Origin of the sequence: Arcanobacterium phocae (genome assembly GCF_900105865.1) — a bacterium.
Classification (GTDB): domain Bacteria; phylum Actinomycetota; class Actinomycetes; order Actinomycetales; family Actinomycetaceae; genus Arcanobacterium; species Arcanobacterium phocae.
In genome coordinates, this window is record NZ_LT629804.1 from 173,015 (window position 1) to 230,685 (window position 57,671).

Below are 57,671 nucleotides of genomic sequence, written 5' to 3' on the forward strand. Positions count from 1 at the left end.
TAGCCTTGGGTGGCCGCCTCTACCCCGGCACGTAGCCAGGCTGCAGAATACTGCGGGCCGTAATCCCAAAACGGGCTGGTTTCACCCCAGCCGGCAGGCCCATGAATGAGCAGACCATCTCGCGTAGTTAATCCACGAAACCGGGTATGAAGGGGTGAGGAGTATATGTAGACGTCCAGATGCATACTCCCATTTTAGTCTGGATTCAGGTTAAACTGTCAGGCATGGATGCTCAGGGTTGGGAAGAAAAATATGCGTCAACTACACAATTGTGGCGCACGGAACCGAATCAGTTTGTTATCTCGCACTCCGCCTCTTGGCCAGCGGGAACAGCCGTTGATATAGGTTGCGGCGAGGGCCACGACGTCGTGTGGTTAGCTAAGCATGGCTGGACGGTTCACGGAATTGATTTTTCTGCTACCGCAATTGATCGGCTGCGCCAAGCGGCTCAGCACGCTGGGGTGACTGATCGCGTATCCGGGTTTGTTGGTGAAGCCGCTGAGATTTTTGCGCGCGAAGGCTGGGCGGATCTCGATCTGGTCTTGCTGTCTTTTCTTCACTTCGAGCAGTTGCCACAACTTATTGAGACGGTTGCGCAGGGCGTGGTTCCCGGCGGCCGGATCATGGTGGCAACGCATGCATTTGCCTTGCCGTGGCACCCGGCTTCGTTTGTTGCGTGGACTGGCGCAGACCTGATTGACCGCGTTCACTTGCCAGATTTCGGCGTGGAGTCTTCTACCCGGTTAGAAACGGAACTGACGGACAAGAATGTGACGCGAGTGGACGACGTCGTCGTGTTCCGCCGTCACATGGCACAATAGTCGTATGACTATTTCACCATTACCTGAGCAAGTTTCTGAGATTTTTGATCCGCGCCGGTGGCGGTCGGTCGATGGTTTTCCAGATGCTGATGTGACTTATCATCGTGGCGTGGAACGTGAATTTGCTACCGATGGGAGTGTTGTCAGCGAACGGGATCTACCTTTGGTACGTATTGCGTTTAACCGTCCGGAAGTCCGCAATGCGTTCCGGCCCGAAACGGTTGACCAGCTGTATCGCGCGATAGATCATGCCCGGTTAACTGGTGAAGTCGGTTGCGTTATTCTCACCGGTAACGGTCCGTCTACTAAAGACGGCGGCTGGGCGTTTTGTTCTGGTGGGGATCAGCGCATTCGCGGCCGGGACGGTTACCGTTATGACGGTGGCGACGACGATCCACAAGCCAACAAAGCCACTCGCGATTCGATTGATCCAGCACGGGCTGGCCGGTTGCATATCCTCGAAGTTCAGCGGCTCATGCGTAATTCTGGCATGATCTTCATTGGTGCGATTTCCGGGTGGGCCACTGGCGGCGGTCACTCGTTGAACGTGTTGTGCGATTTATCGATCGCATCAATCGAGCATGCTCGTTTTATGCAGGTTGATGCCAATGTAGGTTCGTTCGACGCCGGGTATGGTTCGGCGTTGCTGGCCCGCCAAATTGGCGATAAGCGGGCGCGCGAGGTTTTCTTCTTAGCACGCGAATATTCGGCGCAAGATGCCGAGCGTTGGGGCGTAGTCAATGAGGCAGTTCCCCACGCAGAGCTAGAAAACAAGGCGTGCGAATACGCCCAGATTATGGGGACGAAATCGCCGCAAGCCTTGCGTATGCTCAAGTTTGCGTTCAATTTGGCTGACGACGGCTTCGCCGGTCAGCAAGTGTTTGCCGGTGAAACAACCCGCCTAGCCTATATGACCGAAGAAGCACAAGAAGGCCGGGACGCATTCTTAGAGAAGCGCCCACCGCGCTGGGACGATTTCCCGTTCTACGCATAATGACGGCTCCCGATTCACCTTTCGTCCTCGCCTACGATGATCCAATCGTGGTGGTGTGTGACGGTAGCGAATTGCCGGCGGTCGAGGACTATGTCCGTGCTGGTTTAGCAGGCGAGCTTTCGGCTCCGCTTTTTATGGTCGGCCCGAATGTTGATCCAGCTCAGGCGCATGCGGAGATTGCGCACGCCGGCTATCCGGTAGGTACTGGATTGTTGATGCGCACCTCAGGTTCAACGTCTGGCACCGGTACAATTGTGCCGTTATCGTGGCATTCACTGCGGACCTCAGCACACGCTACCCATCAGGCTCTCTACGGCCCGGGACGCTGGCTAGCCGATTTGCCATTACACCATATTGCTGGATTCCAGACGATTGTGCGCTCAGTGCTCGCTGGTGTTGCGCCACTACACCAATCATTAACCGAGGTGCTGCCGTCCGCGGATGCAAGCCAACCAACCTATTGCTCGGTTGTCCCCACCCAATTACGCCGTATTTTGGCCGATAGCCGGCTAACCACCCTAGCCCGCTCAGTTGTGTTGTTAGTGGGTGGCGCCGCAACGCCGTCGTCGTTACTGGCTCAAACCCACGATGCTGGCCTGACCGTCCATACCTCCTACGGGATGACGGAAACATGCGGTGGCTGTGTGTACGATGGGCGACCGATCGGCGATGCTGTTATTGAGCTGACAGACTCGGGCCAGATTTCGATCACTGGGGCTATGGTGACTGGTGCCGGGTTGCTGACCGCCAGTGCGCAATCCTGCCCATTAACCGCTACGTACCACACCCGGGATCACGGTCGGTTCAACGCCGATGGCACACTCAGCGTCCTTGGCCGGATCGACGACGCCATCACTACTGGTGGCCTGACCATCATTCCGCATCTTGTGGAGGAAAAACTCGAGCAGCTCACCGGGATGCGGGCGATCGTCGTCGGCGTCCCTGATCAAATATGGGGTGAATCAGCGGTAGCGATCCTTGAACCAGGAGTTTCGCCTTTGTCTGGAGGAGCGGAAAAGCAAATCCGTGACCGCATCAAGCACAGTTTAGGGACTGGATGGCAACCGCGCCGGCTCGTCCCACTCGCTACCCTCGGATACGATTCTTGGCCGCTGAAAGACTCTGGCAAAATAGACCGCCGTGCCATTACCGCCGCTGCTCGCCTATACTTTTCATGTGGTAACAGTTAACGATTGGCTCGAAGGCGCTCGTGTGCGCACCCTCCCAGCAGCAGTTGCACCAGTAATTATCGGTGCCGGAATAGCGATTTTCGATTCAGGGTTTTCGCTCCCGCGAACGCTGCTAGCGGCGTTCGTCGCGTTGGCATTCCAGGTCGGCGTGAATTTTTCAAACGACTATTCCGATGGGATTCGCGGCACAGATGACGTCCGTCAAGGACCGCCTCGACTCACCGGTGGCGGCAAGGTTCGCCCCCGCGTCGTGCTCGTTATTGCCCTGAGTTTCTTCGCTCTTGCCTGCGTCGCCGGACTTACCTTAGTTGCCCTCTCCGGCCAGTGGTGGCTGATTGCGTTGGGTGCGGCTGCTACCCTCGCCGCTTGGTACTACACCGGCGGTTCTCACCCATACGGGTACATGGGTCTAGGCGAAGTTTTTGTGCTCGCATTTTTCGGCTGGATGGCAACAGTTGGCACTGCCTACGTACAAACAAACAGTGCTCCCTGGTATGCCTGGGCGGCTGGCACCGGTGTTGGCCTGATTGCCTGCGCGTTGCTGATGGTAAACAATATCCGTGATATTCCGAGCGACTCCCAAGCCGGCAAAATCACGTTGGCGGTACGTTTAGGCGATCGCTGGGCACGTATTTCCTACGCTGCCATGCTCATAGTCGCGGTTATTATCCTGAGTATTACCGAGATGATCATCGATGGCCCCCTAGCACTGCTGGGCATGATCTTGTTTGCGATACTTGCTTTCCCAATCAAACGTGTTAAGGATGGCGCGCAGGGTAAGGATCTTATCGTTGTTTTGAAATACACTGGCCTCTTTGAGCTACTCTATGCCATCGTGTTTTTCATCGTTTTTGCGCTCAGCTGACACCCGTGAGCTATCTTTACATCGAAAAGTTCAATAGACTATAAGACGTGGCTCGAATACTCATAGTTTTAACAGCGTTAGCACTTCACATCTACACTTTTATTGATGTGCTACGAACCGATCGCAATAAGCTCCCGGCACGGCTCCCTAAGGCAGCGTGGGCGGTTTTAACCCTTATTGTGCCGTTAATCGGGCCTCTCTTGTGGCTATTTTTCAAGAACCAAGATTTGTTCCGCTCTGGAACTACGCTATCGTCTGATTCTTTGCGTAAGCCTTTTGGCACCGGCACTAAATCGAACGGACCAGTAGCTCCCGACGACGATCCGGAATTTCTCGCGCGTCTTGAGGCCCGTAATCGTCGTCGTGCTTACGAGCAACAAAAACGAGCCGAAGCTGGCTTAGATCCAGAAGAAGAGTTACCAAAGGAAAGCGACGATTCCGACGACGACGGCGGACTTTACGGCAAGCACAGTGGCTGATGCCTACAAGAACTATTTCTTGATCTGTGCTTTCGACGTGCCTGGAACCATATCGGCCGCCTGATCGAGAATATCTTCGACCGGCTCCCAGTAATCCAACGAGATCAGTTGACGGCCAACGAACGTCAATGTTGTTACGGAAGCCAACGAGCATTCGCGCTTGCGAGGATCGTGAGCCAATGGGAGTCGCTCAATGAACCGACGCATGGTCCAGATCGGGAGCTGGTGGGAGACGATAATAGCTTCACCGCCACGTGCCTGAGTGATCGCATCTGAGATCGCGGCTGACATTCGAGCTACGATATCGGTATACGGCTCGCCCCATGATGGCTCTAGTGGATTTGCGTACCAGGACCAGAATTTCGGCGACGCCAGCTTCCACCGGTTGGAATTAACATCGAGCCCTTCGAACTTGTTGTCAGCTTCGATGACGCGCTCATCGGTCTTGATATCTAAACCAAAATGTTGTGCAGTTGGGGTACCGGTTTCAATTGCGCGTTCTAGCGGCGAAGTAATAACGGTACGAATATCATGCCCGTCAAATGCTTGGGCAAGCTTTGCAGCCATCTGGTGGCCTAGCTGAGTTAAATGATATCCAGGCTGGCGACCATACAGAACGCCTTCCGGGTTATCTACTTCTCCATGACGAACTAAGTGAACCGTTGTGATATCCATACGCCCTAGCTTACTAGATCGCGGGATCACTGCCCACAAACCCGCTTCTCGGTTTCTTCATCGTCAATGAGCTTGGCGAATATTTCGCCAATTGTTAGCAGTTCCTCGCGTGAGAGTTTATCGAGGAAATACCGGCGCAACGATTTAATATGTTGCGGCGTAGCCGACTCAAGCTTTTCTTGCCCTTCATCGGTGAGCCGACAAAAGATTCCACGCCGATCGTGCGGGCACTGGAAGCGCTGCACATATCCAGCTTTTTCCAGGCGCGCAACAGTGTGGGTCAGGCGTGAGCGTGAATGAACCAATCCGGTAGCCAATGATGACATTCGTGACTGCTGTTCTGGTTCTTCAGCAAGTCGCACAAGCACCTCAAATTCATGAAGCGCTAAGCCAAAGTTTTCAAGCCCGTCATGATTTATCGCATCATGTACTGTCGCTTGGCCACGCAGGAAGTTCCGCCATGCCTGTTGCTCTTCTTGGTCAAGCAATCGTGTTTCCGCCATGGTATGCCTACCCTAACTGAGTGAAATAATGTTTAATCTTTAACTATCTTAAATGGTTTTTCTTCTGATTTCAACCATTGACATCTTAGTTTAACCCGAGACACGCCCTAAAGCCACCTACCACTGAAGTGCTAACGTATTAGCGCAGATAGAAATCGAGAGCCCGTAGGCTCTCGATTTTCATCACTTCTTATTGCGACGCTGGTGACGAGTCTTGCGAAGCAGTTTGCGGTGCTTCTTCTTCGACATGCGCTTGCGACGCTTCTTAATAACGGAACCCACAGGTTACCTCCGGACTTGGAACTGCCGCGGCTACGCCGCGATTACGAACAGAACAGATTCTACATGATTTTGAGCTGTGCAAACGAATCAAGATCCGGATGCTTCACGGAAATCTACCGCCGCTCCTCCAGTAAGCAGTTGATCAACTGCCGATTTAGGAACGCGATACGAGTTGCCAACACGAACTGCCGGGAGCTCTCCCGAGTGGACCATACGATAGACAGTCATCCGCGAAACCCGCGTCATATCAGCAACTTCGGCCACAGTGAAGAACTGCGGTGTTGATGATGGGAGTTGAGCCATCTACGTGTCCGTTCTCGTATCGGCGAGCTTGGCAAGCTCGAAGGATTCACATTATTGGTGCTTCTTCTCAATTTCGTCCGTGGTGAAAAACGCCACGTACCGAAACACTCTGTTCTTAGTCGATTGTACCTGATATTCCCTCAACCCACACCTTAAACACTCAGGTTTGTTCGCTAGATTACGGCTTCCGGTACGCCATAAACCGCTATCAATGCCACATTTACAACTCGAGCGCGATAGGCTTGAAGGGATTTAATTTTCAGTTATCAAGGAGAAAAATTCGTGGCGCACGGAGTTCCTCCACAGCTGCCATCATCAGGCCGTGGACGCTTTGATATCCGCATGTCGTTAGGTCCCGATTCTGATACTGGCACTACCGGTCATTCAGTTCGTTCTTACATAAACTCCCTGGCACGGCGTTCCCCTGCTCGCCTAGCAATGCTCGTCTTTGCGGCCCTCATTCTTACTATCACCTTGCTACTGATGCTACCGTTCGCAACTCGCACCCCCGGAAGCACTTCTTTCGTCACTGCACTATTCACAGCAACGTCAGCGGTATGCGTGACCGGCCTGACCGTCGTCGACACTGCTACTCAATGGACAGTTTTCGGAGATATCGTTCTGGCTTTAGGTATCCAGATCGGCGGATTAGGCGTCATGGTCATTGCATCTATTTTGGCACTGGCGGTTTCCCGACACTTAGGACTGACGCAACGTATGCTCGCGGCAACGGAAACGAAAAGCCGGCTGGGCGACGTCGGAGCCTTACTGCGCGCTGTCATCGCAACATCACTGGTGGCTGAGACTGTTTTAACCCTTATCTTCTTGGCAACGTTCGTTGGCATCGATCCATCCTTTATAAGCGCACTGGGCCACTCCTTATTTATGGCTGTATCAACGTTTAACAATGCCGGCTTCGTAGTTTTAGCCGATGGACTTGGACAATTCGTTGGCAACTGGGCCGTAAGCCTACCGATTATTTTAGGAACGATCGTTGGGGCCGTTGGCTTTCCAGTTACGTTAAACATCGCTCAACACCTGCGCCACCCACATGATTGGACGTTACATTCCAAGCTGACACTCGTCACCTACGGTTCGATACTCGGCATTTCGATTATTGTGATCGGCTTGTTGGAGTGGAACAATCCGGCAACGCTTGGCGGACTAAGCGGGTCAGATCGAATTCTGGCAACGCTATTCCACGCTACTACCCCGCGTTCGAGCGGACTGGCAACGCTCGACGTCGGGCAAATGGAACAATCAACCTGGTTTTTCATTGACGTTCTCATGTTTATCGGTGGCGGATCAGCATCAACCGGCGGCGGGATTAAGGTAACAACATTTGCCGTGCTGGTACTCGCCATTGTGGCCGAAGCACGCGGTGATCGTGACACCGAGGCGTTTGGCAAACGCATTCCACCAGACGTCGTTCGTCTTGCTATTTCTGCTACCTTTTTGGGCGCATTTTTGGTGGGAACAGCAACGCTCGCTATCCTCCAAATCACCAACTATTCGCTTTCCCAAGTGCTGTTTGAAGTTATTTCTGCATTCGCCACCTGTGGACTGTCAACTGGTATCACACCTACTCTCCCCGAATCCGCGCAAATTATTCTTATCGTGCTGATGTATCTGGGACGCGTGGGAACGATGACCTTAGCCGCTGCACTTGCGTTGCGCAATCGTCGTCGGGTTATCCGGCTCCCAGAAGAACGCCCGGTTATCGGCTAACCTAGAATTGTCGGTATTCCAGAGAAAGAAGAGATATGGCTCGAGTTTCTAACGAAAGTCCAGATGCGGTTTTGGTGATTGGGCTGGGACGTTTTGGTTCAGCTATTGCAGTAACGTTAGATAAATTAGGCCGCGACGTGTTGGCGGTAGAGTCTGATCCGGATTTAGCCCAGCAGTGGTCGCATCGTTTCCGCGTGGTTGAAGCAGATGCTCGATCGGCTGAAGCGCTGCATCAGTTAGGCGCACAGGATTTCCAGATTGCTGTTGTTGGTGTAGGTACGTCGCTCGAAGCCAGCGTGTTAATCACCGCAAATTTGGTTGACATGGGGATGCGGGAGATCTGGGCGAAAGCGACGTCGCGCGAACACGGCACAATTTTGCGGCGTATCGGCGCCAATCATGTTGTTTATCCGGAATACGACGCCGGTCAGCGCGTAGCCCACATGGTTTCAGGAAAAATGCTTGACTATATCGAGATGGAAGACCAGTTCACCATCGTGAAGATGTTGCCACCGAAGGACATGATTGGCTTTACCCTAGAGCAAAGCCGGATTCAAGAGCGGTTTGGGGTGCGGGTGATCGGCGTGAAATCACATGGGCAACCGTTCGAATACGCAACCCCACAAACACTAGTGTCGAGCGGGGATACGCTGATTGTTTCGGGAGAGCCGACGTTGCTAGAAACATTCGCCAACCGGCTGTAACGCGGTGTTCTGAAAATGTGTCGGACCTGGTTGGTAGGGTGTGGCTATGGCGAAAACTAAAGCATCTTTTGTTTGTACCGAATGTGGCTGGACTACCTCGAAATGGGTAGGCCGGTGTGGCGAATGCCAGCAGTGGGGCACAGTTGTGGAACATGGAACTGGCAGCATTGCACGCACTGTTATCCCGTTGACTCCGCATAGTCCGGCACAACCTATTACTGATGTCAGTAGCCAAGCGTCGGTTAAATCGCCTACTGGCGTTAGTGAGCTTGATCGGGTACTTGGTGGCGGCATTGTTCCCGGTGTGGTTATTTTGCTCGCTGGTGAACCAGGAGTAGGTAAGTCTACGTTATTGCTTGATGTGGCAGCGAAGGCCGCAGCAGAAGCTGCTACAGCTGGCAAGAATCCGGTGTTATACGTGACGGGAGAAGAATCTGCGTCACAGGTTCGTTCCCGTGCAGAACGCATCGGTGCGTTGCATCCGCATCTGTTACTTACTGCAGAAGCTGATTTGGCTCGAGTACTTGGCCATGTGGAGTCTTCTCGCCCATCGTTGTTGATCGTTGATTCTGTTCAAACGATTGCTGATCCGGATGTAGAGGGCTCGGCTGGCGGAGTGGCTCAGGTTCGGGCAGTTACGGCTGCGTTAGTTAATCGCGCTAAGAGCTCAGATCTTCCAATAATTGTGGTCGGCCATGTTACTAAAGAGGGCTCGATCGCTGGCCCGCGGGTTTTGGAACATTTGGTTGATGTGGTCTGCCAGTTCGAAGGCGATAAACATTCACGGTTGCGCATGGTGAGAGCAGTAAAGAATCGCTATGGCGCTTCCGACGAAGTGGGCTGTTTCGAGCTGATTGATTCTGGTATTCGGGGCCTTGCAGATCCGTCCGGGCTGTTTTTAAGTGCCCGTAATCTTACTGTTCCTGGCACCTGCGTCACTATCACGCTAGAGGGACGCCGTCCGATGCCGGTAGAAGTGCAGGCACTACGGGTTCCAGCCGGTGGCCCACCGCGGCGTACCACCTCCGGCGTTGATTCTTCCCGAGTTGCCATGATGATAGCTGTTTTGCAGTCACGATTGGGCATTGCATACGATCGGTCCGATGTTTTTGTTTCCACAGTTGGTGGCGCGAAAGCCACTGAACCCAGTGTAGATATCGCTACTGCACTCGCGCTTGCTTCTGCCGCAGCAGATTTACCGCTAGCTCCTGGTGTTGTGGCGCTTGGTGAAGTGTCGCTGACTGGAGAGTTACGCCCCGTCGTCGGCATCCAGCAACGGATCAACGAAGCTGCCCGGCTAGGATTTAATATCGCCTTGATTCCAGCCAGCGCAGATAATGTATCCGCTCCGGGAAACCTAACAATTCGGAGAGTAGCCGACGTCAAGCAAGCAGTAAATACGGTTCTCCCAGTTTCCCAGTAGAGCTACTCAGCAGGTTTAGCTTCAGGTGGTGGCGCAGGTGCGACCAGCTCAAAGGCATATCCTTTAGCTGTTAGTTCTTCGCCAAGATAGTATACGCGGGCAATATACGTTCCTGGATTTGCAGGAGTCGTCGTTGAGCAGAGCTTGCCCGAATACATTCCATTCCAGGTAATTTTTTGGTTAGATTCAACATCTTTACTCAAGAGTAAGCGCGGGGCGGAAACACCTACGTCACACGTGGCTGAATCGAAAACTTTCAGATCACCAGTTTCAATCGTGACCTTGAAATCTTTAGGACTAGTTTCCATCACGCACGGAGCTTTACTCCGCGAATTCTTTACCTTAATCCCAATATTCACTGGCCGCCCAGAGACTGAACCCTGATGAGACAACGTGGCCGACAAATCGTCAACAGAGCACGGCACCGGATCAAATACTCGTGCCGGGTCAGGTGGCGCAGTTTGCTCTTGAATCTTTTGTAGCGAAAAGGACACCAGCCAGATCGTAGCTGCTATCACCACTATCGCACCCACAACACCAGCGATCCGCTTCCTTGTCCGACGGCGCCGCAGCAAAGCCTCCCGACTGGCCTGCGCTCGAGCGGCTCTCCGACGCTGAACCGTTGGATTCACGCGCTTATTTTCCACCCTGCGCGGACGAGCTTGGACAGTTCGTGGACGTTGCTCTTGGTTACGCCTGCGCTCCGAACGCTCCATAGGCGTTCGATTAGTCGCCGACGACGGCGTTGGACGCCCGCCCTTGCGTGGAGGACGAGAACCAGGACCACGTTTAGTATTCACATATTCAACCGTAGCTGGCGATCGCCGTTGAACGAAACGTCCACGCCGATACATGTTCTGGCTCACGCGATTTTGTTGCTAGCTGAATGAGTGAGAGATCGATGACGAAACGCCAACCACGCTTCATAACCATACCGAACGTTCGGTACAGTTACGGTTATGTTGAATGCTCGTTATGATTCTCCACTTTCTGCACATCGTAAGTGGCTTTTCTTAGCTGTACTCAGCTCCGGCTTATTCCTCGTCGGAGTCGATAACTCTGTCCTCTATACTGCGCTTCCCCGCCTACGCGAAGTATTACATGCGTCGGAACTGCAAAATCTGTGGATCATCAATGCCTACCCACTTGTTTTAGCCGGACTCTTACTCGGCACCGGAACCCTAGGAGACAAAATCGGTCATCGACGAATGTGGATGATCGGATTAATCATCTTTTCGTTCGCATCATTGGCAGCGGCTTTTGCTCCAGGTCCGTGGTGGCTGGTAGGAGCTCGAGCTATCCTCGGGTTTGCAGCCGCAACACTGATGCCAGCCACACTGGCACTGATCCGCACCACCTTTTTAGATCCTCGCGAGCTGGCCACCGCCATCGGTATCTGGGCGGCCACCTCAACGCTCGGTGCAGCCACCGGCCCAGTTATCGGAGGCTTCTTGCTTGAACATTTCTGGTGGGGTTCTATCTTCTTAATCAACATTCCGGTAGCTATCGCAGCTTTTATTGCAACGTTTGCGATAGCACCACCTAATCAAGCTAACCCAAGCAAACACTGGGATTTCATTTCGAGTGTGTACGCCATGTTCGCCATGCTTGGCATGGTCATGTTCATCAAGGAAATCTCGGGTCAACAAAACCTGTGGGTCGTAGTTATTTCGCTAGCAACTGGCATCGTTGGCGCAGTAGCTTTCAAGCTCCGGCAAGACAAACTCATCGAACCACTCTTGGAATTCGAAATTTTCCGATCCTGGATGTTTACCGCAGGAGTCATTTCCGCTGGTATGACACTTTTTATTTTGGGTGGATCTGAACTGATGACAACCCAGCGTTTCCAATTAACTGCTGGATTCACTCCGCTCCAAGCTGGAATGCTAGTAGCTGTGGCGGCGCTATCGTCATTCTTCACGTCAGCTATCGGCGGCGCAATCGTTCACATCATCGGATTCCGGACTCTTATCTCCGGTGGCTTAGTTACGTCCACCCTAGGGTTAACCGCGATGTACTTCGGTGTTTCACACACTATGTTGTGGCTAACTATTGTTGGTCTGGCATTAATGGGTGCTGGCGTAGGATTAGTTATGAGCGTTTCATCTACCGCGATTATCGGCTCTGCACCGCGCCGCAAAGCCGGCATGGCAGCAGCGGTAGAAGAAGTCTCGTACGAAATTGGCACCGTCGTAGCTGTGGCAATAGTTGGTAGTTTGTTGCCGTTCTTCTACCGAATCAATGTGCCGGAAGAAATCAGCACATCGATTTATGATGGGTTAGCTCATCCAACGTTAGCCGATACTGCCCGCGCCGGTTACGATGCCGCGTATCTGGATATTATTTTACTTATCATCGTCATCACGATTTTTGCCGCACTGGTTACCGCCTATGCTTTGCGTGGCAATCCAAAGGAGACGCCTTATGCGCACGAATAAAAAGACCGACATCCTCGACGTGATCGTCGAGATTATCGAAGAATCTGGGGTGGCTGGCGTAACTTATGATGCGGTTGCTACCCGGAGCGGAATGAGTAAATCTGGACTGATTTATCATTTTCCGTCACGTGAAGAGATGATTCACGACGTTCACGAACATATGGCTCAGTGCTGGGAACAACGTTTGCTTGACGCAGTTAGGGACGACGACGCCGACGACGTCGCTACGAAACTTCGCGCTAATTTAGCAGTATCGCAAAATGCAGCCACCCGAGCTGAACTCATGATGACGATTGACGCTTCTTCTGACCCGCAGATGTATTCGATCTGGGCGGATAAACTTGACCAGTGGACGTGTTCTCCAGAAAACATCACAACCGACGAACAAGCCTGCCGAGCCTATCTGGTCCAGCTCATAGCCGATGGTTTATGGGCACATGATTACATTAACGGGCGTCACCTCACCACAAAGCAGCGTGAAGCACTCGCACAGGCAGCAGCTAACCTTATTCCATGACGATGCCGGAAAATTCATCTCTCTACCACGATTTAACAAACTGGTTTGCTAGCGAAGCCCGCCCCTTGCCGTGGCGACAAACTCGCGATCCGTGGGCAATTTTGTTATGCGAAGTTATGAGCCAGCAAACCCCAGTATCGCGGGTTGAACCAACCTGGCAAGCCTGGTTAGAACGGTGGCCGACCCCAACAGACCTTGCAGCTGCGACCCCAGCAGACGTTCTATTAGCGTGGGACCGAATGGGCTACCCTCGTAGAGCCTTGCGGCTACGCGAATGCGCACAAGCAATCGTCCAACAATTTGCTGGGAATGTTCCACGGCAGCGGGAGGACCTGCTGAGTTTGCCTGGAATTGGTCCCTACACTGCCGACGCAGTGCTTGCTTTCGCCTATGAGGACTATTCGGTCGTGCTCGATACAAATATCAGGCGAGTCTTAGCACGCTGGCATGGCGAGGCACTGCCCGCCCCAACGCAAACTCAGGCCGAACGTAACCGCGCTAGTAGTTTTGTTCCTACTGATCCAGCACAAGCATGGCGTTGGAACGCTGCGATTATGGAATTTGGCGCACTGGTATGTACGGCACGGAATCCGCGGTGCGAGGAGTGTCCCGTCGTCGACGTATGTGAATGGAAAAAGGCTGGCTACCCAGCCGATGCTTACGCACCTACTCGGACAACTCAGAAATGGGTCGGTACGAATCGGCAAGCGCGCGGTATGATTATGAAAATTTTCCGTGCACAACCATCCCAGTCGTTTGCAGAAGAAACCTTAATCGCACGTAGCCAGCTTCCGAGCCAGCGGTTTACGCCAGCATTGTCCGGGCTGGTAAGCGATGGCCTACTCGTTCAGACAAAAGCTGGACACTACCGTTTACCACATAACTAACTAGCTAATTTCACGTAACCGCGCGGCAGCGTCTTCGTCAATAATAAGATCCGTTACTACCCCGGCACGCAACGCCGCCCGAGCAGCCACCACTTTATCAATACCCGAAACAACACAGATCCGGCGTTTAATATGCGACAGCTCATCCGGTGTTGGCCCAGAGGCACGTTGATTAATCGCCAAGTCTCGCCAGGTTCCATCAGCCCGCAATAAGACGGTACAGACGTCGCCAACAACGCCGTCGTCTTTGATAGCCATGAGATCTTGCGGGCTAAGATAACCGCCCGAATACACGAGCGAAACATTGTGCCCGGTCATGGACCCAACCCCGAACACTGCTACGTCTGCCGAAGCTTGGAGTTTGCGTACCGACGCAATGGAGCGCTCGCGCCACAAGGCTTCTTTGGTTGCAGTGTAGTCAAAGAACGCTGGAACCGAAAAATGCTGGACCATGCTGCCGTGGGCTCGCCCGAAAGCTTCCATGATTGCCCCCGCATAAGGGATCCCTGTTGTTGACGGATTCGCGGCTCCGTTTAGCTGTACCACAACCGATCCGGCGGCCTGCCGTGGCACTAGATGATCGGCAATAGCGGAAACAGTATTGCCCCAGGCCACTCCAATTACTGTGTTTGGTTCCATTAATCCTGAAATGAGCACACCAGCCATTTGAGCTACCGCGTTCAGACGACGTACCTCGTTGGCCTGGAACGGTACTGGCACCACGTGAGTTCGCACATTATATGTATCGCTTACCCAGGTAGCAATAGTGGAAGCAACTTCCTGCGGCGGATGCAAGGTGATCTGCACTAACCCTTCATCGCGAGCTGATTTGATGAGACGAGAAACCGTAGAGCGCGAAACGTTTAACCGGCGAGCGATAGTTTCCATTGTTTCACCTTGCACATAATGCATCATTGCTGCTTCATATGCGGTATTTACGCGTTCTGCCATATCTCATCTTTCTGCCACTCCAGTGAATACGGAACACCTCTCACTCTACATGAACGATCGTGCACAGTTGTTCATGATCCAAAAATTAGGGTCACTTAATGAGATGAGTGCACCATAAAACATTACAGTAGAACCAGGTGTGCAACGATGCGCACAAATAAAGAGTGAGGAAAAGATGCCATGAAAACATTGTCAACCGATGTTGTGGTAATCGGCGGCGGTGCCACCGGTGCTGGCATTTTGCGCGACTTGGCTATGCGTGGATTTAACGCAATACTGCTAGAACGCGCTGATGTTGCGCAAGGAACGTCCGGCCGTTTCCACGGCCTGTTGCACTCCGGCGGACGCTATGTCGTGTCGGATCCCCGATCCGCAACCGAATGCGCCGAAGAGAACGCCATTATCCGACGGATCCATTCTGATGCAGTCGAAGAGACCGGCGGTCTGTTCGTTGTTACTCCAGAAGATGACCTAGAGTTCTCTGATCGGTTCTTGCAAGGCGCCAAAGACACTGGTGTGCCATGCGAAGAAATTTCAGTCAGCAAAGCATTGCAGTTGGAACCACGTCTCAATCCGGGAATCAAGCGTGCTTTCGCCGTCGAAGACGGTGCAGTTGATGGCTGGCGTATGTGCTGGGGACTTATCGAATCTGCCCGTGCACTCGGCTCCCAAGCTCTGACCTATCACAAGGCCACCAAGATCATTCATACCAACGGCACAGTTTCTGCAGTCATCTGCCAAAATGAGCGAACTGGTGAGCAGATCCACATCAACTGCCGGGCAGTACTCAATGCAGCTGGTCCGTGGGCAGGCCAAGTGGCAGCCATGGCTGGCGCACACGGCGTCGACGTCGTCCCCGGCCGCGGAATCATGATCGCCATGAACCACCGCCTCTCCCACCGCGTCATTAACCGGTGTATCCATCCGGCCGACGGCGACATTATCGTCCCAGCTCACACCGTATCCATCATTGGCACCACCGATAAGGCCGTTGAAAACCCCGACTTCCTCGAAATTGAGCATGATGAAGTTATCCAGATGCTCAACGCTGGCGAAGTCCTTATCCCTGGATTCAAGAACTCTCGCGCAGTCCACGTTTGGGCTGGCGCACGTCCACTTGTCAAGGACTCACGCGTATCGTCCACCGATACCCGTCACATGTCCCGTGGTATGGCGATTATTGATCATTCCGAACGCGATGGCATTTCCGGAATGTTTACGATTGCCGGTGGAAAACTCACCACATATCGTCTTATGGCGAAGAACGTGGTTGATGCACTTATGGAACACTGGGGCGAAAACCGTCCGTGTACCACCGAAACCGAAGCCGTCCCTTCGGCTAAAGGCAAGCGCACGCACCGCAATTCTGACCGGCTGGCTAAGGTTGAAGCCACCCGCGATCAAGATTCAGTACTGTGCGAATGCGAGCTTGTTACACGGTCGATGATTGAAGACCAACTCGCTGCTCAGCCGGAAGCTAACTTGGACGATGTTCGCCGGCAGACTCGCCTAGGAATGGGTCCATGCCAAGGCACCTTCTGCGCGATCCGCGCTGCTGGCGTGATGCATGAGGTCTATCGCAAGGCAGAAACTACTACTGCTGAAGGCTCTGCCCCAGCAGCTGCCGACCGCACCTCAACGATGCTCCGGCTATTTACCACAAACCGTTTCGACGGCGTCTACCCACTGCTGTATGGCGAGCAAATGCGTGAAGCTGCGCTCAACCAGTGGATTTTGCAGGGCACTCTTGACATTGACCACCTCCCGGCACCAAGTTCCGAAGCGAAGCTGGCAACTGGAGATCTGGCAATGGTTCACGGCCGGCCAACTCCACCTAAGACCCAACTTGTTGGTCCACGTATGGCCCACACTGACTCCTCGGTTAACGAAGAAGGTGACAACTGATGAAAATTGTGGTTGTAGGCGCAGGACTCGCTGGACTGTCCACCGCTATGATGTTGACCGAAGCAGGACACCGGGTAGAGATCGTTTCTAAGGGAATCGGCGGATTGTTGTTGTCTTCCGGCGGCCTGGACGTTTACGGTTGGACCCCTGACGGTGTACCCGTGTCCCAGCCGTTTGAGAAAGTTGCGGAACTTAGCGGTACTTCTCATCCTTATGCTCAGATCGGAGCAGATGCTGTCCGCAAGGGCATCGGCTGGCTCAGTTCCCGAATTCCAGCATTTTCATTCCCCGCTGGGGAAGAATCGAACGCGCTAGTGCCGACGGCGGTGGGTGCAGTTCGCCCAATGCTCGGCTTACATTCAACTATGTCTGCGTTGGAAGACGGGCAAAAGCTCGTCGTCGTCGGACTTAAGCAGTTCAAGGACTTCCCAGCACAGCTGATCGCTGATAACCTCAGCCGGTCCCCGCTGGTTGACGTTACGGCACGAGCAATCACGATCAGCTTGGATATTCGTTCGCACGAAGCCGATTCAGCGGCAACGAATATTGCCCGTTTCTTAGACACTCCGGGAGGGCGCGAAACGTTTGTTAGCGCTCTGCGCGGGCAGGCACAACCGGATGAAATTCTGTTGGTCCCAGCCATGCTTGGACTAAAGCCACAAAGCTACGAGCACATCGTTGCATCTTTAGGCGTACGGATTAGCGAAGTCCCCGTAGCACCGCCGTCAGTTCCGGGCCGTCGTATTAACGACGCCCTAGTCCAGGCAGCTAAAGCTTCTCGCGTGGACCTCTCGAACAACGCACAAGTCATTGGCTGCGACCACGAAAATGGCCGTATCACCGCGGTTCATATTCAGCGCGCTGGCCGAGTTACCGTGGCTGAAGTCGATGCGGTCATCCATGCCGGTGGTGGTTTTGAATCTGGTTCACTCACCCGAACCCCGGAAGGTACCATTTTTGAACGCGCTTTCGATCTCCCTGTACACCACGCTGAGAATATTTTCAGCTCTGGAGTGCTCGTAGACGAGAAGATGCACCCAACCGATGAGGACGGCAACGCCGTCTTCCACAATATGTACTTGGCTGGATCTATAATCGGCGGGGCACATGCCCCAGCAGAAAAGTCCGGCGAAGGGATCGCGTTAGGTTCAGCTTGGGCGGCAGCTCATGCTGCAATGAGCGAAGGAGAAAACCGATGAGCCTGGAATACGCCAAAGCGTCTCTGGCGCGTATGTCCCTTGATTCGTGCGTTAAGTGCACGATCTGTGAATCTCAGTGCCCCGTTATTCGGGCAACGGATTTGTTCACCGGCCCGAAGTTCGTCGGTCCACAAGCTGAACGTTTCCGGGCGGGTAAATCTGTCGATTATTCGCTCGATTACTGCTCCGGCTGCGGTATTTGTACGACGTCGTGTCCACAAGGCGTGAAGATTGCGGAAATCAATGCGCAAGCGCGTGCAGTGATGAAAGCTGATCACATGCCGATCCGTGATCGCATCATTCCAGAGACCATTCTCGAAGGCATGCTTCTAACTCCGGTTGCTCCAATCGCAAACGTGGTATTGGCTAACAAGCCTATCCGTACGGTCATTGAAAAAGTTGTGGGAGTACACCGGGACGCACCAATGCCAAAGGCGCGGATGCAAACCTTCCACGGCTGGTACAAGAAGCACAAGCGGCAACGTGACCAAAAGTTGGGTGCGGACTACATTGCACCACGTGGACCGCTCGTGTTCTTCCACGGCTGTGCAGGTGGCTATTTCGAGGTTGAAACATCGAAGGCTACCGTTGAAGTTCTGGAATACTTAGGCTACGAAGTGCTCGTTCCAAAGCAAGGCTGCTGTGGCTTGGCACATCAATCAAACGGCTTGTTCGGCCGTGCAGAATCACAGGTTAAGAAGCTGGCGCGCCAGCTTGCCGATGCCGGCGAAGGCCTCACCATTATTGGTTCTTCTGGTTCTTGTGCCGGTATGTTGCGCCACGAAGCTCACGAAATTATGGGCGTGGACGATCCGGTGCTAAACGACGTTGGTTCGCGCGTTGTGGAGCTGTCTGAGTTCTTGCTCGAATTGATCGACAAGGGCGAATTCCCAGTCGAAGATTTGCATCACTGGGATATCACTGTTCCATATCACCAGCCGTGCCAGGTGAAGTCCCAAGGTATTGGTATGCCAGCAATTCGCATGATGGAAACCATTCCAGGAGTTAAGGTGGTCGAGTCTGGCGAACCGTGCTGTGGTATTGCCGGAACGTATGGTTTGAAGAAGGAAAAGTACGAAGTCGCACAGCGTGTTGGTAAGCCACTGTTCGACATGGTCAAGAGTACTAATCCTCGCCTGGCTGCGTGTGAGACCGATACCTGCCGTTGGCAGATCGCCAAGGGCACCGGCGCGAAAGTTGTTCACCCGGTGCAGATTATGCATCACGCGCTTGGGCTCGGGAACGTCTTTGCTAAGTAAGCATTAATTCACAGTTGACAATGCCACGGCACCTCGTCTGATGACGGGGTGCCGTTGGTTGTAAACTGGATGCTATGTCCACCCCACTGAGTAATGATGGCTTGTTCGACCTTCCGGAAGGCACGCAGCGTGTGCCCCGTGCGAAGGTTATTTTGGTTACTGGCCCGTCTGGTAGCGGGAAGACTCGTTTTACGTCACGGACCGGTCTTCCCGTGGTTTCTTTAGACGATTTTTATTACGACGGCGATCGGCCGGGGTTACCACATCGGCACGGTATGGTGGACTGGGATTCCCCCGCAACCTGGGATCGCGAAGGTGCAGTCACCGCACTAGTTGAGTTATGCACGAAGGGCGAAACAACTGTTCCTATTTATGACATGCCTTCGAATGCTCGCGTCAGTGAACGAATACTGAGTATGGATGGCCGGCGCCATGTCTTGGCGGAAGGTATTTTTGCCGCTGAGATTGTTGATGATCTACGTAAAGAGGGTATCTTGGCAGATGCCTTGTGTATTTCACGGCCACGAGTTCAAACCTTCTGGTTCCGGTTGATGCGTGATCTTGATGAGGCACGTAAACCGCTGCCTAACTTGCTGCGCCGCGGTATTGCTCATTTTTTCCACGAGCCACAGATGTATCGCGATCTCGAGGCTAAGGGTGCTCGCCGAGTTTCTTATCAGGAAGCTCAAGAAGTGCTGACTCAAATGTTGGCAGCACAGCGCTGGTCGATTTAACAAACGATAACGAAAACAAGTGCATAATTTACAGATATTCATGCACGGATGTGCATCTGAGATTTCACCTTAACAACACACCCCAATATATGTAAAAGTAGAAGTGTGTGCTGGATTACACGTCAGCATTCGTGTTATCACGCTCCCCGCAATGAGGCGGGTAGGGAAAGGCGGAGAATATGAATCTTCTCGAAATTTTTGTGTCCGAAATGATCGGTACAGCATTACTTATTACTCTTGGCGTTGGCGTTGTTGCCACAACATTGCTTACGAAGTCCAAAGGAAAAGGCACTGGTTGGTTGCTCATCAACTTTGGCTGGGGTTTTGCAGTCATGATTGGTGTCTATGGCGCCTGGAAAACCGGCGGACACCTTAACCCCGCAGTAACTCTTGGTATCGCAGCAACCGGAGCAGAGGAGTTCGTCCCTGGCGTTGCTATTACATTTGCTACCATTTCTGCCTACATTGCTGGCCAAATGGTTGGAGCTATGGTGGGTGCAGCGCTCGCTTGGTTGGCTTACAAGGACCATTACAATGCTCATGAAAACCAAGCAGAGATTCTTGGTACTTTTGCAACCGCTCCAGAGATTCGTAACTACACCTCAAATATTATTACTGAGGCAATTGGAACCTTCGTTCTACTAGCCTGGGTCATCATTAACGGTAGTACTCCTACACAGATTGGCCCGTTGGCGGTAGCCCTTGTTATCGTATCTATCGGTGCTTCCCTCGGTGGCCCGACTGGATACGCAATCAATCCTGCCCGCGACCTTGGCCCACGTATTATGCACGCAATTTTGCCAATCAAGGGCAAGGGTGGTTCGGATTGGGCATACGCATGGGTACCGGTGGTTGGTCCGATCATCGGCGCAGTTCTTGCTGGCCTGCTCTTCGGCGCTAATACACTCAACATTGCCGGACTATAAACCACACTATTTATTGGCGACGACGACGTCGTCAAACGCTACTAAGTTAGGACTACTCAATGACTGAGAAAAAGTACGTAATCGCAATCGATCAGGGAACCACATCGTCCCGCGCTATCGTCTTCAACCATTCCGGCGAGATCGTTTCTCTTGGCCAGAAAGAACACGAGCAAATTTTCCCAAAAGCTGGCTGGGTTGAGCACAATCCAATCGAGATTCGGGATAATATTCGTGAGGTTATTGGTCAGGCTCTGTCGAAGGCTGATATTAACCGCCACGAGATCGCGGCAGTAGGTATCACGAACCAGCGCGAAACTGCGGTGGTGTGGGATAAGAACACTGGCGAACCGATTTATAACGCAATCGTCTGGCAAGACACCCGTACCGACGCTATCGTCCGGGAACTCGCTGGCGACGAAGGCCCAGACAAGTACAAGGATATCTGTGGTCTTCCCCTAGCAACCTACTTCTCTGGGCCGAAGATTAAGTGGATTTTGGACAATGTCGAAGGCGCTCGGGAAAAGGCTGAAGCCGGCGATCTCCTGTTTGGCAACACCGACTGCTGGGTTTTGTGGAATCTTACCGGTGGACCAAACGGTGGCGTCCACATCACTGATGTCACTAACGCTTCCCGAACGATGCTTATGGATGTTCGCAAGCTAACGTGGGATGAAAGCATCTGTAACGAGATGGGCATTCCGATGTCGATGCTGCCAGAGATTCGTTCCTCCTCCGAAGTTTATGGTCATGGTGCAAAGAACTCCTTGCTGATTGACACCCCGATTTCCGGTATTTTGGGAGACCAGCAGGCTGCAACCTTCGGTCAGGCGTGTTTCCAGAAGGGCATGGCGAAGAACACCTACGGCACTGGTTGCTTCATGCTCATTAACACCGGCCATAAAGCTGTAACGTCAGAAAACGGCCTGCTCACCACCGTATGCTACAAGATTGGCGACCAAGAGCCGGTTTATGCACTTGAAGGTTCGATTGCAGTCACCGGATCTCTTGTTCAGTGGCTACGCGACAACCTCGGCATTATTTCAACCGCTCCCGAGATCGAGGAGCTAGCCGAGACAGTTGAAGATAACGGCGGAGTCTACTTCGTTCCAGCGTTCTCTGGCCTTTTCGCTCCATATTGGAAGGACGATGCTCGCGGCGCAATCGTTGGCTTAACACGCTTCAATAACAAGGGCCACTTGGCTCGCGCAGTTCTGGAAGCTACCGCATTCCAGACTGCTGAAGTTCTTGAGGCTATGAATGCTGACTCTTCGGCCGATCTTACTGAATTGCGCGTCGACGGCGGTATGACCGCGAACAACACGCTCATGCAGTTCCAGGCGGATCTGCTTGGAGTTGACGTTGTGGTACCAGAAGTCGCCGAAACAACTGCCCTCGGCGCAGCATATGCAGCCGGTATCGCAGTTGGTTTCTGGAACGGCGAAGATGACGTTATCGCTAACTGGAAGGAAGGCAAGCGGTTCACGCCGAAGATGCCTAAGGCAGAGCGCGATCGTCAGATGCGTCTGTGGAAGAAGGCCGTCACCCGCACGTTCGATTGGGTTGATGAAGATGCCGAAAAGATTGACTACTAATCAACTGAACGATTAACTGAGTGGAGCCCGGAGAAAACCTCCGGGCTCCATCCATAAATAGTGCCAGTACGCTATTGTCTTGGCACTAACCGCGCCATATTTATAAGACCAATTAGACCAAGCACCGTAAGTAGAACAGCTGGAACTGATATTTCCCATGCGTAATCGAGAACTAAGTGTGGCGTGTGCGTAATCGTCCATACGCCGTATATGAACGCATAAGAAGCAACGCCAATGATCAAGGAAACACAGTACGTTACGGTTCGAAGAAACGCTCGTGCAACTCGGTTCGATAGCAGGATTTGAAAAATGGGAAGAAAGAGCCATACGACTAGTGCTACCAAATGACTTAGCGCAACTACATACATAGGCGAATGCTCGAGGGTCGCAAGGGTGTAGCGCCCAGCAAGAGCAACACCCACAATCAATACGACGAGACAGTAACAAATCATCAACCCGTCACTGCGTTGAAATGTAGAATCTCTTCTTTGCCATCGAGCTACGTCTGAAAAAAATCCAGGTAATGCCATTCTCATCGTTGCTTCTCCCAACGACTATCCGTTGAGTAACATCTCACTGTTGTCCAAAACGAAGAAGCACGCAAAAAAATCGATGTTTGTGTAGACATTCGATGCTCCTTTGAATCATTTGTTACATCTACAGAAAAACTATAACACCGCGAATATATAGAATATCAGCAAAACGTAATCTTCGATCAACCATCTTTTCCAAAAGGCATGGAGAAAAATACGTACGGTACTAATTAATTTATGTCGGACAATGCCCTCATGCAGTTCCAAGCAGATCTGCTTGGAGTTGACGTTGTGGTACCAGAAGTCGCCGAAACAACTGCTCTCGACGCCGGTATCGCAGTTGGTTTCTGGAACGGCGAAGATGACGTGATCGCTAACTGGAAGGAAGGCAAGCGCTTCACGCCGAAGATGCCTAAGGCAGAGCGCGATCGTCAGATGCGTCTATGGAAGAAGGCCGTAACCCGTGCTTTCGATTGGATTGATGAGGATACCGAAAAGATTGACTTCTAAAACGCTGTCAACCTAACGTAGTAGATGGCTAAAACTAGATCTTGTCTCCGGTTATACTTGAGGATTCTTCAGTAGTAAGTTCACCAGTTTGGCTACTATTTTCGATTGTTATCATATGTTTTTCGCGACGGATTCCGATCACAGAGTGAATAAGGATGCCAACTCCACCAATCAAGACAGCACCAATAACAATAGCCCACCACGGGAAATGTGGTAGCTCTGATTTTTCGGTAGCCTTTGATACGTCTTTGTTGGGTGTTGGGAATACGCGTTCTCCGGTAACAAGGATTCGATGTGAGTTGATTCCTAAAGGAGTACATGTAACAAGAGTTACGAGGTCATGCCCTGGCTCGGCTTTGATCGATTGCGAATCTTCTGGCGCAACTACTTGGATATCAACTACCCTGTATGTCATAACTTCACCAAAGATGTTGAGTGTGAAGGTGTCACCTTCTTCAACTCTGTCAAGATTAGTGAACATGGTAGCGTCGGCGAGTCCCCGGTGGGCTGTTATGACGGAACGAGTTCCTTTTCCTCCAACGGGTAATGACGTCCCTTCGAGGTGCCCTGCACCTTTAAGAAGAGTTACCTCTGATGTTCCATGATAGATCGGTATATCAACGTCTGCTACCGGGACAAGTATGCGTCCCATAACTCCTGATTCGGTACCTTTAAGAATGTCTTCGTACGGCCATAGCCCGAGCTGACTTTCATCGAGCTCTCCGCCAGACGTAGGAACGTTAACGTTCGCTTTAACGTCGAATCCTGATTCGAGGGCGTCATTGTATTTTCTTGCCATCGAAATCTGCTCATTTTTATCGGGTGAAACATGTTCGAATGTTTCACCTAATGTACCTAAGATATTAGTTTGATTGTACTGGTAGTTCCAGGATGCGATCGTTGGGTAGAGGAGTAGGCCAGTGCCTATCCACACAAGAATTACGGTAATTATTCTGCCTACATAAACTCGCACTGATTCTCCTCAAGCAGATATGGAATATTGCAAAATGTGGATCCCAAGCCCAGGTGCCTAGGCTTGGGATCCGTAGCATTCTATTGAAATGCAGCTAAGACTCAGTTCTTACGCGAACGGGTCTTGAATGCGGTACCAGCAGCAATTGCTAGAACAGCGAGGCCCGCAAGGGTCAGCAGAACCTTGCCCTGGGCACCGGTGAGTGGCAAGTTTGGAACGTCACCCTCGTGGAACGGAATGTTGATAACAGTCTTGTCTACTTTATCAGCTGAACCTGAATCCTTCGAAATAGTAATTTTCATTGGCAGCTTAGCAGTAGGACCAGACGTGGAGTTGCCATCAGGATCTGGGAAACCTGTAGGATCTTGGAAACCTGCAGGAGTATCAGTCTCAACGACGTAGTAATCTTTGTGATCTCCCTCCGAAGAACCATAGTAGAGGTTTTCGATCTTCACAAGCCCCTGATCGTCAGACCAGAATGTGATTTCTTGATCCTTGTCATCTTTTACGACTGTAGCTGTGTCAACTTCTCTTGTTCCGGGTTTTAGCGCGGTGTAAACTTTAAATCCGGCTTTTTCTAGAGGAGTTTTGCCATCTTCTGAAACCTTTTTGATGGTGTAATTACCGAAGTAAGCAACTGGGTTGGTCTCCGGCGGAACCTTGGTCCAATTTACATCGTTGTGGTTCTTGAACTCGATGTTCGCACCCTTATTTGGAATTTGCTTATCACCGTTAACTTTAACAACCTTAGTGTAGAAAGAGATCTTGAGGGTCTTACCGTCTGAAGCGGAGAGTGTATCCTTAACGTATCCATTGTTAAATGTGATAGTTAGAGTACGCGTACTTTCTACATAATTAACAGTGTAATTTTGAGATTCCACAGGTCGATCACCGAGTGTCACCTCCGGTGCTGTAGTAGTACCGGGGACGTACGTCAGCTGCTCGTCCAGGTTATCGGTAAAGCGGTATTCTTTAAGAGGCTCGCTTTCAGGAGTTTCTGGAATAACCGCAGTAACATCCCACTTGACTTCAGAGCCAACAGTCACAGTTGGTGTTTGAGGGCTGACAACCTTTGTGGTCTTTGAAACTTGGTTCTTTGGATATACGTTCACATCGTAAAGCCAACCCTTAGTATTCTCGCCAGCCTTGGGGTTTGGGAATGGAACGGTAACGATGAATGGGGCTACCTTCTTAGTAACCTTGACCGGTGTATTGTCTTTCGAATTTACGGCGTTGTCAGAGTCGGTTTCTGTCACGTAGTATGCGCCGATTACCGCTCCTTTATGGGTGACCATGCCGTCGTCACCGGTAACGACGTCATCTCCTGACTTGGAAAGTGAAAGGCCCTCAACGTCACCAAGATCGTTTACAAACTTCTCGTTCTCATACTTTAGGCCCTTGAGTTTCTTCCAGTCAGCCTGCTTCTTCAGATCCAAACCCTCGATCTTTTGAATCTTGAACTTAACATTCTTAAGCGGAATGGCATCTTCAGGAGCAGTCAACGCGGATCCATCGTTCTTATGACCCTCGGCAGTCCAATTAGGAGCCTGATACTTATGGATGATAATCGAACCAGTTTTGTTGGTATCAATATTACCAACGGCTGGCCTCGCGGCATCGTCTGCGTTTGCAGTGCCCATGCCAAGAAGGCTCAGGCTCAGTGCAAGCACAGCACCAAGGAAGCCAAGCTTCCGAGATTTCTTGTGTGTATTCACTTTGTTTCTTTCTTTTTATTTGGTGGACCGGCCAATTTAGCCAAGATCCCTAACTATGCTTCGCTTACGTCCTAATAGGAGAACTACAACAGCCCCAGCGGCTAGAATGGCTCCACCTGCAATCAGGAAGTAATCGCGCCCAAGCCCGCCAGAAAGCGGTAAACCAGGTGCATTGCGTTGCGCATTGAATATGATCTGAACACCATTCCTCTTCGGCAGTTGTTTACCCGAATGATTCGTTAACGTGGCATTCTGACTGTCCGGCCCAATCTTAAATACGAATGGTCCGTCCGTACCAACGGCGAAACCAGCCGGAGCTTTTGTCTCCGTCAAAATGTAGTCACCCTTGGCAAGCTTAGTAATATTAAATTTTCCTTTGGCAGGATCAGAGTCATACGGCTCGCCTGCGGCAGCGGGCTTACATCCTGCGCTCTGACAATCTGTTATGTTCCAGCTCTTGTTAGCACCCTTCAAAGCAAGCTTCCACTCAGAGTCACCCAATAATGAATCATCAGTCAATGTGCTTGCGTCCGGAACCGATGGACCATAATATCCGTGCTTTTCAAACTGCAAGGAGCCTTGTAAATTAGCAGTGTTCGTGACCGTACAGGTCACTGATTTAGCATTCACAGGGATTGTTATATCAGCAGGTAGTTTTTCGCCTTCGACAAAGAAATCGCGAGAGTTGTCGGCAATACATTTAAAGCTAGTTGTGTAGTGATTAAGCTTTGTGTTACCAATACCAGATTCTTCGATAGTCAGCTTAGCACCACCGACAGTTGGGAACGGCCCTATTTGCTGCTCTTGAATACCGTTGGTATCACCACTAGTCTCCATTTCCGCAATAGATGTTGCACCCTGCTTAAGAGTTAATTTAAACTGATCAGAATTAACAACACGCCCATTTGGCAGATTCTTCTTCACAGTAATAGTAGGGGGATAAGAACACGATGCAAGATCAGTACTAACACCATGTGCAATCGTTCTATTATATTTGTGCCAGCCATAGTAGTCTTGGTACCAATATGTTTCTTGATGCGAGACATTACTCAGACTGTTAGTAATCAACTGTTTATTCGCCCAATTCGGCATATCGAATGAGGCGAGCTGTTTGGCATTACTCAAGAACGCTTTACCGGTACTATCGAAGGTAACACCGTTCACGTTTCTCAAGTCCTTAGTTACAAAACTTAACGTTTCAGATCCTGGAATAGCTCTGTTGGAATTTGCCTTTTTATAGTTTTCTGCAGTAATTGAGTAAATAACAATTAATCCATTATTAGTATTGCTCGGATCAGCTGCCCCTCGCGTAATCATCAAGTTGCCTTCGGAATCAAACGCCATATCACCATTAACGTCAGTCTCGGTATTCTTTGTGGCAAGCTTGCCTTTCTTAGTGATCACCTTCGTATCTGGATCATAATCCCAGATAAAGAAGTCACCATCCTCATAAAAGCCACCAAAGGCATAATGCCCGGTTATTGGATCCACTGCGCCAGCGACAATTGATGCACCGGATCCATCTGTCTGACTATCACGAGTGTCCCAGTACGTACTACGCTGCCATTGCGCAGCCTTTGCATCATATGTCCACACATAAATTTTATCAGAGAAACGTGAATAGGTAGCTTGTCGTTCGATTGCATAAGCCTTCTCACCACCCTTCGTGATGCCAAGAGAATTAGCAACCCTATAGTTCCCGTTTTGAGACACGAAATTTAGTCCCATACGAGAGCCTACAGACTTTACCGAGCCATCTGCTTCAATCTTTTGTAGCCACCCTCTTTCGGTCAAAGAGTAGATATCGCCAGCTTTACACTGAAATAAACTGCTCGGACTATTATTTACAGTTCGTTTAAGAACCTTTTCTGACTCATCCGTAATTTCAATCAAAATCGGTTCACTAATTCCTATATAGTTAGCCGGTGGCTGAGTTTCAACGAGCCAATAGTTACCAGTCTCCAACCCTTTCCAGGTTGCAATTCCGTCTTCCTTAGTTGTCAACTCATCAGAAGCATCTGGATTGGTTAGATCAACGATGTTTCCATCTAAATCAACATACAACTTAGTTTCGCTATTTTCATTCCAAGCTGGTTTACCCTCAGTAAGCGTTCCATCATCTTTATAAAGCTTGAACTTTGCACCCTCAAGAGGCACATCATCTTCTTCAGAATCAAGATTCTGCTTCGGATCAACTTTCTTCACTTCAATATCATGTTTGCTTGATTTCGGCGTAGGGCACCCAGCCATATCTACAATATCTGAAAGTGGAGAACCACCATCAACTAAAACAGATCCCGTTCCTTGATTCTGAGACGAATCAAAAAGTGCCGGTAATGGTTTTCCCATTTGTGAAGATGTAACACCAGTATTCGGGGATTTCACTACTTTACCAGTTTTGGGATCTATCTGATAAAGCACCACTGTTTGCGGGCCACTACCAGTACCAGAATTATCAAATGCTGTTGCTGTAAAAGCGACAACAACAGTCCCATCAGAAGCAAAGCTCGCTGCATCCATAGCTCCCGTAGATGCCGTGACAAGGTCTGGCAACAAAACTCTTTCAAACAGTGGGTTTAACGAGAACTGCTTAGCAGAAGATGGACCCTTATCACTATTATCATTTAAGTGAACTATCCGTCCGGTACTAGATTCTTGCCACTGCCCTGTTCCAACTTTCGGATTCCATATAGCACTCGGATTCGCCAATTTATCATTCAGCTCATCTACGCTAATGGTGTACGCACTAATCATGGAGGGGTCTACAGATGGCTGATATGCTTTGGACCCTATTTTCCTAGACAAAAATAGCTGGAGATTACCCTCAGTATCAAACTGAATATCACCTTTCACAGCAATACTAGTATTGTTCTTACCCGAATCAACTTTATACGGAGCATACCCCAAATATGCGATTGACCCATCAGGCTTGCGCGCAAACAGCTTTATACTAATCTCTCCCTGTATAATTGGAGCAGTATACCCAGCCATAATGTATGTTCCATCCGGCCGCGCATCCCCCATGAGGAAATTTGCATATGCGTCTTTAAAAGAATAGTTACCTACGGAAGGAGCAGTAGTACCAGTGTAAGGCGATGAACCATAACCCCTTGGAGAGAAATTAAAACTAAAATCAGACCCTGCAACTTTTCCCGACTTCCAAGTGTTAACTACCTTATTTTTCCGATCAAGTTGCGACCACGTTTGACTTGAAAAATCAAACTCATGAATGAGCACTTTTCCACTATAGGAACTACTATCAGGACTTGGTCCCGATTCCAATACAAACACAGAATCAGCCGTTATACCCAAGCCATTATAGCTCCCGCCCTGAGAATCGGCTTGAGATTTAGACATCTGCCTAAACCAAAAACGCCCTTCAACTCCATTGTTAATCTGAGGTGGATTTCCTCCGTGAGTCCACCGGTATTGCCCTTCAGGAATATCGAATGTTGCAGTAGTTTTTCCATTTTCAACACGTTGCACTTGGCCAGCAGGCCCCAAAACCCACAAGACGTTCAAGTTGTCACCTGTACACTGAGCACCAAGTTTTTTGCCGGACTGTGGGGCGATTAGCTGTGGCCAGACTGGGATCCCGCTAATACAGTTATTGGTTGCGCTTGGAACACACCCCGCCCCATTCTCCGTAGGGAGTAACGGTGCAAGACCCTTTTCTTGGAACTTTGAATTCAGCGTAGCACTGTTCACTGCAATGGCTTTATCTGAAAACCCAGCCAGACCACCAGACACAAGTACCGCCATTGACAAGGTTAATGCAGCTGTTCCAGCCACCAGTTTGCCGCCTATGCGGCGACTCAAGCTACGTTTCACGGCTTAATTACCTTTACTCTCAAAACGAATAGATTCAATACTACTTTTAGACTAGCCGATGATGCCCTATATCTACAACCACAGTCTTACAACAATCAATAATTTCACATCTTATGAAGTATTGTCAACAACGGCATCCTACCAGCGGTTTAAGCGAAACACCACAAAAGAAAGTCCAACCCACTGTGAACAAATACACCATAGAGCGACATTTAACACAGGTTTCTGTGTCTTTTTCGCAAGTTCTCCGAATATTGTCTTATTGATCTATATCGCGATAGTAAGTCAATATATTAGACATTCGTCACTATTCAGACCACAGAGCATACGCTGATGTGTACATGAACGCCTTCGAATTGCACAATATATTATAAACCTTGAGTATTACGAAAAGCCCAACTGAAAGCCGAGGATAAACTCCACAAAATACTATCCGGCTTGTGTTTAGAAAAGCCTCATAGACTACGCGGTTTCACAAACGGGAAAGTAATCGTTTCGCGGATACCAAGGCCGGTCAAAGCCATCAGCAAACGATCGATACCCATACCCATGCCGCCAGCCGGTGGGAAGCCTTGCTCCATCGCTTCAATGAAGTCCTCATCGAGCTGCATAGCTTCCGGATCACCGTTAGCAGCGTCAAGCGACTGCTGGGTCAGACGCTCACGCTGGATCACCGGATCGGCTAGCTCAGTGTATGCGGTAGCAGTTTCTACACCGCGAATGTAAAGATCCCACTTCTCCGTCAAACCCGGCTTCGAACGATGGTTACGGGTAAGCGGTGACGTATCTTCTGGGAAGTCACGAACGAATGTTGGTGCCCATAGCTTATCTCCAACAAGTTCTTCCCAAATGTCTTCCGCAATCTTGCCAGCAACAGCATAATCCTTGACTTTGATGCCATGCTGTTCAGCGATCTCAACCAAGCGTTCGCGTGGGGTTTCAACCGTGATTTCTTCACCCACCGCTTCTGACAGCGATTCGTAAAGCGTGATGGAATCCCATTCACCGCCCAAATCGTATTCAGTGCCGTCAGCTAAGGTCACCGTAGTCGAGCCAAACACATCCTTAGCCGCGTTCTGAACCAACGCTTGCGTTAGCTTAGCCATGGAGTCGTAAGTTCCATAAGCCGCATAGGCTTCAAGTGCCGTGAACTCTGGGGAATGCGAAGAATCCGCACCTTCATTACGGAAGTTCTTTCCGATTTCGTAGACGCGATCAACACCACCAACCACTGCGCGCTTGAGGTACAGCTCAGTTGCAATACGCAGGTAAAGATCTTGATCGTAAGCGTTGATATGCGTGGTGAACGGACGCGCTGCCGCTCCGCCGTGCAAAACCTGCAAAATCGGGGTTTCTAGTTCGATGAAGTCATCCGACTCGAAGGTGTTGCGCAATGAGCGCATAACCTTGGCTCGGATACGAACCATATCGCGAGCACTCTGGCGGGTAATAAGATCCAAGTGGCGAGCACGCACCCGCGACTCTTCGCTGAGTACCATCTCTACGCCGTCGGCGGTGGTAAAAGTCTTAGGCAACGGACGGATAGCCTTTGACGCCATCTGCCATTCGTGCGCGAAAATAGAGAGCTCACCACGCTTAGAGGTTCCCACGTGTCCGTGAACGAAAATAAAGTCACCGAGATCGACGTCGGCCTTCAACGCATCGAAAGCTTCTTTGCCAACGTTAGCAAGCGAAAAAATAACCTGAAGCCGATTACCAGCACCGTCTTGCAAAACAGTGAACGCAATCTTGCCCGATGGACGCATAAACATAACACGGCCGGCAAGACCAACCATGTCCTCGGTTTCATCGCCAGGCGCTAATACCTGGACACCCTCACAAGGCTGCTCGACGACGTTGCCGTCTGCATCAAGTTCAGCAGCAGCGTAGCTTTCCCGAACTTTCAGGATCGAGGACGTAATAGGCAACTCGGCTGCGTAGGCGTCACGGCCTTCAGCCAGCAAGCGCAAACGCTTATCTTTACGAACCTGAATCTGATCCGAGGTATCGTCAGCAACAGTTGGAGTGTTATTTTCGTTCATATTCACCCTTCAAGATTACAAGGAAAACGTGAGCTTATTCAGAGAATCGGACGTGAGATGGAGCGCGAATTACCGCACCTGTTCAAACGGCACACCGGAAGATTGCAGTCCAGGCGTTCCCGATGGAACTTGACCTGGCTCGTTACCAATATCGATCGGCTTATTCTCACTATCAACAAACACTACATGTGGTTCAATAGTGCGCGCAGTTTCGTCGTCAAGCAACGAGTAGCACATGATAATCACCAGATCCCCAAGAGACACTTGATGAGCAGCGGCTCCATTCAGGATAACCTCTCCCTTGCCGCGCTCGCCTGGAATGGTGTAGGTTGTGAGCCGGTTACCGTTGTTAACGTCAACAATATCTACTGCTTCGCCGGGCAGAATATCAGCTGCGTCTAGCAGATCAGCGTCAATCGTCACCGATCCAACGTAATGCAAATCAGCGCCGGTCACCGTTGCACGATGGATCTTTCCAGTAATCATCCGGCGCAAACGCGTACTAGCCAATCGCAACCTCCAAGTTATCAATCAACCGGGTGGTTCCCACCCAGGCAGCTGTGACAAGTAGACCAGTTCCGCTACCGTTCAACTGAGTGAAGGTATCGCGGTCCACGAGCTCAAGATAATCTACTTTAATTCCTGGTGCGTGCGCTAATGATTCGCGCGCTACAGCCAAGGTTTGGGCGGCACTCCCGCCAGCATCAGCTACCCGTTTTCCAGCGGCGAGAGCTTGCGATAGCCCGAGAGCTTGTTCTTTTTCAACGTCCGAAAGGTAGCTGTTTCGAGAAGACATTGCCAACCCAGATGACTCGCGTTTAATTGGCACCGACTTAATCTCCAACGGCATATTCAAATCGGCAACCATGGTCCGAATAAGCGCCAGTTGCTGAGCATCTTTTTGCCCGAACCAGGCAGCTCGCGGACGCACCAAGTTAAATACTTTGTGCACCACCTGCAACACCCCAGCGAAGTGAGTTGGGCGCGTCTTGCCTTCCAGAATCGTCGCCACTGGGCCCGGATCGATACGTACCAGCGGAGTGCGCGGATACATTGATTCGTCAGTAGGTGCGAAGACGACGTCGACGCCGTCCAGCTTTGCCACGTCACCTTCGAGATCGCGTGGATATGCTTCGAAATCTTCTCCCGGTCCGAACTGCAACGGGTTAACGTAGATAGAGACGACGACGTGATCGGACTCGCGCCGAGCTGCTTCTACTAAAGACAAGTGTCCTTCATGCAACGCACCCATCGTCATCACCAAGCCGATGTCGCCTTGCAACGGCTTCAACGCCTCGACCAGTTGCGCTGGGGTGGTAGCGATAATCATCGTTTCTCCGATCATCCGCACAATAGAATGTTATCTACGTTTCGGTAACTAGTTTCCGGTTAGAGTTTACTCCGAATTTGTTCGAAAACATCGTCAGTAATAACTCTGCGAGCCAACGCACGCTCAGCAGTCGCTTTCGCTAATGCCCGATAGGTCGCAGCCACGTCGTTCAGCCCCAGGTCTTCTTCTCCCACAGTGGTCAAGGTCGCCACATGTTCTGCTACTGTTCCCACGTCACCACGGACAACCGGACCAGTTTGCAACGCCTCCCCCGAACTCAACGCACCCTCAACTGCGGCTGTAATAAGAGGACGCATATACTCCGCATCCAGCCCAATACTGCCCAAGAGTCGAGCAGCCTGAGCAATAACTGTCACCACATGGTTAGCACCATGAGCAAGCGCAGCATGATAAAGCGGACGATCACCCTCAGCAATAACGAAACCCTCCCCGCCAATATCGGCAACCATTGCCAAGCCGATAGGCTGAAGCATCGTTGGAGCAGTCACCGCGAACGGACATCCGCGAAGCCGAGCAACATCCAGGGTAGTCCCGGTGAACGTCATCGCGGGATGAATCGCTATCCCTAAAACGCCTTGAGCTACCGCCGGCGCCAAGATTTGGGTACCGTAACGCCCCGCCACATGGATCACCAATTGACCCGCATGCCAAGATCCACTTTTCGCCAGACCTGAGATAATTCCGGCAAGTTCGTCGTCGGGAACAGCTAACAGAACAACCTCGCTGCGTTCCACAATCGTACGAACATCGAGCGCCGGAACTCCGGGAAGCATCGTCTCTAACCGGTCAACGCTTGCTTCAGATGTTGCGTATGCGCCAATAATTTGGTGGCCGGCAGCACGCCACGCAGCACCGAGGGCAGCGCCTACTTTTCCCGCTGAAATAATGCCTATACCTAGACGGCCAGTTTTATTCTCCACGGGTAGGCTCCTGGGTTGGCGCGGTCAGCCCGAGCCGAGCCTTCCATTCGTCAATGTTTTCGCTCACCTCAATAGCGCGGGCTTGCTTCGTTAGCTGGTTTTCTTCGCGCAATAGCTGACGCATATCTGCAAGTGCAAAGTTCTTCACCACACCATCGCATGGTCCAGCAAGAAGATGGATGTTAAGTGACGATAGTCCTAGCATGCGTTGCAGTGGGCCTTGAGAAATGGCAACTGACTGAGTGTGGTCTTGGAAAATCAATTGAACCTGGCGCCAAAACCTGCCACGCCGAATCGCGAAAACATCAACGTTAGCAAAATAGCCACCCACGGTTGCCGCGATCGGATTGATCCACCGCGCCCGCTTCGGAGGAGTGCGAACATGGCGGTTCTCACCGCGGCGATACAACAACTCATGCATCAACAATGTGTCATTATCAGTCCCGAGTGTTGGGAAAATAGTGGCCAAAATCCGCATGACCTCTTCTTTGCTCGCACATGGTACGAACATATTCCCATTTTCCACCGCATCCGATATAGATTCACCAGCGATCGTGACGCGAATCTGCCACCAGTCAAAACGCCGCCACAATAATGGTTGCTTGATGCTTACTGCATGGATTCGCGTGGGCGGTAACGATCGAGTTACCAGTTTTGTTAACCCGCGCCGAGATTTCAGCCCAGTTTCAGCAACAAATAATGTAGTGCCGTACGACTTCGAAACATATTGGATCGAGTTAACCACGGAACTCAAAATAGCCAAAAGAAAACCAATGGAGAAACCACTGTCAAAAACAAACTGCCAAACAGCAGCCAAAATCAAACCAGCAAAGGCAAACCACGCATGGCCTGTGAGCACAGTTGATCCGATGAGCCGTTTAGTGGAGAGCTGATACACATGGTGCTCATCAGCAGGTGCTACTACCGAAGCTTGCAACTCCTCCCGAACGGTGATGTCCTTACCTGCTCGCGCATCAGCCAAGCCGGCCAGGATCTCCTGGCGCAGTCGTTCGCATTCGTCACGGCGAAGTAAACCAAGCACGACTGGGTCTTCATTGAAACCAGCCGCATCAATTTTGACGGCACCGAAACCAAAAATACGGGCAAAAAGCTTCTGTTCAATCTCAACTGACTGGATACGATCCCAGCGCACATGCTGGTATTGCTTGATAAACACACCGTTGCGGTAATGGATTCCGCTCGGCACAATCGCGTAGGACTTGTATCGCCACATGATTGTGCCCACGCCGAGAAAAATCAAGGTGACACCCAGCAAAATTCCGATACCAACAGCCAACCGGAACGGGGTAATGAGCTCGATATATAGCCCAATATTATTGAACGCATCTTCGATCCATTGGGTGGCGATATAGAAACCACCCGCAATAAGTGCGAGCCAAAAACTTCCGGCGTCTGCCAGTGGGGTCACCTTGTGGAATTTTCGCCACGACCCGGCAGGCACACTGGTCTGGCCAAGTTCATTCTTATGCTTCATGGTTTAGAGGCCTTCCAGCTTCGCTTGACCCATCCGCGTCAGCTTTTCTCGCAAACGTTCGGCTTCGGGTAACGGCAAGCCTGGAATAGAAGCATCCGATCCGGCCGATGCCGTAATCAGTTGAACCGATGCTAGACCGTAGGCGTTCAAAAGCGGTCCGGAACCGAGATTCACTTGTTGCATCCGGCCATATGGAACCATGGTGACACTTTGGAACATGATTCCTTTACGAACAAGAAGCTCATCATCGAGTTCAACATATCCCAGTGCTTTAGCCCGGCGAACCGCAAGCCATATGTCCCAAACAGCACCTACAGCGATACCGCCAACCACGATTAAACTAATAATGCCGAACCAGCTGGTCACATCGTCAACAGCAAAATAAAAGGCCACACCTACGCCGATTCCCACCAATATCCACCAAATAATATGGCGGATAAATGTCACCTTGGCGAAAGCCGGATCTACCGGCTGAAATTCAGTATCTACTAATAAACGGTTACGCATATGCCTAGTCTATCGGCTAGGGACTCACAACACTCAGTGCAAAAGTTAAGCTGCTGCAGCCGGTGGAACCGATTCGTCGTCGTCATCGTTTTTGCACCACAATTCGGCGATGACTCCGGCCACCGTCATGCCAACCGATACGGCACCTGCAGTTCCCACGGCGATAGCCTGGTACACCATCACATCAGAATGAAGGTAGCCAACGTAACTAGCTGTTATTCCGGCGCAAACCCCAGCCATAACAGCCCCGGTACGCGAAGTCGCTTGCGCCAGCAACCAAATTCGGGCCGCACTGAGCATATTCAGGGGTCGCTTCCCCATCCGATAGGAGCGCACCTTCCATGCTTCCCACAACACAAATACGCTTACGAGCGCCGGAACAACACATGTGTAGATCGGAATCAGCACCGGAGCATAACCATAGCTCAGCCAGGCGTCGGTAACGAAAAATGAGGTTATGGCAGCAACGATAAAAATACTGGAGAGGAAGATCCAGGAGGTCGGCTGAATATCTGGGTCCGAATTAGCTGCCATCACCAAACCCAACCTTGCTCACTCGTTGGTCTAATACGTGCGGTAGCAGATCGCTCACTCGCACACCGTTTAGCTGCGCGTGAGGATCAATCTCTAGCCACGGTTCCAAAACAAAACGACGTTCATGTGCTCGCGGATGCGGTAAAACCAGTACCGGATAATCAGACACCACGCCTGAGACATCGATGATATCCAGATCGAGCGTGCGTGCTCCCCACCGTTCGTTTCGCTCCCGGCCATGTGCTTCTTCAACCATGTTCAAAAAGTTCAACATTGCCATCGGCGGGGTGGGCGAGGTGATCGACACAACCGCATTAATATAGTCTGGTTGTGGATCCTGCCCCGGATCTAACTGTGGTGCACTGCGGTAAAGCGAGGAAACATCTTCCACGCGCTCGCCAAAGTCTGACAATTCTGCTATCGCTTGGCGAACATGCTCTTCCGGATTATCCAAGTTCGATCCAATCGCAATAACGTATGTCCGTAATTGCTCGCTAAAGAGTGGACCTTCGCGCACAATCGATACCGAGACGTCGGAAAACTGGTGACCAATCGGGGCATTCGGTTTATGGACAACAACTTCCGCGCTGACAATCCGCGAACTCATAATAGCGTTAAGAATCCGATGCGCTAACGTCTCAATCAAATCGCAGTGCTCACCTTCGATTTGAGCCACAATCGTATCGGCAAGTTCCGCGTAGTTGATCGTATCGGCAATGTCGTCAGTTTCTGCGGCTCGATCGGTGTCCACCAACAGATCGACGTCGACGACGAATTCCTGCGGTTCGTAATGCTCATGATTCAGCACCCCATGCGTGCCGTAAGCCCGAATCCCCGCCAGATGTATCGAATCGTTCAGTGCCATAATGCTCCCAAGTTATTTAGCCGTGTATTGCTGAATTTTATTCAGCGTAGCAAGAACTAGCGCCGACGCTCGTACGTTATGCACACGTACTGCCCAAACCCCGTGTTGTTCCGCATATCCGGACACAATGCCTGTGGATAAGTCACGTTCTGCTACATCGTCACCAACCAGGCGACCAATAAAGCGTTTCCGTGATGCGCCGATCAGAACCCGATGTCCTAGGGAAGTAAATTGTTCTATTCCAGCGACAATCTGCCAATCGTCGTCGCCCATTTTGGCAAATCCTAAACCTGGATCGAGGATGATTCGCTCGGGCGCAATCCCGGCGGCGACAGCCCGATCGCGAGCCGCAACAAGTTCGTCACGGACATCAGTGGCAACATCGTTATAGGTAGCCAGAGCATTCATTGTTTGGGAAGTTCCACGCGAGTGCTGCAAAATATAATCACAGCCCAATTCTGCCACGGTGGCAAACATTGCCGAATCGCCGCGCCCACCCGTAACATCGTTGACGATCGTAGCACCAGCTTGGACCGCTAACTGCGCTGTGCGCGCATGGTAGGTATCAACTGATACCACCACTCCACGTTCTTGACCTTGCGCGCTGAGTTCTCTCACGACGTTTTCTATGCGTCCCCATTCTTCGTCCCATTCCAATGCACGCGCACCCGGCCGAGTCGATTCGCCGCCGACATCGATGATCGTCGCACCCTGATTCATCAGCTCGATGCCATGGGCGATCGCTTCGCTGGCGCTTTCCCACTTACCACCGTCAGAAAAAGAATCCGGCGTAACATTAACGATTCCCATGATGTGCATACGATTTTTACCTCACTTTGCCATGATGAGGCTCATTGCCTCAGCCCGAGTTGCCGAGTCGCGTAATATCCCACGCACCGCTGACGTGACAGTTCGCGATCCAGGTTTTTGCACCCCGCGCATCGACATACACAAATGTTCTGCTTCGACGACGACGATCACACCTTGCGCATGTAACCGTTCCATCATCGCGTCCGCAATTTGCGAGGTGAGCCGTTCTTGAATTTGGGGCCGGCGAGCAAACCCGTCAACCAGACGGGCAAGCTTCGATAAACCGGTGACGAGCCCATCCGCGCTGGGAATGTAACCAACGTGCGCCACTCCGTGGAATGGCAACAGATGATGTTCACACATCGAATACATGGAGATATCACGTACCAATACGAGCTCTTCATGATGAATATCGAAAGTTGTGTTCAAAACATCTGCGGGGTCTTTTTCTAGACCAGCAAATATTTCTTTATATGCTCGTCCCATCCGCGCCGGAGTGTCCTGTAGTCCATCACGATCTGGATCTTCCCCAACTGCAATCAGTAGCTGACGAACTGCGGAAACTACCGCATCCTCATCGTAGTGGCCCACGTGCACGGCTGGCTCACTCATGGTTTTCTCCCGCGGGCGCGTCATGTTCAGCCGAAGTGCCGTTCGATTCCGAAGCGTCGTCAGAAGCCTGGGCTTCGTTCGGTGCAACGACTGGGAGTGGAACAGGTGGCAGATCCGATACTGGACGGTTTGGCGAAGAAAGCCACTGCTGACGTGCTGGGGTCTTCACGATCTTCGTGAAAATCTCCGCAAGTTCCTTCTCCAGAATTGTTTCCTTTTCCAGCAAGGCAGCCGCGAGCGCATCAAGCACATGACGATTTTCCATCATGAGCGTCCACGCTTCTTGGTGTGCTGTTTCAAGGAGCTGATGTACTTCGTCGTCGATAACACGGGCAAGATCATCGGAGTATTCGCGCTGTCCGCCACCGCCCAGGCGAGTCATCGGATCTGACTCGTCTGGAACTAAGCGAACCGAACCGACCTTGGCAGACATGCCGTACTCCATCACCATCTTGCGAGCTATATCGGTGGCCTTTTGAATATCGTTCGAAGCCCCAGTTGATGGATCATGGAACACGATCTCTTCAGCGACTCGCCCACCCATAGCATAGACAAGCTGATCGAGAAGCTCGTTGCGCGACACCGAATACTTATCCTCAGTCGGCATCACCATGGTGTAACCCAATGCGCGTCCACGCGGCAAAATAGTTACCTTAGTAACCGGATCAGTATGGTTCAACGCAGCAGCAGCTACCGCGTGTCCACCTTCGTGATAAGCAGTCATTCGCTTTTCATCCGCGTTCATCACATGGGTACGACGCTGCGGGCCAGCAATGACACGGTCAATTGCTTCATCTAGATCGTCTTCTTGAATCGCCTCATGTTCTCGGCGCGTAGCTAGCAAAGCAGCTTCGTTGAGCAGGTTGGCTAATTCCGCACCGGCAAAACCAGGGGTACGCCGGGCAATCGATTCGAGTTCAATGCCGTCAGCGAGCGGCTTGCCTTCCGCGTGGACCTTGAGGATCGCCGAGCGACCTTTCAGATCCGGTGCATCAACCGCGATTTGACGATCGAAACGTCCCGGACGCAACAAGGCTGGATCCAGAACGTCTGGCCGGTTAGTTGCCGCAATAACGATGACGTTCGCACGCTCGTCGAAGCCATCCATCTCCACCAAAAGTTGGTTGAGGGTCTGCTCGCGTTCATCGTTGCCGCCGCCCATGCCTTGGCCGCGGTTACGACCAACCGCATCGATTTCATCAACGAAAATGATAGCTGGAGCAAGCTTCTTTGCTTTCGTGAACAGATCCCGCACGCGTGAAGCACCCACACCAACAAACATTTCCACAAATTCAGATGCGGAAATATGAAAGAATGGCACGCCGGCTTCACCCGCAACCGCTTTAGCTAGAAGAGTCTTTCCGGTTCCTGGTGGGCCATAAAGCAACACACCACGCGGAATCTTCGCGCCCATCTTCCGGAACTTATCCGGGTGATCAATAAACTCTTCGATTTCTTGGAGCTCTTCAACTGCTTCATCAGCTCCAGCAACATCCGCAAACGTCACATCTGGCCGGTCTTCTTCCAAGCCATCCTTCTTCACACGGCCGAAAGCACCCATGCTACCTTGCTGAATCTTCGGCAACATCCACATCAGCAGACCAAACAGAATCAGCAACGGAAGCACTAACGTCAGTAGCGACCCTAAAAACGACTGCTGTGGAACGACCGAGTTATAACCGTTCTTCGCTTTCGCGTGAGAAACTAGATCCTCCACCTTGTCTGCCTGCGCAGAGACGAACTGGAACTGGACTTTCTTTGTAGGCGAGCCCTTCTTGCCTTCCAGATCATGCGGCGTGAATTCCTTCGCTAGCCACACTTGAACAACCTGGCTACCGTCTGTGACCTGGATACGTTCCTTGACTATCTCACTCTTTTCGAGAATCTGAATTCCTTCAGACGTCTTGATAGGAGAGAACCCACCCGGTGCGAAGAACCAGAAAATGCCCGTGCCGATCAGCAAAACGACGGCGATATAGCTGACGATCGACCGGAACGGGCGCTTTTTCTTATCGTCCTTACCATCCGGTTTTTTCGTAGAGTGCTTCTCCGCATTCTCCGCGAGTTTCTTGGCTTCCTCCCAGCGTGCACGCCAGCTCTTTGGATCCTTACGCTTGTCAGAATCCGATGACTGATCCTTTTTACCGCGCCGAGCGCGCCGACCATTAGAGTTGAATTCCTCTAGTTTACGTCGGTTTTCTGACTGCGCCGTATCCTTTTCGGGGTTGCTCATGTATCCTCCATCGGCGCTTGCGCGACCGGATTAGATTGAAAATGCGGGCGATGTCGGGATTGCGCACCGGGTTCAAATCTCAGTTGATGAGAGTCACGCCAAGCTCGCACTCCAGGCAAGTCAAGCCCACAGTTGTTCTTACGTTCTGTTACAAGTTTATCAAGTCTTGCGATATGCCAATAGACTAGTTCACCGCCACGTACGCCACTTTCTTCCAGGGCGTATTTGAGCACCCGACGTCGAACCGCCTGCGGAACATCCGCCAAAATTAAACAATCAATCGTTACCGGCTCGCTGCTGAAGCACACTCGATCATATTCCGCCCGGGCGTAAAACTCTAACGCCTGGTTATCGTCTTGAAGCATCGACGCCGTCCGGCCAATTGCTTCAACAGTTCCCGGGCCAAGCACATTTTGTAGTTGAGGCAAAATCTGATGCCGTACTGCAGATCGGCGCAACGAAGTTCCGTCAGCACACTTCCACGGACCATCTAGCTCGTTGCTCGGGTCATCAACCCACGTCACCCCCAACTCGTTGCATACAGTACGCAACTGGTCACGAGTTAAGCCCAGAAACGGCCGCACCATGGGAACATCCGAATGCAACGGCAACTGCCCCGTCTTAGGCATACCGGCAATCGATTTTGCCCCAGAACCACGCCCGAACCCCAGCATGACTGTTTCAGCTTGGTCATTAAGTGTGTGCCCCAAAAATACCGGCGCCGGATGTGAATCGCCCAGCAACCGAGCCTGCTGCGCGATCGCGCCATAACGTGCTACTCGCGCATTTCCTTCCGGACCGTCGTTGCCGGCTAGATCGACTTCAGCGATATGCACGTCGACGCCCCACTGCCCCAGCGTGTGCGCAACATACTGGGCCTCGCGAGCCGATTCTGGCCGAATCTTATGATCTACACAAATAGCATGCAGGTCCACACCATGTTTCGGGCCAATGAACGCCGCTGTTTTTGCCATCGCCATCGAGTCCGACCCACCAGAAACCGCCAGCAAAAGTGGCGCTCCGTGTGTCAGGCCAGCAATAGCCTCACTCATTGCATGCCGAGTGACATTAACAAGATGATGCGGTGGCGTCACGATACGCTCGCAATCCATTCGGCAGGATTGTGCAACTGTTCTACAGTAGGAGCATTCTGCGGTGATAGCCACACTCTGTTGAATCCGTCTAGCCCCATCTGTTTTACAACCGCCTCAACAAACTCATTTCCTTGGCTATATTGCTGAGCCTTCTTCGCTAGCCCAAGCATCTTCTCAAGACGTTTCATCATAGCCCCGCCAGCTGCCCTCCGCTTCGCCATGGCATCAATAAGTGACGATCGGCAAGGCAACACGTCGTAAGACACATTGTTCATAACATATGTGGCATGCCCCTCTAGGAGGGACATAATTGCAGTGATCTCATCCAAAGTAGCGTCAACCACGGCGTCGTCGTCAGCAGATACGAGCACGCTGGCCCGCTGACCGATATATTCTGCCAGCCACGGCGCAGCCTGGAATTGTGCCACATGCGTCCACTCATGCACCGCAACCCACAGTCCCACATCGGCTTGGTTAACCGCAGATTGGTCATAAAAATCAGCAATATTTGGGGCAACAAGATACAAGCTTGGGTTAATGGAATAGGGATCGTACTGTCCCAGAACTTTCATCGACAAAACTGAGGTGGCGAAACCAATCTGGTTGTCTTTTAGCTTTAGCAATCCAGATTGGGCATCCATCATCGCTTTAATCGAGGCGATAGCTTGATTCGCCCACACCGAACGATCAACGATACGCACAGGTACCGGCGCCACCGAAAGCCCCGACACGTCTTCCACGACTACCCGCGCGCGCCCGGCCGCCTCCCGCAAATCTGACACAAATATCTGCGCCTGCCCTTTTTGCCATGACGGCCCACCGCCGGTAAATAATCGTGATAAGAGCGCCACACTTGCTACCATTTCGACCTCCCAAAATCACTTCGCATTGTTATAGCGTATCAACGAGTTTCCCGACCATATCGTCGATGGCACCACGTATCTCACGTTGTGCATTTTCCTGATGATCCGAAACGAGTGCCACCAGGATGAGTGGGCGCCCGGCCTTCGTGGTGACGAAGCCAGCCAGCGCCGTCGTCGTCGATAATGTTCCTGTTTTTGCCCGAACCATACCGCGAGCAGGTGAATCCAAGAATCGCTGTGCTAACGTGCCTTCTAGCCCACCTACCGGAAGTGCCGAACCGAGCGCACTAATCTTACACTTGTCACACTCCCAAGCTTGTTGCAGCACCTGAGCAAGTAGCGGTGCGGGAACCCTATTGTTATCGGACAGACCCGAATTATCATCGATCACCATGCCGCCGGTTGAGTATCCGCCAGAAACCAGAGCTTGTGTCACTGCTTTGCTAGCACCGGCAAAAGTAGCTGGCTGTTCAGATGCGATCGCCACTTCATGTCCAAAAACTTCAGCCAAAGTATTGTCTGATTCAGTCATCATGACGTCGATCAGTTCACGTACCGGTGCACTGTGGGTTCGGGCAATTTCAGTGGCATCCTGGGGTGATTGCGCCCGATCTGCGACTGTGGCCGAAATTCCAGACTCCGTTAGCCGCGCAGCGAATTCGTTGGCGGCGGCAAGATCTGGTTCTGCCACGAAAGCAGAAAATTTATCGTCCGACACTTTCCCACGGTTGACGGCGATCGGCCGGATTGGCATCACGAATTCAGTGTTCTCTTCGGCCACTGCTTGCGGATGAAAGAGTGGCTCCTCGTAACGCGAGGAATCGACGTGTACTGTCACGGCGGTTATCCCATCACGAGATAGCTCTGCTCTGGCTTGCTGCGCTAAATCGTTGAGGCCTGCCCTGCCAATCACACGCTTGCTATCGCCATCGCCGGCAGCTAACGTAACGTCGCCGTCGCCAACAAGATAAATATCGTCACCACTGCGGGTTACATGTGTGTCAAGGGTCGTGTTCGGGCCGAGCGTGGTCAAGGCGGCTACTGCGGTCACATACTTCATGGTGGAAGCTGGACGCAACGGGGTTTGTGATTCGAGTGCGCCGAGAGTTTCTTTCGTTTGTGGGTCGACGACGACGACGGACGCCACCCCACTCATCCGCGCATCTGTGCGAAATTCTTCAAGGATTGTGCGCACATGTGCAGAATCTTCAGCAGTAAATGTGGCGAATTCTGGAAGAGGTTCCTGCGTGAGGTGCACCTCATTTAGTTGCGGGTACGGCAAAGGCGCAGTAAGTGGCGGTTTCGTAGTAAAAAGTCCGGGAACAAGGTCCCAGGCGTCTGCAACAATATATCCCCCGACAGCAGTGAGGAACACAGAAATTCCGATCTTTACTTTCTTCACTCTTCAAGTCTCCCACACGCTGACGCTAAACACCGGCTACAATCGTTAAAAGCAGATTAACTGACATGCCAAAGGAGTCACCCATGGAGTTTGATGTCACCATCGAAATTCCGAAGGGCAATCGTAACAAGTACGAAGTCGATCATGAGACTGGGCGTATCCGTCTTGATCGTATGCTCTTCACATCTACCCGCTATCCAGACGATTACGGTTTCATTGATAACACGCTCGGCGAAGATGGCGATCCATTGGACGCTCTTGTCCTTTTGGATGAACCAACGTTCCCGGGTTGTGTTATTCGGTGCCGAGCACTCGGGATGTTCCGCATGTCCGATGAAGCTGGTGGCGACGATAAGGTACTTTGTGTACCAGCAGCCGATCAGCGCGCATCTTGGCGTACTGAGATTGAGGATGTTTCCGAATTTCACCGTCTTGAAATCCAGCACTTCTTTGAGGTTTATAAGGATCTCGAACCTGGCAAGTCAGTAGAAGGTGCTCACTGGGTAGGCCGTGAAGCAGCGGAAGAAGAAATTCGTGCCTCGTTTAAGCGTGCCGAAGATACTGGTTATTACGCCAAGCACTGAGCTATAACGAGTTGTGGGGGCTGACCGTCAAGGTCAGCCCCCACAACTTATATCAAGTATTTTTAGTTATCGACTACTCGAATGTATACCGGGTTTCCATAGACTGGGCCTTCTTGAGTGCCCATTGCAGGGTTGTAAGCAGCAATATGCATGCCGTTTCCAGTGTACATTCCAACGTGACCTGGCCACCACAAGACGTCTCCAGGACGCGCTTCTGCTGGGGAAACACGACGGTAACCGGCAGACATGTATCCTTCAGATACGCGCGGGACGCTGATGCCGTGGTTATTGAAGATGAACTTCATGAACCCCGAGCAGTCCCAACCAGCTGGCGTGACACCACCCCAAACGTATGGTGTCCCAAGGTAGCGACGGCCAAAATCAACAAGTTTCTGTCCGGTTGTCCCGCTAGACGGCTGTGGAGTTGGTGCCGGTGCAGGTGCGGGAGCTGGCGCAGGAGCCGGCGCAGGTTGTGCAGCCTGTGCAGCAGCCTGTTGTTGGGCAGCAGCGCGATCTCGTGCGGCCTTTTCTTCAGCGGCCTTCCGCTCTGCTTCAGCTCGAGCTTGTGCAGCTTCTTCTGCCTTGCGAGCTTCTTGAGCTCGCCGTTCAGCTTCGGCTCGTTCTGCCGCCGCTCGTTCTGCCACCGCCCGTTCTTCGATTGCACGCTGATTTGCCGCGGTAGATTCGCTCGATTGTTCGGCACGTTGCACTGCTTCGCGGGCTAGTTTAATCGCATCAGGATTACCAGATGCCTCAGCAGCTTGGAGATTGGCGCGAACCTTAATGAGTGCTGCCGCTGCTTCTTCACTAGCTTGACGAGCAACGCTCACAGCTTGGTCAAAACGATCCGCGTTCGCGCCGGCAATAAGTGCATTCGCCGCCGCTTGGGATCGCTTGGCGCGATCTATTTCAATATTACTCAGACGCTGTGCCTCCAGCGCCTCAGTTGTGCCACGCTGGTGCGCCAAAACGGTGACGAGCTGGGCTCTCCGATCTGCAGCCAAGCTAACTTGCTGTTGGGCTTGTTGTGCCAAATGGTCAGCTTTTTCTTGCGCTTGGGCGGCATTCTCGGCAATATCTCGCTGTTTATCAGCTGCTTTATCGGCTTTGCTTTGCAGCGCACGAGCGATTTCTTCTAGTGCAGTGAAATGCTGAACTTTCGAGTCAGCTTGAGTAGCAACAGCGTCAAAGGCTCGAGTACGTTGATGTGCATTATGGAAGCTATCAGCGCCGAGGAGATAGAACGACGACGTAATGTTCGCTGCCGAATCACGATAGACAGCTTGCGAGATTGAACCAAGCTGTTGCCGGGCACGATCAACGTCCTCTAATGCTTTATTAGCATGATCCTGCGTGCGGATTGCCTGCGCAATAGAGTCAGCTAGCTCCCCCTGAGCTTTCAAGCTTTCTGCCTTTGCTTGGGCGGCTTTCAATTCTAGCTTTGTCGATTCACCAGATAACCGTGCAATTTCTAGTTCGGCATCAGCAATAGACATTTGCGCAGTTTCTTCGGCTGATCGCGACCGTGTGATGTCATCATCAGAAACCGGGGCAGCAATAGCTGTTTGTGACGACAAGACAAGCATGAGCGCACTGAGTGCGCCTCCAACACTATAAGCTCGCTTCTTCACAAAAACCTCCACATGTTTTCTTTTCTCCCGCGTGTCGGCTTGATTTAATCCAACAGACTAGGATTGCTACATAACGACCTTATAACAAATCGCATCAATAAGAAACACGAAAAACAAAGTTCACGCCAATCACACCGTTCACATGTGTAACAATAAGCACTCTTTCACCGTCCCAACGGTATTCAATAAAAACGGGTGTGGATGACGATTATCATCATCCACACCCAACTCAGTCAGTAGCTAAGAACTACGCCTGTTCAACATGCGCTTGTATATCATGACGTCGATTCAAAACAACAAGCCACCAAGACAAACCAGCACCGACAAGCCCCACAACTGCCATAGCTATGAAAATAATGCTGAACCCGGTAGCCGGATCATCCTTATAGGAATCAAGAATAGAGCCATTTAACGTCGTCGCCCACAAAATACATGCGAACGCTAGGAACGAATTAACTGACATCGCTGATCCCACAATCGAGTTAGGCAAATTCAGCTCCGCAACCGGAGCTTGCTGAATACCTTTTGCCATCATCGTCAAGAAAACAAAAGCAGAAATCAATCCAAGCGCAACATAGAAATTGCTTGCCTGAGCTGGCAAGAACGCCAAAATAATCAAGAATATTGCGCCGCCGAATAGCGTTGCCGCCAGAGTCTTGGCCGAGGACCTAAACACCTTATCGGCAACCATTCCACCCACCAAGCCGCCGCCTAGACCAAGCAAAATCGCGTTAACCGTAGCATAAAGAGCTGCCGACTCCTGCCCCATACCGTACACGCGAACAAAATACGGCGTCGTATAGATAAGAGTAGTGTACACCCAGTACACATTCATACCAGCGAAACCGGCAAGCCATACGCGCGGAATCCGCAAGGTCTGCCACAACCCAGCCAAAGCTTCAGAATTGGTTAGCTCAACCGTTTCCGCATCGGCAGACACGTCACCGTCTTCCTTTGGATCTGCTGGAACATAGCGGTAGATCAGCGCAATCAACGGCAATGTCAGCAACGCATAGGCAATCATTCCGGACCGGAAAGCAAGCATCGAACCATTTGCAATCGCCATGATGCCGATAAGAATGCCGTTAAGCGTGGCTTCACCACCGGCTCGGAACGCCGTCAACGTACCAAGTGCAAAGCCCTTATGCTCCTTCGATGAAAACAGCACAACACCTTTAACAACAGCCGGCCAGAAAATTGCGTCAATCACACCCCAAGTGAAGGTAATAACAAGCATGAATGAAAAAGCCGGACGGAGAATAATCATGATTAACGCAGTAACACAGCGATATGCCAAGCCCCACATCAGCACGGTACGAGCATTGAACCGGTTATTCACCCATCCGGCAGGGATATAAAAGAACACGGCCACACCAAGCATCGTGAACAATAGACCAAACTGAGTATCAGTTAGTCCATAGAACTCCACTAGCCGCTCATAGAACGGAATTTTGAAAGACTCAAAAGCAGAGTAGATTATTTGCCCAGAAAAAACCACAGTCAGAAATGCTGCCACTTGTTCTTTACTGTGGAAGCCATTACGGCGAAAAAATCCCATGGAAACCCCTATGTTTTCATGACCAATACGAATACCAAATAGATTTTACACATAAAATGACTTGTCATACGAATTTCTGGAAACTATGGCAGAAACAGGGCTTCTTTACCATTATTAGTTGTCTCGCAAGGTTTGTGCCAGATACCCTTATAAGCATGACAACGTGGTACCCAGATTTTCTTGGAAAAGATTACACTAATACAACTATCGATCTGCAACCTGATGAGCAAGGACCAGTGAAGGCAACGCTGGTACGGCATCTACCAGAAACCGCACAAACAGCTGACTCAGCACCTAAGTTTGCTTTCCTCGGTGTGCACGGCTGGAATGACTATTTCTATCAGACGGAACTAGCTCAAGCTGTGACCTCGTGCGGGGGCCGTTTTTACGCCCTGGACTTGCGCCGCTACGGCCGATCCCATGAAGAAGGTCAGATGTGGGGATACATCAGCGATTTGAAGAAATACGATGAAGAAATCCTCGCCGCGATGGAGATCATCAAGGCTGAACATCAGGAGGATTTCCCGATCATTCTTTACGGCCATTCAACTGGTGGATTAACGACGAGCCTGTTTGCCTCCCGGCACGCCAGTAAGCTCGCTGGACTTGCACTGAATTCACCGTGGCTGGAGTATCAAGATTCCCCAATCACTCACCATGTCGGAAAGCCTTTCGTGGATACCGTAGCGCGTTTTTCGCCAGAAAAAATCCTTTCGGAGTCCGATAATGGCTTCTACCAACGCGTACTTACCGGATGGAAAGAAGAGGACGGCCCAATGCCAGTCCATCAAGCTGGTGACCCGTTCTTCGAGGGCGGCTGGAAGCCGGACGAAAGATTCCGTCACTTCCCGTCCTTCCCTATTCGTGCCGGCTGGCTTTCCGCTGTCCTCAACGGTCACGCTCAAGTCGCTAAGGGTCTGAATATGGACCTTCCAGTTTTGGTGATGACCTCGGCTCGCTCCGATATCACGGAAACATGGAATCAAGGACAACGCAGTGTCGACGGCGTGCTCGACGTCGAACTGATTTGGAAGCGCGCCGCTTACCTATCTAATCACACCACTATTGTGAAACTATCGGGCGCAATCCATGACGTAGTTTTTTCGCGAGCAGAAGTACGCACCGAAGCTTTCGCTCACCTGCGCAACTGGATCACGCACGTAGCACGTATTTAGTGGCGACGTGAACGGCGTCTACGCGCCGGTTGTGGCTTATTATTAGAAGCACGTTGTTCGGCTCGCTGGGTGGTAATCCACTCAGCGAGCTTCGTGCAATCCTTTTCGGCTGCTTCAGCTACCGCACGAGCCGCCATATTGGCCGACTCCTCCTCGGAGAAAATAGTTTTCTCGGTGTGAACTTGGGGCGCAGAACGATCCCACAAGCGCTGTTCAGCACGCTTGGTGCGTTCCAAAAGCTGTTCGTATAGAACGGTCCCCGATTTCGATTTCGGCAGATGTGGGGTGCTGGCTGGCGTTGTGTCGCGCTCGTTGACTGATACGTGTTCTGATTCAGTTTGGCCAGCGGTGGCACGGCGGCGTGCCCGACGGCTACGACGGCGGGGCTGCTCAGTTAGCTCAGCCAACATAATTGCCGTATCAAAACGGCTTTCTTCTGCTTCTTCTGACGCTTCGCGAACGCCATCTTCGGAATCTTGAAGGATAAAATCGGGTTGATCTGCAGGAAGATTATCAGCCTGCGATTGTTGAGGAACGGCTTGATGATATGGCAACGGGGCAATGGTAGGACGCTCCGCCCATCCTTGAATGTCCCACAGCGACTGATCAAGTAAATCTTCAGTTCCATCGCCATTATTGGCGCTCCCGGCACTGATCATCCATGGCGCTTGCGGCTGGTTAATGACGTGTGGCAGATGCTGATCTACATCTACGACTTCGATCAAGGTTCCGCTAGCGCCCTCATGTGCGACGATAAGTTTAACGTCAACATCTACCCCACTCAGCGAATTGCGTGCTTCATCATCGAGATCCTGGCAAAAGATGTATAACCGTGGCGCTTGCTGAGACGATGGCGCTGTGCTGTCAATAAAAAGCCCCCATCGATGAGCAAAATCTTGTTCTGTCCCCGGATAAAAGTCAACGAGTTCTTGCCGGCTGAGAGAACTAAATTTGCCGGCTCGCGCAGATGCCTGGACGAGCGATGCGGCAGTCAGGATGTCAACAACTTCAATCGTGACAACACGTTTATCTGAATCCAAAGCAATCAGTGATTGCTTTGGAACACTTGAGTCCTGATTCGTCACATACCCGATTGGAAACAGTGGGCGCTGAATTAAGGCTAAAGTTTGAGACTGCACCGCATGGAGAATGTCTTTGATGAGACTTCGAGAAAACTGGGAATATGTAGGTGCCTCAACGAGTCTTCCATCGTTCAATGCAAACACTGACATGTTCCACCCTTCCTTCCCATACGTGTATTTAAAAGAATATCGGAAAACTCGGTATTTTATAAGATGATCAAGACGCGATATAGACCACCAATGGCCTTCAGTGCCTTATCTTACCCATGAAAACTGTGCAATGCCTGAGAAACAGCATCCGCGAGAAGCCGGGCCCCATCACCATCCGGGTGTATTCTGTCTCCGGCGAGATTATCTTGGTGCGCCAATGCAATCTGTTCCCAATCCGCAATTGCCACACGGTCAGGATAACGTGCAGCAAAATCGCGCATTGTTGCATTAGAAATAGGAACCCAAGTTGCATATTCAGGGGCACTTGCCGTTATGAAAACAATTCGCCTATTCGGACCAACACTCTTCATAACAGCTTCCGCATCCGCGGCTGTAATCGCCACATTTGTTCCTAGACCCACAACCACGTATGGGCGAAGCTGGTTACGGCTGTCATAATCAGCGGCGATAGCCGGAAACTGCTTTATCGATCGAGACACCGCACCATCTACAATCACCCCTGGTAAAGCTTCCGTGAACGCAGGCTGTGCCGCCAACGTGACTGAGTCACCGATAATAGTTACGTTGCTTCCTACAGGTTCCGGGAACTGGCTTGGCTGGTTATTTTCTGGTTCCGGAGCTACAGTATTCGGTGCCTGCTCTGGAGTAGGTTCAGCTGGAGATGGTTCTTGCGATTGTGCATTGTCATTTTGCGGAGCCTCCTGCTGCCGGTTCTTTTCCACCTGTTCTTGGGCTTGGCGGATAATGAGTTCGCCCGACGACGTTTTTTGCTCAGTCAATAAGCCAATAACCGCCAAACTTAACAACACGCCAAAAATAATTCCACCGAACACTGTGGCAATCTTGTGGTCTACTAGATTTTTTACCCACACAATGAAGCCCTGCTGGCGGATCGGAGTTTCAATAAAGCGATAAGACAGATCAGCAAAAATAATGCTCAAGAAAAGGACGATGATCGACGTCGGAAACGCTTTAAGCGGCGAATGATAGAACCCGATAACGTGTAACGGCCAGTGCCATAAATAGATACCGTACGACCTATGCCCCAACCATGCGACCGGACGGAATTCAAGAGCACCCTGCAACCCGCGTGCTCCCCAACCCGGAACATCTGGGAGCAAACCACGAATGACGATAACTGTAAGTATCGAGAACAGAACCATCCCCCACGGATACATGAGTTCGCCGTCGGGCACAATGACGCTCAGCGCCACGATAGATGCCAAGGCCAACCAAGACGCATATCCCCACCATGCAGTGGCCTCCTGTCGAACCCCGCGAAGCAATCCGGGCAAGCTCAATGCCATGCCTGCACCCATCATTAGGCCAAACGAGTGGCTAAAGGTCGACACATAGGCAGATGTAGGATCACTGCCAACCGTCACTGCATGTAGCGCAATCGAAGCACCCGCCAAAACCACTGCAGTTGTTGCACGAACCCGGAACGGGAAAAAGAACATAATAAGAATGAGGATTAGCGGCCAAATCAGGTAAAACTGCTGCTCAACAGCCAACGACCACATATTATTGAGCAACAATGGCGACTGCTGATCAAAATATGAGGAAGAATGAGCAATTTGAAACCAGTTGTATGACCCTGTCAGCGCACCGAGCGCCTGCCAACGCAACTGTGTTAAAGCGTCTCCCCCGAAAACTCGAGCCAAGGCTAAAGCCCCAACGGTTGCTACAACCACTGCAGGAACAAGCCGGCGAATGCGTCGCATCCAGAATCTACCAAATGAGATCGAGCCGTTTGTTTCATATTCCTTCATCAGCAACGAAGTAATAAGAAACCCCGATATAACGAAGAACATATCGACGCCGATATAACCCACATCAGCAACACCCGGGATGAGATGATAAACCACAACGATTAACGCTGCTATTGCACGTAAACCATCTAAGCCTAAGATGCGTCCGTGCTGTTGTTTTTTCACTTATCCTCCTCAGCTGTTCGGACTCTTATTCTACTTGCCTGAGTTTGGCATCGCGATTGACAAACATCGCTGAGGAATACTGTAAGAATCTTCACCGCGACACGAACAGATACACTACTGGCGCATATTCGTGCCGAATATGCGCCAGTGTGCTACTGAGTTCTGTCAGTCCGTTAAGGTTCAGGCAGTGCGGTTAGCGGCACCGCCAGCTGCCCGTGGCGATTCGTTGGAAATCGCTGCACGGCCCGCTTCGAGGCGTGCCACTGGGACACGGAATGGAGAGCATGACACGTAGTTCAGGCCGATCTCAGCAAAGAAATGGATCGATGCCGGATCCCCACCGTGCTCGCCACACACGCCCATCTTCAAGCCCGGCTTGGTTGACCGGCCACGCTCAACGCCCATTTCGACAACCGCACCGACACCGTGAACATCGATAGATTCGAATGGCGAAATGCCGAACACACCGTAGTCGAAGTATTCGTTGAAGAACGTGGATTCGACGTCGTCACGAGAGAAGCCCCAAGTTGTCTGGGTCAGATCGTTGGTACCGAAGGAGAAGAAGTCCGATTCAGCTGCGATAGTATCGGCAGACATCGCTGCACGCGGTAGCTCAATCATGTTGCCGATTGGGAGGTCAATCTCAACGCCGTGCTCCGCAGACACTTCAGCCAATACTTCTTCTGCCATATCGCGAACAATCTGCATTTCGCGCGAAGAACCGATCAGCGGAACCATGATCTCTGGACGTGGATCCTTGCCGGCCTTCTTCAATTCAGCCGCTGCTTCAGCAATGGCTCGTACCTGCATAATAATCAAGCCCGGAAGTTTCAGACCAAGACGAACACCGCGCAAGCCAAGCATTGGGTTTTGCTCATGGTTACCCTTGACTGCTTCCAGCAATGCTTGCTCTTCTATGCTAATCGTCTCGCCCTTAGCCTGCTTCACTGCGAGCTCTACTGACAACGCAGTCATATCAGGAAGGAACTCGTGCAATGGCGGGTCAATCAAGCGAACTGTGACTGGCAGTCCATCCATCGCTTCGAAAATTCCGAGGAAATCACCCTTTTGGAGTGGGAGCAACGCATCGAATGCAGCCTGCTTAGCTTCCTCGGTCTTTGCCAAAATAACGGTTTCGATGAGCTTACGACGATCTCCGAGGAACATGTGCTCGGTACGGCACAAGCCGATGCCCTGAGCGCCAAACTCGCGAGCGCGTTGGGCATCTTCTGGGGTATCTGCGTTGGCGCGAACAAGGAGCTTACGAGCGTTATCTGCACGAGTCAAAATCAGGTCAACTGCGCGGACCAAATCTTTAGTGTCATCGTCTTCAGCAACCTTGAGCGCCTCATCTAGACCGTCAGCAATGTAGGTCATGACTGGCGAGTTGGTAACTGCTACCGCTCCGGCGAAGACTTCACCGGTTGTACCGTCGATGGAGATAATATCGCCAGCTTGGAATACCTTATCGGACCCCTTGATAGCTACCGTTCCAGCAGCTTCTTCAACGAGTAGCTCATCGGCGCCCACAACACAGCACCGGCCCATGCCACGTGCCACCACAGCTGCGTGAGAGGTCTTGCCGCCGCGCGCGGTGAGCACGCCGGATGCAGCAACCATTCCTTCTAGATCGTCTGGATTGGTTTCGCGACGAACGAGAATAACTGATGCACCAGCTGCTACACGTTCTTTCGCCTGCTCATTATTGAGGACGATTTCACCGACGGCTGCGCCTGGGGAGGCTGCCATTCCGTGGGTAAGCAGTGTCTTTGGCGCCTTCTTATCAAACTGCGGGAACAGCAAGGACGTCAGTTGTTCGCCGGTTACCCGGGTTACCGCTTCGTCTTCACTGATCAAGCCTTCTTCAACGAGCTGCTTGGCGATACGGAAGGCGGCTGCTGCGGTACGCTTACCGACTCGAGTCTGGAGCATCCACAGCTTACCTTGCTGAATGGTGAACTCGATGTCGCACAGATCGCGGTAGTGGTTTTCGAGCTTCTTCATAATGGCGACGAGCTCATCGTATGAGGTCTTGTCGATCCGCTCGAGATCAGCTAGCGATAGTGTGTTGCGGATACCGGCAACAACGTCTTCGCCTTGTGCGTTTTCGAGGTAGTCGCCGTAAACGCCCGAGTCACCAGTGGAAGGGTCACGGGTGAAGCAGACTCCGGTTCCGGAGCCTTCGCCCATGTTACCAAACACCATGGTTTGTACGTTGACTGCGGTTCCGAGATCGTTCGGAATGTGTTCCCGACGGCGGTAGATGCGCGCGCGGTCCGTGTTCCAGGAATTGAACACTGCGATAACTGCGAGGTCCAGCTGGTGGCGTGGGTTCTGTGGGAAATCCTGACCAGTTTCCTTCTTGAAGATCTCTTTGAAGGTAGCAACGAGTTCTTTGAGGTCCTCGGTGGTCATGTCAAGATCGCCAGCGTAGCCCTTGCGCTTTTGGAGACCATGGAGTGCATTGGCGAATAAATCACCATCGATATCCATGACTGTTTTTCCGAACATCTGGATAAGCCGACGGTAAGAATCCCAAGCGAAGCGCTCGTTACCGACTGCAGCGAGACCTTCTACGGACTGATCATTCAGTCCAATGTTGAGCACGGTTTCCATCATGCCTGGCATGGAGAACTTTGCACCGGAGCGAACCGACATAAGTAGTGGATCGGAAGGATCGCCGAGCTTCTTCCCCATCACTTCTTCAACACCGGCGATAGCTACGGCAACTTGCTCTTTGAGCTCTGCCGGAACTTGGTTATTTGCGAGGTAGTATCGGCAAGTATCGGTGGTAATGGTGAAGCCGGGTGGCACTGGCAATCCCAGCTTCGTCATCTCAGCAAGGTTTGCTCCTTTGCCGCCGAGAAGATCTTTTTGATCTTTGTCGCCTTCGGTAAATTTGTAAACATACTTCGTCATATGTAGTAGCCCCTCCAGTGGGTCAAATGAAATGGCCGGACACAGCCACACTAATCGCTGTTAAATGTACCACCTTAGTCCCACAATCGAGAACTTTTATGCGACCTGTGTCACTATATTTAGGACTTTAGTCGTACATTTGTGAGATATTTGGTTTCTTTTTCCTAAAAATGATGGGGACGGGCCGTCAGACCCATCCCCATCAACTGGTAGGAAACTACAGATTACTCTGCGTCGTCGTCCTTACGACGGCGAAGCAACACTGCACCACCGAGCACAGCTACTACTGCTAATCCGCCAAGAATACCAACGGATGCACCAGTGTGTGCAAGCTGACCGTGCTGAACCGGCTTTGGTGATGCTGGAACGCCACCACAGTTCACATCCACACCGACCATCTGATCGGCACTGACGAGCACCTTACCCTGATCATTCATCACAACGAGCGGGACATGCACACTCTTTGCGTCTGCCGGGCATTTAAAATTAGCATGAATATCGAATGCCTCGGTGTATCCAGCACCATCCGCAACAACTACCGCATTTTCGGTAGTCGCCTTAGTGTCAACAATCGAGTTGTTGACCGCGGCAGTGAACGTTTGATCACCAAACTTGACGGTAACGTCCTTTGTTTGGGCTTCGGAACCAACCGTGAACGAAAGTCCACGCAACGAAAGCTTCGCGCTAACATTGTTGCCCTTGGTGGTCACATCGGTGATGGTGACACCAATAGAAGATGTGTAGTCACGTGGCTGAACTGCCTGGTTGTTCTTCAGATACTTCTGCATCCAGTCGCGATCTAAACCGTCTGGAATAACCTTGTATGTTGCCTTCACTGCAGGATCAGCGAGGATATTGAAAGAGTCACCACCAGTGAGCAAGAAGGTTACTGAACCAACGGTGTAGTGACCAGCAGGATCAATCGGCTTGCCATCAAGCATGATTGAGGTGATGCGATCCCCCATTGGACGTGAAGGATCGAATGTGTAAGTAACATTCTTCGAAAGCCCCAGCTTGAGCATCGGCCGCGATGAATCCTTGCTCAACGTCTTCCACTGCTGCTCTAGTAACGTCTTAAACTGCTCACCAGTCAAGGTCACATAGCCTACTTCGTTCGAGAACGGCATGAACGCGAAGACGTCACCAACAGTTACAACGCCTTCCTTCGGCGTCAAGTCCGCACGAATACCGCCAGCGTTGATGATACCAATATCAATTGGCTTCTTATCAAGAGTTAAGAAGGAATCCTTCATTGCATCGGCTATCAAGCCACCGATCGTCGATTCCACACCACGGTTGGAACCTGGAGCTGGGGTTTTGCTCGGGTTATCGGTATGAATACCGCGGTAGAAGTTACCGGTACCTTCCGAGACAACCTTTTCCTTTTCCGCCTTTGCGTTAGCAGCAGCCTTATCCACGATTGCCTTCACAACTGGGTCTTGACCACAAGCGAAAACGTCGGTTGCGGAGATCTTGTCTGCCCGCGATTCAACAACCTTCTTAGCATCCTTATCGTATTTGACGACGACGTTGGACAAGTTATCGGTGAATGAACCAGAGGCCGTAGCGGTGATCAAATGACCGTCCTCAGCAGGAACCATATCCAGACCGAAGTACGGAACGTGGGTGTCGCCACCCATAATGATGTCAACGTTCTTGTTCATCTTCGGGTAGGACAGCTTGACGTCGTTGTCATACATAGCAACAACGATATCTGCTTCGCCGTTCGTCTCGTCGCCGTCCTTGAGCTGATCGGCAAGCTTGTTGATAGCCGGTGCAGCTTCGTGGAAAGTCAGCGAATCAACAGTTCCGGCTGGAAGTTTGGTAGCGACGTCGTTCTCGATGCCACCAATGAAGCCAACCTTCACTCCAGATGGCGATTCCCAAATCTTGTAGTCACCGAGTTCAGATAGGCCTTCAACGTTGGCACCCAAATATGGGAAACCGAT

At 51.5% G+C, this 57,671-nt stretch carries 49 protein-coding genes and 1 pseudogene (2 of these 50 running past the window's edge); 20 read left to right on the top strand and 30 right to left on the bottom strand.

What is annotated here, in order from left to right; all coding sequences use genetic code 11:
• Nucleotides 1-185: the beginning of an o-succinylbenzoate synthase gene (locus BLT51_RS00745; RefSeq protein WP_172801285.1), read on the bottom strand. 805 nt of this gene lie to the left of the window's left edge; 185 of the gene's 990 nt are visible here — the first part of the coding sequence; it begins with the start codon at nt 183-185; its stop codon lies beyond the left edge, outside the window.
• Nucleotides 186-224: 39 nt separating this feature from the next.
• On the opposite strand from BLT51_RS00745, the gene BLT51_RS00750 reads away from it, so the two are divergent.
• From BLT51_RS00750 to BLT51_RS00770, 5 genes are read left to right on the top strand one after another with little or no spacing between them, the layout of a single operon-like run.
• Nucleotides 225-821, top strand: a complete 597-nt coding sequence (locus BLT51_RS00750; protein ID WP_172801286.1) for a class I SAM-dependent methyltransferase — start codon at nt 225-227, stop codon at nt 819-821.
• Between the two features lie 10 nt (nt 822-831).
• Entirely contained in the window at nt 832-1,815 is a 984-nt protein-coding gene (locus tag BLT51_RS00755; protein ID WP_091282444.1) for a 1,4-dihydroxy-2-naphthoyl-CoA synthase, read from the top strand.
• On the top strand, nt 1,815-3,005 hold the full coding sequence (locus BLT51_RS00760) for an AMP-binding protein (RefSeq protein WP_091282446.1): 1,191 nt from the start codon (nt 1,815-1,817) through the stop codon (nt 3,003-3,005). Before BLT51_RS00755 ends, BLT51_RS00760 begins: the two co-directional genes overlap by 1 nt.
• Nucleotides 2,992-3,870 carry a 1,4-dihydroxy-2-naphthoate polyprenyltransferase gene (locus BLT51_RS00765; protein ID WP_091282448.1) on the top strand — a complete coding sequence of 293 codons (879 nt, stop codon included), beginning with the start codon at nt 2,992-2,994 and terminating at the stop codon, nt 3,868-3,870. The genes BLT51_RS00760 and BLT51_RS00765 overlap by 14 nt, the downstream gene beginning before the upstream one ends.
• 47 nt (nt 3,871-3,917) lie before the next feature.
• Nucleotides 3,918-4,349, top strand: a complete 432-nt coding sequence (locus tag BLT51_RS00770; protein ID WP_091278727.1) for a PLD nuclease N-terminal domain-containing protein — start codon at nt 3,918-3,920, stop codon at nt 4,347-4,349.
• A gap of 12 nt (nt 4,350-4,361) precedes the next feature.
• Here the strand turns inward: BLT51_RS00770 and BLT51_RS00775 are convergent, their stop codons facing one another.
• From BLT51_RS00775 to BLT51_RS00790, 4 genes are all read right to left on the bottom strand, one after another.
• Nucleotides 4,362-5,024: a histidine phosphatase family protein gene (locus BLT51_RS00775; protein ID WP_091282450.1), complete on the bottom strand. Its 663-nt coding sequence runs from the start codon at nt 5,022-5,024 to the stop codon at nt 4,362-4,364.
• 26 nt (nt 5,025-5,050) lie between these two features.
• Entirely contained in the window at nt 5,051-5,527 is a 477-nt protein-coding gene (locus tag BLT51_RS00780; protein WP_091278729.1) for a MarR family winged helix-turn-helix transcriptional regulator, read from the bottom strand.
• Between the two features lie 183 nt (nt 5,528-5,710).
• Nucleotides 5,711-5,809 (bottom strand): 30S ribosomal protein bS22, encoded by a 99-nt coding sequence (locus tag BLT51_RS00785; RefSeq protein ID WP_005504750.1) that lies wholly within the window; start codon nt 5,807-5,809, stop codon nt 5,711-5,713.
• A gap of 87 nt (nt 5,810-5,896) precedes the next feature.
• Entirely contained in the window at nt 5,897-6,112 is a 216-nt protein-coding gene (locus BLT51_RS00790) for a helix-turn-helix domain-containing protein (RefSeq protein ID WP_091278731.1), read from the bottom strand.
• Between the two features lie 282 nt (nt 6,113-6,394).
• Here BLT51_RS00790 and BLT51_RS00795 point away from each other — a divergent pair, with 282 nt between their 5' ends.
• From BLT51_RS00795 to radA, 3 genes are read left to right on the top strand one after another with little or no spacing between them, the layout of a single operon-like run.
• Nucleotides 6,395-7,840, top strand: coding sequence for a TrkH family potassium uptake protein (locus tag BLT51_RS00795; protein ID WP_091278733.1), 1,446 nt, complete (start codon nt 6,395-6,397; stop codon nt 7,838-7,840).
• 35 nt (nt 7,841-7,875) lie between these two features.
• The gene (locus BLT51_RS00800; protein ID WP_091278736.1) at nt 7,876-8,544 is read left to right on the top strand and encodes a potassium channel family protein; all 669 of its coding nucleotides are present in this window, start codon (nt 7,876-7,878) and stop codon (nt 8,542-8,544) included.
• A 46-nt stretch (nt 8,545-8,590) separates the two neighbouring features.
• The gene (gene radA / locus BLT51_RS00805; protein WP_091278738.1) at nt 8,591-9,967 is read left to right on the top strand and encodes a DNA repair protein RadA; all 1,377 of its coding nucleotides are present in this window, start codon (nt 8,591-8,593) and stop codon (nt 9,965-9,967) included.
• 2 nt (nt 9,968-9,969) lie between these two features.
• Here radA and BLT51_RS00810 read toward each other — a convergent pair whose 3' ends face one another.
• A complete protein-coding gene (locus BLT51_RS00810; protein ID WP_157672840.1) occupies nt 9,970-10,833 on the bottom strand; it encodes a hypothetical protein in 864 nt (287 codons plus the stop codon).
• Between the two features lie 93 nt (nt 10,834-10,926).
• On the opposite strand from BLT51_RS00810, the gene BLT51_RS00815 reads away from it, so the two are divergent.
• From BLT51_RS00815 to BLT51_RS00825, 3 genes are read left to right on the top strand one after another with little or no spacing between them, the layout of a single operon-like run.
• Entirely contained in the window at nt 10,927-12,405 is a 1,479-nt protein-coding gene (locus BLT51_RS00815; protein ID WP_091278741.1) for an MFS transporter, read from the top strand.
• Nucleotides 12,392-12,922: a TetR/AcrR family transcriptional regulator gene (locus BLT51_RS00820; RefSeq protein WP_091278743.1), complete on the top strand. Its 531-nt coding sequence runs from the start codon at nt 12,392-12,394 to the stop codon at nt 12,920-12,922. Before BLT51_RS00815 ends, BLT51_RS00820 begins: the two co-directional genes overlap by 14 nt.
• Nucleotides 12,919-13,809, top strand: a complete 891-nt coding sequence (locus BLT51_RS00825) for an HhH-GPD family protein (protein WP_231943955.1) — start codon at nt 12,919-12,921, stop codon at nt 13,807-13,809. Before BLT51_RS00820 ends, BLT51_RS00825 begins: the two co-directional genes overlap by 4 nt.
• On the opposite strand, the gene BLT51_RS00830 is transcribed toward BLT51_RS00825, so the two are convergent.
• Nucleotides 13,810-14,760: a sugar-binding transcriptional regulator gene (locus BLT51_RS00830; protein ID WP_091278745.1), complete on the bottom strand. Its 951-nt coding sequence runs from the start codon at nt 14,758-14,760 to the stop codon at nt 13,810-13,812.
• A 180-nt stretch (nt 14,761-14,940) separates the two neighbouring features.
• Between BLT51_RS00830 and glpA the strand changes: the two genes are divergently transcribed.
• From glpA to BLT51_RS00870, 7 genes and pseudogenes are all read left to right on the top strand, one after another.
• Entirely contained in the window at nt 14,941-16,665 is a 1,725-nt protein-coding gene (gene glpA / locus BLT51_RS00835; protein WP_091278747.1) for an anaerobic glycerol-3-phosphate dehydrogenase subunit GlpA, read from the top strand.
• Nucleotides 16,665-17,864: a glycerol-3-phosphate dehydrogenase subunit GlpB gene (gene glpB / locus BLT51_RS00840; protein WP_091278748.1), complete on the top strand. Its 1,200-nt coding sequence runs from the start codon at nt 16,665-16,667 to the stop codon at nt 17,862-17,864. The genes glpA and glpB overlap by 1 nt, the downstream gene beginning before the upstream one ends.
• A complete protein-coding gene (locus BLT51_RS00845; RefSeq protein ID WP_091278749.1) occupies nt 17,861-19,123 on the top strand; it encodes an anaerobic glycerol-3-phosphate dehydrogenase subunit C in 1,263 nt (420 codons plus the stop codon). Before glpB ends, BLT51_RS00845 begins: the two co-directional genes overlap by 4 nt.
• Before the next feature lie 74 nt (nt 19,124-19,197).
• Complete coding sequence (locus tag BLT51_RS00850) at nt 19,198-19,857, top strand: uridine kinase family protein (protein ID WP_091278751.1); 660 nt, start codon at nt 19,198-19,200, stop codon at nt 19,855-19,857.
• A gap of 179 nt (nt 19,858-20,036) precedes the next feature.
• Nucleotides 20,037-20,783, top strand: coding sequence for an MIP/aquaporin family protein (locus BLT51_RS00855; protein ID WP_091278752.1), 747 nt, complete (start codon nt 20,037-20,039; stop codon nt 20,781-20,783).
• A gap of 59 nt (nt 20,784-20,842) precedes the next feature.
• Nucleotides 20,843-22,375 carry a glycerol kinase GlpK gene (glpK, locus tag BLT51_RS00860; RefSeq protein WP_091278754.1) on the top strand — a complete coding sequence of 511 codons (1,533 nt, stop codon included), beginning with the start codon at nt 20,843-20,845 and terminating at the stop codon, nt 22,373-22,375.
• Between the two features lie 776 nt (nt 22,376-23,151).
• A pseudogene (locus BLT51_RS00870) lies at nt 23,152-23,418 on the top strand (glycerol kinase); the annotation flags it as partial.
• Nucleotides 23,419-23,452: 34 nt separating this feature from the next.
• Here the strand turns inward: BLT51_RS00870 and BLT51_RS00875 are convergent.
• The 17 genes from BLT51_RS00875 to dacB form a co-directional block, all read right to left on the bottom strand.
• Nucleotides 23,453-24,391: a class C sortase gene (locus tag BLT51_RS00875; protein WP_231943956.1), complete on the bottom strand. Its 939-nt coding sequence runs from the start codon at nt 24,389-24,391 to the stop codon at nt 23,453-23,455.
• 101 nt (nt 24,392-24,492) lie between these two features.
• Nucleotides 24,493-26,106: a SpaH/EbpB family LPXTG-anchored major pilin gene (locus tag BLT51_RS00880; RefSeq protein ID WP_091278758.1), complete on the bottom strand. Its 1,614-nt coding sequence runs from the start codon at nt 26,104-26,106 to the stop codon at nt 24,493-24,495.
• 36 nt (nt 26,107-26,142) lie between these two features.
• Nucleotides 26,143-29,937: a SpaA isopeptide-forming pilin-related protein gene (locus tag BLT51_RS00885; protein ID WP_157672841.1), complete on the bottom strand. Its 3,795-nt coding sequence runs from the start codon at nt 29,935-29,937 to the stop codon at nt 26,143-26,145.
• A 455-nt stretch (nt 29,938-30,392) separates the two neighbouring features.
• Nucleotides 30,393-31,979, bottom strand: a complete 1,587-nt coding sequence (gene lysS, locus BLT51_RS00890; protein ID WP_091278762.1) for a lysine--tRNA ligase — start codon at nt 31,977-31,979, stop codon at nt 30,393-30,395.
• 69 nt (nt 31,980-32,048) lie between these two features.
• A complete protein-coding gene (panD, locus tag BLT51_RS00895) occupies nt 32,049-32,465 on the bottom strand; it encodes an aspartate 1-decarboxylase (RefSeq protein ID WP_091278764.1) in 417 nt (138 codons plus the stop codon).
• 16 nt (nt 32,466-32,481) lie between these two features.
• On the bottom strand, nt 32,482-33,309 hold the full coding sequence (panC, locus tag BLT51_RS00900; RefSeq protein ID WP_091278766.1) for a pantoate--beta-alanine ligase: 828 nt from the start codon (nt 33,307-33,309) through the stop codon (nt 32,482-32,484).
• 59 nt (nt 33,310-33,368) lie between these two features.
• On the bottom strand, nt 33,369-34,250 hold the full coding sequence (locus tag BLT51_RS00905) for a Rossmann-like and DUF2520 domain-containing protein (RefSeq protein WP_091278768.1): 882 nt from the start codon (nt 34,248-34,250) through the stop codon (nt 33,369-33,371).
• A complete protein-coding gene (locus BLT51_RS00910; RefSeq protein ID WP_091278770.1) occupies nt 34,240-35,745 on the bottom strand; it encodes a PH domain-containing protein in 1,506 nt (501 codons plus the stop codon). Before BLT51_RS00910 ends, BLT51_RS00905 begins: the two co-directional genes overlap by 11 nt.
• Nucleotides 35,746-35,748: 3 nt before the next feature.
• Nucleotides 35,749-36,252 carry a PH domain-containing protein gene (locus BLT51_RS00915; RefSeq protein WP_091278772.1) on the bottom strand — a complete coding sequence of 168 codons (504 nt, stop codon included), beginning with the start codon at nt 36,250-36,252 and terminating at the stop codon, nt 35,749-35,751.
• 45 nt (nt 36,253-36,297) lie between these two features.
• On the bottom strand, nt 36,298-36,786 hold the full coding sequence (locus tag BLT51_RS00920; protein ID WP_091278777.1) for a DUF3180 domain-containing protein: 489 nt from the start codon (nt 36,784-36,786) through the stop codon (nt 36,298-36,300).
• Nucleotides 36,776-37,651, bottom strand: a complete 876-nt coding sequence (gene folK / locus BLT51_RS00925; protein ID WP_091278780.1) for a 2-amino-4-hydroxy-6-hydroxymethyldihydropteridine diphosphokinase — start codon at nt 37,649-37,651, stop codon at nt 36,776-36,778. Before folK ends, BLT51_RS00920 begins: the two co-directional genes overlap by 11 nt.
• 12 nt (nt 37,652-37,663) lie before the next feature.
• Entirely contained in the window at nt 37,664-38,470 is an 807-nt protein-coding gene (folP, locus tag BLT51_RS00930; protein ID WP_091278782.1) for a dihydropteroate synthase, read from the bottom strand.
• A gap of 12 nt (nt 38,471-38,482) precedes the next feature.
• Nucleotides 38,483-39,073, bottom strand: a complete 591-nt coding sequence (gene folE / locus BLT51_RS00935; protein WP_091278784.1) for a GTP cyclohydrolase I FolE — start codon at nt 39,071-39,073, stop codon at nt 38,483-38,485.
• Nucleotides 39,066-41,306, bottom strand: coding sequence for an ATP-dependent zinc metalloprotease FtsH (gene ftsH / locus BLT51_RS00940; RefSeq protein ID WP_231943957.1), 2,241 nt, complete (start codon nt 41,304-41,306; stop codon nt 39,066-39,068). Before ftsH ends, folE begins: the two co-directional genes overlap by 8 nt.
• Nucleotides 41,303-42,418: a tRNA lysidine(34) synthetase TilS gene (gene tilS, locus BLT51_RS00945; RefSeq protein ID WP_091278786.1), complete on the bottom strand. Its 1,116-nt coding sequence runs from the start codon at nt 42,416-42,418 to the stop codon at nt 41,303-41,305. The genes ftsH and tilS overlap by 4 nt, the downstream gene beginning before the upstream one ends.
• Nucleotides 42,397-43,263 carry a zinc-dependent metalloprotease gene (locus BLT51_RS00950; protein ID WP_091278789.1) on the bottom strand — a complete coding sequence of 289 codons (867 nt, stop codon included), beginning with the start codon at nt 43,261-43,263 and terminating at the stop codon, nt 42,397-42,399. Before BLT51_RS00950 ends, tilS begins: the two co-directional genes overlap by 22 nt.
• 28 nt (nt 43,264-43,291) lie before the next feature.
• Complete coding sequence (gene dacB, locus BLT51_RS00955) at nt 43,292-44,665, bottom strand: D-alanyl-D-alanine carboxypeptidase/D-alanyl-D-alanine endopeptidase (RefSeq protein ID WP_091278792.1); 1,374 nt, start codon at nt 44,663-44,665, stop codon at nt 43,292-43,294.
• Between the two features lie 83 nt (nt 44,666-44,748).
• Between dacB and BLT51_RS00960 the strand changes: the two genes are divergently transcribed.
• On the top strand, nt 44,749-45,249 hold the full coding sequence (locus tag BLT51_RS00960) for an inorganic diphosphatase (protein WP_091278797.1): 501 nt from the start codon (nt 44,749-44,751) through the stop codon (nt 45,247-45,249).
• 62 nt (nt 45,250-45,311) lie between these two features.
• On the opposite strand, the gene BLT51_RS00965 is transcribed toward BLT51_RS00960, so the two are convergent.
• Together BLT51_RS00965 and BLT51_RS00970 are read right to left on the bottom strand one after the other, a co-directional pair.
• On the bottom strand, nt 45,312-46,880 hold the full coding sequence (locus BLT51_RS00965) for a C40 family peptidase (RefSeq protein WP_157672842.1): 1,569 nt from the start codon (nt 46,878-46,880) through the stop codon (nt 45,312-45,314).
• Nucleotides 46,881-47,127: 247 nt separating this feature from the next.
• Nucleotides 47,128-48,438: an MFS transporter gene (locus BLT51_RS00970; protein ID WP_091278802.1), complete on the bottom strand. Its 1,311-nt coding sequence runs from the start codon at nt 48,436-48,438 to the stop codon at nt 47,128-47,130.
• 155 nt (nt 48,439-48,593) lie between these two features.
• Between BLT51_RS00970 and BLT51_RS00975 the strand changes: the two genes are divergently transcribed.
• Nucleotides 48,594-49,613, top strand: coding sequence for an alpha/beta hydrolase (locus BLT51_RS00975; RefSeq protein ID WP_091278804.1), 1,020 nt, complete (start codon nt 48,594-48,596; stop codon nt 49,611-49,613).
• Here BLT51_RS00975 and BLT51_RS00980 read toward each other — a convergent pair.
• From BLT51_RS00980 to BLT51_RS00995, 4 genes are all read right to left on the bottom strand, one after another.
• Entirely contained in the window at nt 49,610-50,845 is a 1,236-nt protein-coding gene (locus BLT51_RS00980) for a hypothetical protein (RefSeq protein WP_091278807.1), read from the bottom strand. The two genes, BLT51_RS00975 and BLT51_RS00980, sit on opposite strands and share 4 nt — an antisense overlap.
• Before the next feature lie 110 nt (nt 50,846-50,955).
• Entirely contained in the window at nt 50,956-52,803 is a 1,848-nt protein-coding gene (locus BLT51_RS00985; protein ID WP_091278809.1) for an acyltransferase family protein, read from the bottom strand.
• Between the two features lie 180 nt (nt 52,804-52,983).
• Nucleotides 52,984-55,722, bottom strand: coding sequence for a pyruvate, phosphate dikinase (gene ppdK, locus BLT51_RS00990; protein ID WP_091278812.1), 2,739 nt, complete (start codon nt 55,720-55,722; stop codon nt 52,984-52,986).
• A 224-nt stretch (nt 55,723-55,946) separates the two neighbouring features.
• On the bottom strand, nt 55,947-57,671 hold the 3' portion of the coding sequence (locus tag BLT51_RS00995; RefSeq protein WP_091278814.1) for a bifunctional metallophosphatase/5'-nucleotidase. It continues 543 nt past the right edge of the window; the window shows 1,725 of its 2,268 coding nt (coding positions 544-2,268); its start codon lies beyond the right edge, outside the window — the gene reads right to left on this strand; it ends in the stop codon at nt 55,947-55,949.

What these genes read in the sequence shown, in the direction of transcription:
- BLT51_RS00915 (WP_091278772.1), bottom strand. Translation starts at nt 36,252, where the DNA reads ATGCGTAACCGTTTATTAGTAGATACTGAATTTCAGCCGGTAGATCCG.
- panC (WP_091278766.1), bottom strand. Translation starts at nt 33,309, where the DNA reads ATGATTATCGCTACCACCCCAGCGCAACTGGTCGAGGCGTTGAAGCCG.
- BLT51_RS00790 (WP_091278731.1), bottom strand. Translation starts at nt 6,112, where the DNA reads ATGGCTCAACTCCCATCATCAACACCGCAGTTCTTCACTGTGGCCGAA.
- radA (WP_091278738.1), top strand. Translation starts at nt 8,591, where the DNA reads ATGGCGAAAACTAAAGCATCTTTTGTTTGTACCGAATGTGGCTGGACT.
- glpB (WP_091278748.1), top strand. Translation starts at nt 16,665, where the DNA reads ATGAAAATTGTGGTTGTAGGCGCAGGACTCGCTGGACTGTCCACCGCT.
- BLT51_RS00920 (WP_091278777.1), bottom strand. Translation starts at nt 36,786, where the DNA reads ATGGCAGCTAATTCGGACCCAGATATTCAGCCGACCTCCTGGATCTTC.
- folK (WP_091278780.1), bottom strand. Translation starts at nt 37,651, where the DNA reads ATGGCACTGAACGATTCGATACATCTGGCGGGGATTCGGGCTTACGGC.
- folE (WP_091278784.1), bottom strand. Translation starts at nt 39,073, where the DNA reads ATGAGTGAGCCAGCCGTGCACGTGGGCCACTACGATGAGGATGCGGTA.
- tilS (WP_091278786.1), bottom strand. Translation starts at nt 42,418, where the DNA reads ATGGATTGCGAGCGTATCGTGACGCCACCGCATCATCTTGTTAATGTC.
- BLT51_RS00760 (WP_091282446.1), top strand. Translation starts at nt 1,815, where the DNA reads ATGACGGCTCCCGATTCACCTTTCGTCCTCGCCTACGATGATCCAATC.
- BLT51_RS00910 (WP_091278770.1), bottom strand. Translation starts at nt 35,745, where the DNA reads ATGAAGCATAAGAATGAACTTGGCCAGACCAGTGTGCCTGCCGGGTCG.
- ppdK (WP_091278812.1), bottom strand. Translation starts at nt 55,722, where the DNA reads ATGACGAAGTATGTTTACAAATTTACCGAAGGCGACAAAGATCAAAAA.
- BLT51_RS00780 (WP_091278729.1), bottom strand. Translation starts at nt 5,527, where the DNA reads ATGGCGGAAACACGATTGCTTGACCAAGAAGAGCAACAGGCATGGCGG.
- lysS (WP_091278762.1), bottom strand. Translation starts at nt 31,979, where the DNA reads ATGAACGAAAATAACACTCCAACTGTTGCTGACGATACCTCGGATCAG.
- BLT51_RS00970 (WP_091278802.1), bottom strand. Translation starts at nt 48,438, where the DNA reads ATGGGATTTTTTCGCCGTAATGGCTTCCACAGTAAAGAACAAGTGGCA.
- BLT51_RS00750 (WP_172801286.1), top strand. Translation starts at nt 225, where the DNA reads ATGGATGCTCAGGGTTGGGAAGAAAAATATGCGTCAACTACACAATTG.
- BLT51_RS00980 (WP_091278807.1), bottom strand. Translation starts at nt 50,845, where the DNA reads ATGTCAGTGTTTGCATTGAACGATGGAAGACTCGTTGAGGCACCTACA.
- BLT51_RS00975 (WP_091278804.1), top strand. Translation starts at nt 48,594, where the DNA reads ATGACAACGTGGTACCCAGATTTTCTTGGAAAAGATTACACTAATACA.
- ftsH (WP_231943957.1), bottom strand. Translation starts at nt 41,306, where the DNA reads ATGAGCAACCCCGAAAAGGATACGGCGCAGTCAGAAAACCGACGTAAA.
- BLT51_RS00850 (WP_091278751.1), top strand. Translation starts at nt 19,198, where the DNA reads ATGTCCACCCCACTGAGTAATGATGGCTTGTTCGACCTTCCGGAAGGC.
- panD (WP_091278764.1), bottom strand. Translation starts at nt 32,465, where the DNA reads ATGATTACTGGAAAGATCCATCGTGCAACGGTGACCGGCGCTGATTTG.
- BLT51_RS00820 (WP_091278743.1), top strand. Translation starts at nt 12,392, where the DNA reads ATGCGCACGAATAAAAAGACCGACATCCTCGACGTGATCGTCGAGATT.
- BLT51_RS00775 (WP_091282450.1), bottom strand. Translation starts at nt 5,024, where the DNA reads ATGGATATCACAACGGTTCACTTAGTTCGTCATGGAGAAGTAGATAAC.
- folP (WP_091278782.1), bottom strand. Translation starts at nt 38,470, where the DNA reads ATGCACATCATGGGAATCGTTAATGTTACGCCGGATTCTTTTTCTGAC.
- BLT51_RS00960 (WP_091278797.1), top strand. Translation starts at nt 44,749, where the DNA reads ATGGAGTTTGATGTCACCATCGAAATTCCGAAGGGCAATCGTAACAAG.
- glpK (WP_091278754.1), top strand. Translation starts at nt 20,843, where the DNA reads ATGACTGAGAAAAAGTACGTAATCGCAATCGATCAGGGAACCACATCG.
- BLT51_RS00800 (WP_091278736.1), top strand. Translation starts at nt 7,876, where the DNA reads ATGGCTCGAGTTTCTAACGAAAGTCCAGATGCGGTTTTGGTGATTGGG.
- BLT51_RS00815 (WP_091278741.1), top strand. Translation starts at nt 10,927, where the DNA reads ATGTTGAATGCTCGTTATGATTCTCCACTTTCTGCACATCGTAAGTGG.
- BLT51_RS00845 (WP_091278749.1), top strand. Translation starts at nt 17,861, where the DNA reads ATGAGCCTGGAATACGCCAAAGCGTCTCTGGCGCGTATGTCCCTTGAT.
- BLT51_RS00830 (WP_091278745.1), bottom strand. Translation starts at nt 14,760, where the DNA reads ATGGCAGAACGCGTAAATACCGCATATGAAGCAGCAATGATGCATTAT.
- glpA (WP_091278747.1), top strand. Translation starts at nt 14,941, where the DNA reads ATGAAAACATTGTCAACCGATGTTGTGGTAATCGGCGGCGGTGCCACC.
- BLT51_RS00950 (WP_091278789.1), bottom strand. Translation starts at nt 43,263, where the DNA reads ATGGTAGCAAGTGTGGCGCTCTTATCACGATTATTTACCGGCGGTGGG.
- BLT51_RS00825 (WP_231943955.1), top strand. Translation starts at nt 12,919, where the DNA reads ATGACGATGCCGGAAAATTCATCTCTCTACCACGATTTAACAAACTGG.
- BLT51_RS00855 (WP_091278752.1), top strand. Translation starts at nt 20,037, where the DNA reads ATGAATCTTCTCGAAATTTTTGTGTCCGAAATGATCGGTACAGCATTA.